The sequence below is a fragment of the Nakamurella flavida genome (genome assembly GCF_030811475.1).
In the GTDB taxonomy this organism is placed as follows: domain Bacteria; phylum Actinomycetota; class Actinomycetes; order Mycobacteriales; family Nakamurellaceae; genus Nakamurella; species Nakamurella flavida.
Genome location: NZ_JAUSQV010000001.1, coordinates 4,217,847 through 4,275,517, shown reverse-complemented (window position 1 = coordinate 4,275,517; position 57,671 = coordinate 4,217,847). Strand labels below are relative to the sequence as shown.

Genomic DNA, 57,671 nt, shown 5'->3' with positions numbered 1-57,671 from the left:
AGGCCGGCCGGGATGGTCAGCGTGGGCTTGACGCCGAGGTCACCGGTCACCTCGGGAGCGTTCGCCGGGGCCGGCTGCGGGGTGGCGTCGGTCTGGCCGCCCTGATTCGGGCCGATGGCCTGCACGACGTCGATGACGAAGACGAGCGTGTCGGTCCCGGTGATGCCCGCGCTGGCCTGACCGGTCGAGCCGTACCCGTCGGCGGGCGGCAGGCTCAGCAGGACGCGGCTGCCGACCTTGACCCCGGTCAGCCCGACGTCCCATCCCGGGACGACCTTGCCGACGCCGATCTGGAAGGCGCTGGTGGCGTTGCGGTCGTAGGAGTTGTCGAAGACGGTGCCGTTCCACACCTGACCCAGGTAGTTCGTCACCAGCCAGTCGCCGGCGGCGACCTCCGGGCCGGTGCCCTCGGTGAGGATCTGCCGCTGCAGGCTCGGCGGCGGGTCCGCGGGGAAGGTCAGCGTGGGCTTCTCGCCGAACGCCCCGGTCGCGGTGGGCAACTGGTCGGCGGGGACGGCCGCGGCGACGACGGTGGCCGCCGGGACCTCGGGACCCAGGGTGGCGGCCTCGCTGCTCGGCACGGTCGAGCCGTTCGCGTCGGTCACCGGCCCCGAGGAGGAGGCGGCGGTGGACGTGGTCGCGGACGTCTCCACCGAGGAGGTGCCGGAGGCGCAGGCGCCGAGCACCACCAGCGGCAGGACCGCGACGACGGCGCGGACCCGCACCGTCCGGACGATTCCGGTGAACCCAGTCAAAGCCTGACAACCCTTCGTACGGAGCATGGAGGTGGCCGCGCCGGAGGCCGGGCGGACAGAGCGCCCGGTGGCGCAGCGGCGTGCCGGCGTCACCATACGCATCGCATCTGGTGGCCGGCTGTGAGGCGGTCACCGTCCGTTCGCCCGGGAGCCCTACTGTGTCTGCCGTGGCTGCCAACAGAGTCTTCGTCGCCCAGCTGAGCGGGCTGCCGGTGTACGGGCCGGACGGCGAGTCCATCGGCAAGGTCCGGGACCTGGTCGCGGCGCTGCGGCTCGACCGCAAGCCGCCCCGGGTGCTCGGCATCGTCGTGGAGCTGCCCACCCGCCGCCCGATCTTCGTCCCGATGGGCCGGGTGAACTCCCTGGAGTCGCACGCGGTCGCGCTGTCCACCGGGTCGGTCAGCCTGCGCCGCTTCGAGCAGCGCAGCACCGAGATCCGGCTGCTCGGTCAGCTGCTCGGCACGAAGGTGCGGTTCGCCGCGACGGCCGCGGCCGCCTCCGTGGTCGACGCGTCGATGGAGCACACCCGCACGAAGGACTGGGTGGTCACGCGCCTGGCCGTCCGGGAGCGCACCGGGCTGATGAGCCGCCGGTCCCCCGTGCAGGTCGTCAACTGGACCGACATCCGCGGCACGGACCTGGCCGATCTGACCGGGGCCGCCCTGCGCCCGACGCAGGAGCTGCTGGCCAGCTTCGAGGGGATGCGCGCCGCCGACGCGGCCACCGTGCTGCGCGACCTGAGCCCGCAGCAGCGGTTCGAGCTGGTCGACGTGCTGTCCGACGACCGGCTCGCCGATGTCATCGAGGAGCTCCCGGAGGACGACCAGAAGGAGTTGCTCGCCCATCTGGACGAGGCCCGGGCGGCCGACATCCTGGAGGCGATGGACCCGGACGACGCGGCCGATCTGCTCGCCGAGCTACCCGAGGGCGTGAAGAACCGCCTGCTGGACCTGATGGAGCCGGAGGAGTCCGAGCCGGTCAAGCGGCTGCTGCAGTACTCCTTCGACACCGCCGGCGGTCTGATGACCCCGGAACCGGTCGTCCTGACCCCGGACGCCACCATCGCCGAGGCGCTCGCCCGGGTCCGCTCCCCCGATCTGACCCCGGCCCTGGCGTCGATGGTGTTCGTCTGCCGCCCCCCGCAGGCCACCCCCACCGGTCGGTACCTGGGCGCCGTGCACACCCAGCGGCTGCTGCGCGAACCCCCGTTCGACCTGGTCGCGGGGGCCCTGGACACCGAGATGGCCCGGCTCCCCCCCAACGCCCGGCTCACCGACGTCACCCGTTTCTTCGCCGCCTACAACCTGGTGTGCGCCCCCGTCGTCGACGACGAGGACCACCTGCTCGGCGCGGTGACCGTCGACGACGTCCTGGACCATCTGCTGCCCGACGACTGGCGCGAGCGGGGCCTGGAGAACACGCTGACCGTCGGCGCCCACCAGGCCGCGGCCACCGTGCGCCGGCGGGCCGAGGCCGAGCTGAGGACCGCGGACACCGCGGACCGGGAGCCGGGGGGCGGCCGTGGCTGAGCGGCGGCCGGGGCGCCGCCTGGATCAGCCCCGCAGCGGCCGGCGTTTCGCCGTCGAGATCGACCCGGAGACGTTCGGCCGGCTGTCGGAGAACCTGGCCCGGTTCCTGGGCACCGGGACGTTCCTGTTCTGGCAGACGCTGCTGGTCATCACCTGGATCGTGCTCAACCTGGTCGCGGTCAACCTGCGGTGGGACCCGTACCCCTTCATCCTGCTCAACCTGGCGTTCTCCACCCAGGCCGCCTATGCGGCACCGTTGATCCTGCTCGCGCAGAACCGTCAGGACGACCGCGACCGCATCACCCTGGACGAGGACCGGCACCGGGCCAGCCAGACCAAGGCCGACACCGAGTTCATCGCCCGGGAGCTGGCCGCGCTGCGGGTGGCCATCGGCGAGACGGCGACACGCGACTACCTGCGCGGCGAGCTGGACCGGCTGCGGGCCGATCTGAGTGAACCGGGCAGCGAACCGGTCAAGCGCGGGCGGGACAAGAAACGTGAGGACAAGAAGCAGACGGCCAAGGCGGACTGATCCCCGCTCCCACGGCCGATCCCGGACACCCCGCCGACCCGTGAGAGCATCCCGGGCGTGAGAGACGTGCTGCTGCTGACCGCCCCCACCCTCCCCCGTGACGACGTCGACATGCCGCTGATCGTGGACGCGCTGGCCGCACGGGGGGTCCGCGGCCTCGTCCGCGGCTGGACCGAGACCGGCCCTGTGCCGGCGGGCGTGGAGCTGGCGGTGATCCGCAGTACCTGGGACTACGCGGCGCGGCGTACGGAGTTCCTCGACGCGATGGGCGCATTGGCCGAGGACATCCCCCTGCACAACCCGGTTCCGGTGCTGGCCTGGAACTCGCACAAGGGGTACCTGGTCGAGCTGGCCGCCGCCGGGGTTCCTGTGGTGCCGTCCGTCCTGGTCGTCCGGGGCGGGCGGACGCTGCCCGATCTCGGCGCCGAGCGGATCGTGGTCAAACCCGCGGTGTCGGCGGGTGCGGTGGGTGTCGGGCTGTTCCCGGCCGGGTCGGCCGAGGCGGCCACCCACCTGGCCGCGTTGACCGCCACCGGTGACGCCCTGGTCCAGCCATTCCAGGAATCGGTGCGCGAGGGCGAGCGCTCGCTGCTGTTCTTCGACGGGGAGCTGTCGCACGCGGTCCGCAAGATCCCGGCGCCGACGGACTTCCGGGTGCAGGAACAGCACGGCGGCCGCAACGAGGCCGTCCAGGCGTCCCCGGCCGACCTCGACGTCGCCCGGCGGGCCCTCGCCGTGGCGCCCGCCGACCTGCTCTACGCCCGGGTCGATCTGGTCGGCCCGACCGATGCGCCCCTGGTCATGGAACTCGAACTGATCGAACCCGGGTTGTTCCTGCCCGAGGGCCCCGGTTCCGCGGAGCGGTTCGCCGACGCGATCGTGGGCCGCCTGCCTGCCGCAGGCTGACGACCGGGTGCCGACCGCAGGACGGAGCGGGAACCGATCGCAGGACGACCGGGTGCCGGGGACCGGGGTGATCAGGACCGGGTGAGGGCGGCGATGTCGTCGGCCGCAGCCGGCCAGCGCGCGGTCAGCTCCGACTGCCCGGCGAAGCGGACCCCGTCGGGATCGTAGGGCGGGGCCATGGTGGTGCCGACCAGCGTCCACTCCCCCGCCGACGCCGAGCCCTGCCACACCCCGCCGGGCACCCGGATCTGCGGACGCTGGCCGGCGGCGAGGTCGGTCCCGAGCACGGGGCGGGTGACGGTGCCGTCCGGGTGCAGCAGCACCAGGCGGAGCGGCGCACCGGCGTAGTGGTGATAGGTCTCGGCCGCGGTCAACAGGTGGAGCGCGGAGAAGTCGGGGGCGCGGACCAGGAAGTGGATGGCGCTGCCGTGCTCGTCCGCGTGGGTGACGGCGAACAGGCCGCCCTCGACGGGCAACGGTTCCAGGGCCAACGCGGCGATGATCTGCTCGACGGTCACCCGCGCATTCTCGACCACCGGCCCCACCCGGCCCCATCCGGCCGACCAGGGCCCGGACAGCCGGAAGGCCCCACCCGATGTCTCGGGCGGGGCCTTCCGGTCGTGCTGTGGAGGTGGCGGGAATTGAACCCGCGTCCAACGTTGCCTCACGAGGCCTTCTCCGGGCGCAGTCCGCCTTGTCCCTACTTGACCTCACCAGTCATGCGAACGTGCTGGTGCGACAGGCCCAGTCGCTGTGAGATGTCCCGTCGGATCCCGCGACCGGATCCTTCGGTAATCCTCCTAGCTGGCGCCAGTACCCGGGGCGGAGGAGAACCCGGACTGACGAGTGTCACACTCGCTCAGGCGGCGAGGGCGACACTGCGCTGAGTTTTGTTCTCGGCGCTTGATTTTTTGCGACGGGTGGTTAACGAGATCATCGTCGCCTTCCTCGGCCCGCTTCTCCTTGCTCAACAGACGCTGTCGAAACCGATCACCCCCCGAGGTACCGAGGGGAACTGCCCGGTGACGTGCCTGATGTGGTGCACCGTCCGGACACATCTGTCCGGACGGGGTGGTGCATCTCCAGCCTACCGTCCAACCCCGGAGGGGTCGACCGCATTCCCGGGTGGGATCAGCCGGTCATGCCCTTGAACCTGCGCCCGGCGTAGCGCTCGAGCTCGCGGTCGGCGTCCCGCTTGGCCAGGGTCTGCCGCTTGTCGTACTGCCGCTTGCCGGTGGCCAGGCCGAGCTCGACCTTGACCCGGCCGCCGAGGAAGTACATCGACAACGGCACCAGCGCGGTGCCGTTCTCGCGCATCTTGGCGGTGAGCTTCTCGATCTCCGCGCGGTGCAGCAGGAGCTTGCGCGAGCGCCGCGGGGCGTGGTTGGTCCACGTGCCCTCGGCGTACTCGGCGATGTGCACCCCGCGCAACCAGACCTCGTCCTCGGTGATCGTGGCGTAGCCGTCGATCAGCGATGCACGACCGGCGCGCAGTGACTTGACCTCGGTGCCGGTCAGCGAGATGCCGGCCTCGTAGGTGTCGATGATCGAGTAGTCGTGCCGCGCCTTGCGGTTGGACGCGATGATGCTGCGGCCGGTGGGCCGGTTGCTGCTGCGGGCCCGGCCGGTGGGGGCCGTGCGGGTCGGCGCGGGGCGGACGGTGGTGTGGGTAGCCATGACCGGTCCAGAGTACCGGCGGTGGTCCACCGGTTTCCGATCCCGCCCGCCGGTCCGGGCATCCGGGCGGTCAGCGGAAGGCGAGCGGCTCGGCCCCCCAGGTCTCGCGCAGGTTCCGGTCGAGGTCCTCGACGACCGTCTCGGTCCGGTCGAAGACCATGGTGGCCCGCACCGGCGACGTGTAGGCGGGCCAGCTCACCGCGTCCGGGTGGTCCGGGCTGCCGGTCCGGGCGAAGGCGATCCACCGCTGCTGCATGGCCGCCGACAGCACCCGGGCGGCGGCCAGGCCGCCCAGCTTGAAGGTCACGTCCCGCGGGCCGTGGACCAGGTTGCCCCAGACGTACGGCAGCTCGGTGGCATGGGTGGCGCCGATGCGCAGCAGCTTGAGCACCGGGGTGGCGTGGTCGAAGCGGTACAGGTGGACCGCGGCCACGGCGGCGTGCCCCTCGGCCACCCAGACGGTGGGCATGCGGAACCCGATGTCGCGGGCGATCCCCAGCCCCACGGCCCGCACCCGCATGCCGGAGTAGGCACTCACCACCTGGGCGCGTTCGGGCAGCACGAGCTCGGGGTGCTCGACGGCGATCTGCGCGAACATCTCCTCGATGGTGTCGGTCTGCACCGGCATCAGCGGCGACTTCATCCGGGCGAAGAGCGACGCCTCGTCCTTGTTGGTGCCGATGAGCAGCGGGACCGGGGCCGCCTCGCCCCGGGCGAACACCGCCACCGGATAGTCCGGCACCAGATCGCCGTCCACGGTCGGCGCGAAGGCCAGCGTGCCGGGGGCGGTGCTGGGGACCTCGGAGAACAGGACCTGACCGGCCTCGACGAGGGCCTCCACCGGCAGCGCCCGCAACCGGGTCGCCCGGTCGGCACCGCCGTCCGGGTCCACCAGCTCCACGAACCGCCGGACCACGGTGGCGGCCCGGGCGCGGTCGTAGACCGACGTGGCCGGGGAGCTCTGGGCGATGGCCCGGTGGAACAGGCCGCGGGCCGACGGGGTGGCCATCAGGGTGGTGACCATGCCGCCGCCGGCGGACTCGCCGAACACGGTGACGCAGTCGGGGTCGCCGCCGAAACCGGCGATGCCGTCCCGGACCCACTGCAGGGCCAGGATCACGTCGCGCAGGGCCAGGTTGCCGTCGAAGGAGCCGTCACCCTCGTCGCCGCCGGTCGCGGTGAGGTCCAAGAAGCCGAGCACGCCGAGGCGGTAGTTGATCGTCACGACGACGACGTCGCCGGCCTCGACGAGCGACCGTCCGTCGTACAGGGCCTGGCTGGCCGAACCGAGCACGTAGGCCCCGCCGTGCACCCAGACCATCACCGGTCGCGGAGCGGCCGGTTCGGCGGGGGCCCAGACGTTCAGGAACAGGCAGTCCTCGTCCTGCCGCACGCCGACACCGAGGTCGATCATCGGACCGACGCCCTGCGGGGCGGCCGGCCCGAACCGCAGGGCGTCGCGGATCCCGGTCCAGGGCTCCGGAGGCACCGGCGCCCGCCAGCGGAGGTCACCGGTCGGTGGGGCGGCGTACCGGATGCCCCGCCACACCGACACGGACCCGACCTGTTCACCCCGGACAGCGCCGGCCGGGGTCGACACCACCGGTCCGTCGGAATCGGTGCCGACAGGTCCGTGGGGGTACGCGTCCGATGGCTGCACGCCGGGCAGTATCCCCCCCCGGCACGGAGGTCCCGGTGAAGGCCGCCCGCCCGTCCGTGCCCCTAGAGGCGGACGTACAGGCGGAGGGTGACGTACGCCGAGACGGCGGCCAGTCCGGCGCCGATGGCGACCAGGATCGGGGACACCCAGATCAGGGTGGCGGTGTCGACCGGCGGGAGGATGCCGGCGCTGAACACCGACCCCAGTGCCTTGTCGATGAAGAAGAACTTGGCCGCGACGAGACCACCGATGGCCAGCGCCGCGCCGATGACCCCGGCCAGGATCGCCTCGATCATGAACGGCAGCTGGGTCCGCCACCGGGAGGCGCCGACGAGTCGCATGATCGAGGTCTCGGTGCGCCGGGTGAACGCCGCGATCTGCACCATGTTCGAGATGAGCAGCAGCGCGGCCAGGGCCTGGATCAGCGCGATGACGATGGTCGCGTTCCGCACGCTGTTGAGCAGCGAGAACAGCCGGTCCAGGAACGCGCTCTGGTCGGACACCGACTGCACGCCCGGCGAGCCGGAGTACTGCTCGGCGATGATGCGGAAGCGTTGCGGGTCGGCCAGCCGGACGTGGAAGGACGCGGACAGTGCCTCCTGGGTGCCGATCTCGAGCAGCTCGGGCTGTCCGGCGAACTGCTGCTGGTAGCGCTGGAACGCCGCCGCCTGGCTCTCGTACTCGATCGAGGCGACCTCGGCGTTCGCCTGGAGCGAGGAGTTGATCGCCTGGCACACGTCGTCGCGGCAGTCCGGGTCCTGGGCGGACACGTCGGGCGTGAGGTAGATGGTCACCTCGACCCGATCACCGTAGATCTCCTGCAGCTGGTCGGTCATCCGGGCGACGATGAGCCCGCCGCCGAGCAGGCCCAGGGAGATCGCGGTGGTCAGGATCATCGCGATCGTCATCGTGATGTTCCGGCGGAATCCGTTCAGGACCTCGCCGAGGATGAATCCGGCTCGCATGTGTTCCTCTCGTGCGCTGCCGGTTCCTCCCGCAGCTCAGGGATGGTGCTCGAGTCGTTCAGATGGGTGGGTCAGCGACCGACGCCGTAGACGCCGCGGGCCTCGTCGCGGACGACCTTGCCCAGTTGCAGCTCGATGACCCGCCGACGCATGGAGTCGACGATGGTGTTGTCGTGGGTGGCCATCAGCACGGTGGTGCCGGTGCGGTTGATCCGCTCCAGCAGCAGCATGATGTCGGCGCTGGTGTCCGGGTCGAGGTTGCCGGTGGGCTCGTCGGCCAGCAGCAGCAGCGGCCGGTTGGCGAACGCCCGGGCGATCGCCACGCGCTGCTGCTCACCGCCGGAGAGCTCCTGCGGCAGTCGCTTGGCCTTGCCCTCCAGGCCGACCATCTCGAGCACCTCGGGGACGACCTGCTTGATCGACGCCCGGGACCGGCCGATCACCTCGAGGGCGAACCCGACGTTCTGCTCCACGGTCTTGTTGGTCAGCAGCCGGAAGTCCTGGAACACGCAGCCGAGCTGCCGGCGGTGGGCCGGGACGCGCGAGCGGCGCAGGTTGACCAGGTCCTTGCCGCCCACCGAAAGGTCACCGGAGGTGGGCAAATCCTCGCGCAGCAGCAGCCGCAGCAGGGTGGACTTGCCCGAGCCCGACGGGCCGATGACGAACGCGAATTCGCCCTTCTCGACGTCCAGCGAGACGCCGTCCAGCGCGGGCCGCGTGGACGTCTTGTAGATCTTGGTGACATTCCCGAGGTGAATCACAAACGCGCAGCTTACCGACTCTTTCGTTACTCGTCCGTCATCTCGGCGGGATCGCGATCACGCTGTGCTGCTGCTGTGCGGTTCAGCCGGCCCGGTCGGCGAGGCCGAGGGCGGCCACGGTGGCTGGGTGCAGCCGTCCGTTGGTGGCCAGTGCACTGGCCGTGGCCGGCCCGGCCGGGCGGCCGGCGGTGTCGGTGAACGACCCGCCGGCCTCGGTGACGATGGGCACCAGGGCGGCGAGGTCCCACAGGCTCAGCTCGGGTTCGACGGCGATGTCCACCGCGCCCTCGGCGACCAGCAGGTACGACCAGAAGTCACCGTAGGCCCGGGTGCGCCAGCAGGCCCGGGTGAGGTCCAGGAAGGCCGGGAGGGCGTCGATCGCCGACCACTCGGCGAGATCGGAGTAGGAGAGCGAGGCGTCCCCGAGCTCGGCCACCCCCGAGACCCGGCACGGCCGCGGGGCGCCGCCGGCGAAGGAGGTGAAGGCTCCCCCGCCGGTGCGGGCCCACCAGCGGCGGGCCAGGGCGGGCGCGGACACCACGCCGACCACGATGGCGTCCCCGTCGAACAGCGCGATGAGGGTGGCCCACACCGGGACGCCGCGCACGAAGTTCTTCGTCCCGTCGATCGGGTCGATCACCCAGCGCCTGGCCTGCCCCGTCGCCGCTGCCTCGGATTCCCCGGCACCGAACTCCTCGCCCAGCACCGCGTCGTCGGGCCGCAGCCGGCCGAGCACCTCGCGCAGGGCGCGCTCGACGGCCAGATCGGCATCGGTCACCGGGGTCAGGTCGGGCTTGGCCGTGACGGCCAGATCGGCCGATCCGAACCGCGGCAGGCTGATCGCGTCGGCCGCGTCGGCCAGCGCCAGGGCGACGGCCAGATCGTCGGTCGGATCGCTCGCTTCGGCCGGGGTGCGGGAGGTCACCGCCGCACCCTATCCAGCCCCTTCTTGTGCTCTTGACAGGACAAAGAACGGACCGGACAGTGGCCACCGACCGTCCCGCCAGGATCACCGTTCCGCCACCGTCGCTGGGAGCCCCGATGTCCCTGCCCACCCCCGGGTCCACCTCCATCCCCACCCGGCGTCCGCTGCCGGTGGCCGTGGCCGGCTTCGGCTGGATGGGCCGCGCGCACACCCAGGCCTACGCGCGGGTGCTCCACCACTTCCCGGATCTCCCTGTCGCCCCGGTGCTGGCCGCGGTGGCCGACGAGGTGCCCGGCCGGGCGGCGGCGGCCGCGGACCAGTTCGGCTTCGCCCGGGCCGAGCTCGGCTGGCCGGCCCTGGTCGCCGATCCGGACATCGCCGCGATCAGCGTCACCGCGCCGAACTTCCTGCACCGGGAGATCGGCGTGGCCGTGGTCTCCGCCGGGAAGCACCTGTGGATCGAGAAGCCCGTCGGGCTGAGCGCCGACGACGCCCGTGCCGTCGCGGACGCGGCACGGCGGGCCGGGGTGCGGACGGCAGTGGGCTTCAACTACCGCAACGCCCCGGCCGTGCAGGCCACCCGGGACCTGATCGCCGCGGGCGGGATCGGCCGGGTCACCCACGCGTCGTTCCGCCTGCTGTCGGACTACGCCGCCCATCCGCAGGGGGCGTTGACCTGGCGGTACGAACGCGAGCGGGGCGGCAACGGCGTGCTGGGCGACCTGATGAGCCACGGGGTCGACCTGGTCCGCCATCTGCTCGGCGATCTGCAGGCGGTGGTCGCCGACACCGCCGTGTTCGTGCCGCAGCGGTCCCGGCCGACCGGGGCGACCAGCGGACACGGCCGGGCCGAGGGCGGCGAGCTCGGCGATGTGCAGAACGACGACTGGGCCGGCGGGCTCATGCGCATGGCTTCGGGCGCGCGGGTGGGGGTGGAGGCCAGCCGGGTCGCGGTCGGCCAGCAGAACACCTACGGCTTCGAGATCCACGGGACGGCCGGGATGGTCGCCTGGGACTTCCGCCGGATGGGCGAACTCCGCCTGAGCACCGGTGACCGCTACCAGGACGAACCCGCCGCCACCGTGTTCGTCGGCCCGGACGCCGGCGCGTACGGGGCCTTCCAGCCCGGCGCGGGCATCGCCATGGGGTACGACGACCTCAAGGTCATCGAGGCCGCGGCGTTCCTGCGCTCCATCGCCGACGGCGAACCCCACGGCGCCACGATCGACGACGCGGTGGCCGCGGCCCAGGCACTGGACGCGATGACCGAGTCGGTGGCCTCGGGTCGCTGGGTGACCCTTTCCTGACCCACCCGTCAGGATGGGTCCATGACGGACCGGGTGACCGACGCGGTGGCCGAGCTGTACGCCGGGCCACTGGCGGACTTCACCCCCCGCCGCACCGCGCTGGCCAAGGATGCCCGCTCCGCGAAGGACCGGGACGCCGCGACCCTCATCGGCGCGCTCCGCAAACCGACCCGGGCCGCGTTCACCGTCAACCAGCTGGCGCGCGCCCACCCGGAGCGCATCGCCGAACTGCTCGAACTCGGCACCGATCTGCGGGAGGCCGAGCACTCGCTGGACGGCCCGGCCATGCGCGAGCTGTCCGGCCGCCGCCGCACGCTGGTCGAGGACCTGGCCGCGGTGGCGTTCGACCTCGTCGACGAGAGCGAGCCGGCCACCGCGTTGCAGGAGGACGTGGTCGCCACCCTCAACGCGGCCGTCGCGGACGAGGAGATCGGCGGCGCCGTGTCCGCCGGAGCGCTGGTCAAACCGGTGCACTGGGAGGGCTTCGGCTCGGTCGCGCTGGCCGATCTCGTGGCCGTCCCCGACGCGGTGGGCGCGCCACCGGTCCGTGGCCCCGACCGGGCGGCCGCGCCCCCGGTCGGGTCCCCGGTCGGGTCGGACGACGAACCGGACACCCGCACCAGCACGGGCAGGCGGACCGGTCGCGGGCAGGACGCGCAGGGCGGGGACGACGGCGCGGACCGGCGCGCGGCCACCCGGCAGGCCGAGCGCGATCGTGCCGCCCGGGCCGCCGAGCGCGAGGCCGCCGTCGCGGAGCGCCGTCACCGCCAGCAGGCCGAGCTGCAGGAGGCGCGGGATGCCGAGCAGCAGGCGCAGGACGCGGTGACCGCCGCCCACCAGGCCGTTCAGGACCGCACCGACGAGGTCCGCGCCGTGCAGGAGCAGCTCGCCGCGGCCCGGAACCGGTTGGACGACGCCCGCTTCGCCGTGCGTCGGGCGGAGATCGACCAGCAGAAGTCGGCCCAGCTGCTCGACCGGCTGACCCGGCGCGCCCGCTGAGCGCGTGGGGTGACACGCGGGCCGGTGCGGCTCGCACCGAAGATCCCCACCGCCCCGGACGGGTGTGGATTTCCCCCGCCTGGGACACCGTGTTCCCCGTAGGTTCGAGCCCGTCCGTCCCGCCCCCCGGACACCTGTCCACCGTGCGCCCGCCGGCGCACCCGCACGACGATCCGGGGATCGAGCCATGCCGACGCTGACCGCCACCGAGCACATCCAGGACGAGGTCCGCGAACTCGTCCGCCGCCGCGGCATCGACCCCGTCACCGACCACCGCGGCACCCGCTCCCTCATCGACGAGGTCATCACCCACTACGAGGAACGCGTCCCCACCTCTTCGCTCCCTCCACTGCTCGACCGCACCGGCGCGGTCCGCACCGTCTTCGACAGCCTTGCCGGATTCGGCCCCCTGCAACGCTTCCTGGACGACGACGAGGTCGAGGAGATCTGGATCAACGCCCCCGGCCGGGTCTTCGTCGCCCGCCGCGGCGTCTCCGAGCTCACCACCGTCGTCCTCACCCCCGGCGAGGTCCGCGACCTCACCGAACGCATGCTCAAGCCGTCCGGCCGCCGCCTGGACCTCTCCTCCCCGTTCGTCGACGCCCTGCTCCCCGACGGCAGTCGCCTGCACGCGGTCATCCCGGACATCACCCGCGAGCACCTGAGCCTGAACATCCGGAAGTTCGTCGTGGCGGCGAACGGCCTGGAGGACCTCGTCGCGCTGGGCAGCATGACGGCGCACGCGGCCCGCTTCCTGGAGGCCGCGGTGGTCTGCGGGCTCAACATCATCGTCGCCGGCGGGACCCAGGCCGGGAAGACCACCCTGCTCAACACACTGCTGAACTCCGTCCCGGCCCGGGAGCGGGTGATCACCTGCGAGGAGGTCTTCGAGCTCCGCCCGAACCTTCCCGACGTGGTCGCCATGCAGACCCGGCAGCCGAACCTGGAGGGCAACGGGGAGATCCGGTTGCGGCGGCTGGTCAAGGAGGCGCTGCGGATGCGGCCCAGCCGGATCATCGTCGGCGAGGTCCGCCAGGAGGAGTCCCTGGATCTGCTCATCGCGCTGAACAGCGGTCTGCCCGGCATGTGCTCGGTGCACGCCAACTCCGCACGGGAGGCCGTGGTCAAGCTGTGCACCCTGCCGCTGCTGGCCGGGGAGAACGTCACCGCCGGGTTCGTGGTGCCCACCGTCGCCGCGTCCGTCGACCTCGTCGTGCACGTCGGCGTGGAACCGAACGGCGGCCGCCGGGTCCGCGAGATCATCGCCCTGCCGGGGCGGGTCGAAGCCGGTGTCATCGAGACCGCGGACATCTTCACCAGCCGCGGGGGTGAGCTCGTCCGCGCGCAGGGCTTCCCGCCGCACCCGGACCGCTTCGAGCGCTTCGGATACGACCTGCCCGATCTCCTGGGCGGGCACCGGCGGGACCGCAGCGACGACTGACCCGGCCGCCGATCGGCTGCGGCCCAATGGGTCTCACCCGATGTCGATCGACTCCGCCGACGGGAACTCCGCGACGCCCTCGTCGTCGAACGGGGCGAGCTCCAGGTAGCTGAGCCGGTCGTCGTCGACGAACAGCAGCAGGCCGTCCTTCGTCCCCGCCTCCAGGACGATGCGGACAGCATGCTCGGGCTGCCTCAGCCCCCGCGCGTCGGTCAGCTCGATCGAGGGACACGTCCGGCATCCGCACCGTGAGCCTGCCCGGACACCCGGCACGCTGACCAGCCACCGTTCCCGGTCCGCCGCGGTGGGTCGGCCCTCGTGGTCCATGCCCCGCTCGATCATCGCGATCAGCACTTCGCGTTCCCGCGCGGTCAGCTCACGGACGCGTGACGGGTCGTCGACAGGTCCCGGTCCGCGTCGCATCGGGCGACCCTCCCACGCGCACGGCGACCCCCGACGGGTGACCTGGGGGTATCGTCGTCGGCGACACGGGGTGCCCACTGGGCTGAGAGAACACCCGTCGAACCTGATCTAGTTCGTACTAGCGAAGGGATGTCGCGCTGTGCCGTGCTGCTCCAGGCGCCTGCTCGTCTCACCCACCCGTCCCATCCACCGCTGCACCGTGCCCGCCGGACGGGGGCCGGCATGACGGCCACCGCCCGCCCGGGCACCGCTCACCCACTGGCCGGTTCGCCTGCCGCAGGGTCTCCCGCCGCTGGGTCCCGCTTCACCGACGAGCTGTGGGCCTCCACGGCCGACGTCCGGGAGAGGATCGACGGCATGGCGTTCCTCGCCGGGCTCGGCGCGGGCACCCTGCCGGTCGAGGTGTTCCGGTTCTACCTGGAGCAGGACTCGCTGTACCTGGCGGGGTACGCCAAGGCCCTGGCGCTGCTGGCCGCGAAGGCCCCGACCCCGGTTCAGGCCGCGTTCTGGGCCTCGTCCGCGCACACCGCCGCGGTGGTGGAGACCGGGCTGCACGGCGACCTGCTCGGCGGCGGCGCCCTGGGCGAGCCGGCCGGGGAGCTCGAGCACTCCCCCACCTGCCTGGGCTACGTCTCCTTCCTGATCGCGACGGCCGCCACCGCCGACTACCCGGTCGCCGCCGCCGCGGTGCTGCCCTGCTTCTGGATCTACGCGGAGGTCGCCGCCCGGTTGGCCGTCGACGCGGCCCGGGTGCTGGACGTCGCCCCCGACCACCCCTACGCCCGGTGGGTCGCCACCTACGACGGGCCGGAGTTCCAACACTCGGTGGTGCAGGCCCGGCGCCTGGTCGACGACGCCGCGGCGACCGCCACCGACGCGCAGCGCACGCAGATGACGGCCGCGTTCCGCACCGCGAGCGTCTACGAGTTCCTGTTCTGGGACACCGCGCTGCACCCGCAGCCCTGGCCCGTCTGACCGTCGCGCTCTGCCCGACCTGCCCCCGATCATGGCTGTCCCGAAAGGCTTCTCGTGTCCACCCTGCCCTCCCGCCGCGCGTTCCTGACCGGCACGCTCGGCTCCGCGCTGCTCGCCGTCGCCGCCTGTTCCGGTGATCCGGCCGTCCCGGCCGCCACCGCCGACGCCACGGACGGCTCGGCCGCCCCCGGCACCGCCGTCGGCCCCACGACCATCCGCTTCGCCCTGGACTGGACCCCCAACACCAACCACACCGGCCTGTACGTCGCCCTCCAGCAGGGCTGGTTCGCCGAGATCGGGCTGGACGTCCAGGTTCTCCCGTACAGCAGCGCCCTGCCCGACACCCTGATCGACGCCGGCGCCGCCGAGTTCGGCATCAGCTTCCAGGACTCCTCGGCCCGTGCGCAGGCCGCCGGCGCCGGCGTGGTCAGCGTGTTCGCCGTCCTGCAGCACTGGGCCACCGCCATCGGGGTGCGGGCCGACCGGGACGACCTGACCTCGCCGAAGAACCTCGACGGGCTCACCTACGCCGGGTTCGGCGACCCGGTCGAACAACCGCTGCTGCAGGCGGTGATCCGGGACGCGGGCGGGACCGGAGACTTCACCACCGTCACCCTCGGCACCTCGGCCTACGAGGCCCTGTACTCCGGCGACGTGGACTTCACCATCCCGTTCACCGCCTGGGAGGGCATCGAGGCGGAACGCAACGGCACCCCGATGAAGTACTTCCACTACACCGACTACGGCTTCCCCGACGCCTACGCGGTCGTGGTGGACGGCAGCCGCAGCTGGATCCGGGACCACCCCGAGCAGGCGCGCGCGTTCCTGGGTGTGCTGCAACGCGGCTACCAGCTCGCCGCCGACTACCCGGACACCGCGGCCGAGCTCCTCATCAAGGCCAACCCGGGCGCGTTCACCGACGAGGACCTGGTCAAGGAGAGCCAGCGGACCCTCGCCGCGGATCTGTTGAAGTCGGCCGACGGAACGGTCGGCCCCCAGGACGCCGCCCAGTGGTCCGCGTTCGGCCGGTTCCTCTTCGACGCCGGTGTGCTGGTCGACGCCGACGGGGCCCCGCTCACCACCGAGCCGGACTTCGGCTCGTACTTCACCACCGACCTGCTGACCGCGCCGTGACCCGCTCATGACGCTTCGCGCGACTCCCCGTCCGGCGGAACAGCTCTCCCCCGGCGTCGCCCCGTCGGCGCGGCGGCGTGCGACCGGCGCCCTGGCCCTGGTCTGGCCCGCGCTGCTCGTCGTGGCCGTGCTGCTCGTCGGTTGGCAGATCTCCGTGACGCTCGGGGACGTGCGGCCGCAGATCCTGCCGAGCCCCCTGCGGGTGGTCGAACAGGGGTGGGCCCAGCGAGCGGTGATCGGGCGGAACGCGCTGGCCACGCTGCAGGTGACCCTGGTGGGGTTCGCCCTGTCCCTGACCGTCAGCGCCCTGGTCGCGGTGGGGGTGGACTTCTCGCCCTGGTTGCGTCGCGCGCTGGTGCCGCTGCTCGTCGGCTCGCAGACCCTGCCGATCGTCGCGATCGCCCCGCTCATGATCATCTGGTTCGGTTTCGGTGTCCTGCCCAAGGTTCTCGTCGTCACGCTCACGACGTTCTTCCCGATCGCCCTCGGCCTCATCGAGGGGTTCGCCTCCGCCGACCGGGACGGCGCCCGCCTGCTCGCCTCGATGGGGGCCGGCCGGTGGCGCATGTTCCGGTACCTGCGGCTCCCTGCGGCCCTGCCCCGCTTCTTCACCGCGCTGCGGATCGGGGTCACCTACGCCGTCGTCGGCGCGATCTTCGCCGAGTACGTCGGTGCCACCGAGGGTCTCGGCATCTACATGGCCCTGCAGAAGAACTCGTTCCGCACCGATCTGGTGCTGGCCGCGGTGGCCGTCACGGCGGCGTTGAGCATCGCCCTGTTCCTGCTGACCTACCTGCTCGAACGTCTGGTCTGCCCGTGGCTGGGAGCGACCCGGCCGGACGCCCGATGACGGCGGGCCGACTGACCGTCGACGGGATGTCGGTGGCCCTGGGCGCGGGGGCCTCCCGGCGTCCGGTCATCGACGGGGTGGACCTGGACGTGGCCCCCGGTGAGTTCGTGGCCGTGATCGGGCCGAGCGGCTGCGGCAAATCCACCCTGTTCGGGGTGCTCGCCGGGTTGATCCGGCCCGACCACGGCACGGTGGCCCTGGACGGCGAGTCGATCACCGGGCCCGGGCACACCGCCTTCATGCCGCAACGCGATCTGCTGTTCCCGTGGCGCACCGTCCTGCAGAACGCGGCCCTGGGGCTGGAGGTGCGGGGGGTGCCCCGCCGGGAGGCCCGGCGGCGCGCCGGTGAGCTCTTCCCCCGGTTCGGGCTGGCCGGATTCGAGGACGACTACCCGGCCGCGCTGTCCGGGGGGATGCGCCAGCGGGCCGCGCTGCTGCGGACGGTCGTCCAGGATCGCGAGCTGCTGCTCCTCGACGAGCCCTTCGGCGCGCTGGACGCCCTCACCCGGACGGATCTGCAGCACTGGCTGCAGGACATCTGGACGGAGTACCGGTGGACCACCCTGCTGATCACCCACGACATCCGCGAGGCGGTGCAGCTGGCCGACCGGGTCGTGGTGCTCTCCCCGCGCCCGGCGTCGATCCGCGGCATCGTGACGGTGGATCTGCCGCGACCACGAGGGGTGGGGCTGCTCGCCCACCCGGAGTTCGTGCGGGCCGAGCAGGAACTGCTCGCCCTGTTGGCTCCGGCGGCCTGAACCCGCCGGAGCCCGCCACGGAGCCGGCCGGCAGGACCGACCCGGCTGGTCGGTCCCGGTCGGATCAGAGGGTCGAGATCTCAATGTCGGAGAACAGGATCCGGACCCCGCCGGTGGCCAGGCCGAACACACTCGGGAACAGCGCGGCCGCCTCCGGTGTGGTGACGGCGGCGCTGGCGGCGTCGTAGTCGGCGAAGTACAGGTCGACGCAGCGGTAGGCCGGCGTCGAGGTGCCGTCCTCCTTCGGCCAGACCCGGGAGGTCTCCAGGCCCTGCAGGCCGGGGATCCTCCGCGCCAGCTCGACCTGCTCGGGGTAGGCGGCCTCGAAGGCCTCCGGGTCGGTCGGATTGTCGTAGATGACGGTGATCTTGGTGGGCACGGGCACTCCCTGGAATCGGCGCAGCGGAACTGTTCCCCAGGATCATGCCGGGCCGGGGATCGGGATCGGATGTCCGCCCCGTGGGAACCGGACGGGTCAGGGCCTGGCGGGGACCGGTGCCGGCCGGACGACGGCGACCGGGCACGGGGACCCGGCCAGCACCTCCTGGCCGATGGCGCCCAGAAGCTTCCCGTTGAACCCACCCCGGCCGCGGCTGCCGACCACGAGCAGCCCGGGGCGGACGCCGTCCGCGGGCTCCCGGCAGTACGCCAGGAGGCTCTGCGCGGGGCGGCCGCGGACCACGGACGAGGTCACGGTGACATCGGGGAACTTCTCGGCCCAGACCGCGAGCTGATCGGCCAGCGACTGGGTCTCGGTGCGTTCGGTCTCCGAACGGTCCTGCAGGACGGACGGGTGGTCGCTGTCCAGGCCGACGAGCGCCGGGACGTCCCAGGTGTGGATGACCACCACCCCGACGCCGCGCAGCCGGGCCTCGGCCAGCGCGAAGCCCAGCGCGACCTCGGAGTCCTCGGAACGGTCGACACCGACGACGATCGGACCGGTGTCCAACCCGGCCGCGGCCTGCTCGATGGCCTCAGCAGGGGTCTGCCCGGCGCGGAACTCGGTCCGGATGAGGACGACGGGGCCGTGCGCGTGCCCCACGACCCGGGCGGCGATCGAGCCGGGCATGGCGCTGATGGCCTGGGGCGCACCGGCCGTGCCGACCACCGTCATCTGCGCGTTCTCCGACGCCGTCCGCAGGGCCCCCGCGGGGCTGTCGTGGACCAGGCAGATGTCGATGTCGACGTCCGGGTGGGCACCGAGCACGGCGTCCCGGGTGCGGTTGAGGATCGATGTGGCGCCGGCCCGGACGGACTCCCCCACCTCGCTCATCACCGTCTTGGTCCCGCCGAATCGCGCGCCGGGGACGGTGTAACCGTGGACCAGGCTGACCGAGGTCTGCCGACGACGAGCCTCCCCGGCCGCCCAGCGGGCCGCGGCGGTGGCGGCGTGCGAACCGTCGATGCCGACGACGATGGGCGCGGGTGCGGTCATGCGGGCCTCCTGGAGGAACTGCTCGGAACGGGTCGGTCGAGCCGACGGCGGGACGGGATCGGCAGACCTGCTGTCGTCGGCCGGATGGGCCCTGGGGCGGGGGCCGCACGAGGGGCAGCTGGGTGCTCGGTGGGCGCGGGAGGAGGTGGAGTCGTCACACCCGCTGCGCTTCCGCTGAGCACCGGTGCTCCTGCCCCCCGGCCGTGCCTGGAGATCGTCCGTCATCGAGGACGAAGCCGACTGGACTGCCGACGTGAGGATGGCTCTCGACCCGGCTGACGCTACACCGTTCGGCGGTACCGGGCCGACCAGCCGATCGTCGCCGGAACCCGCTGACCTGGGTGTACCTCGTTGTGCAGCAACGCTTTCGGACCGTCACCGGCCGTCCCGGCGGCCGCGCGCTCGTCCCCTGCGGTGCTCGCGCGGGGGTCAACCCCGCTGGGTGCGGACCAGGTCCTTGATCATCGGGATGCGGGCGGGCGCGACGGACAGCTCGTGCACACCGCGGTCGAGCAGCTCGGCCGCGTACTCGGCCATGCCGGCCATCTCCCCGCAGACCGCGACCGGCGTACCGGCCCGCCGGGCGTGTTCGCACAGCTGGTCCAGGATGCGGGTCATCGCCGTCGAGCCCGGTTCCAGCAGGTCGGCGACCCCCGGCTCGGTGCGGTCGGCAGCCGCGACGTAGCTGGTCAGGTCGTTGGAGCCGATGGAGAGGAAGTCGACCACCGCGCACAGCTCGTCGGCGGCCAGCGCCGCGGCCGGTACCTCGACCATCACCCCGATCGCGTCCGGCACGCGGTGCTCCACCCCGTCCCGCCGGAGCGAGGCCACCGCCTCGCGGACCGCCTCGCCGAAGGCCACCGCCTCGCGCGCCACCGTGACCATCGGGGCCATCACCGACACCCGGTGACCCACCGACGCCCGACAGATCGCCCGCAGCTGGGTGCGCAGCAGGTCGGGGTGGGCCAGGAGGTAGCGCAGGCCCCGGATGCCGAGGAACCCGTTGCGCACGGCATCGACGTCCAGGGCGCGCACCGGCTTGTCCCCGCCGGCGTCGAGCACCCGGATGACGGTCGGCCGTTGTCCGAGGACCCGGAGGATCTCGGCGAGGTCGGCCGTCTGCCGGTCCTCGTCGGGGAAGACGTCCTGGTCGAGGATGAGCAGCTCGGTACGGAGCAGGCCCACCCCGTCGGCACCGGCGTCGACCGCGGCCCGGGCGTCGGCCAGGGACCCGACGTTGGCGCTGACGCTGACCGTGCGGCCGTCGGCCAGCACCACCGGCTCGTGGGCACGCACCATCCGCTGGCGGTGCTCGGCGGCGCGGCGGTCGATGTCGGTGGTCAGGTTGCGGATCTGCTCGGCAGGCGGGTCGACGTGCACCCATCCGGTCTCGCCGTCGACCGAGACCACGGTGCCGTCGGCCACCTCGGCGAGCGCGATCCCGGCCCGCAGCACCAACGGGAGGCCGAGCCCCCGGGCCACGATGACCGCGTGCGCGGTGATCGACCCCCGCGACAGGGCCACCGCGGAGGCGCCCCGCTCGACGAGCAGTGGCACCTCGGACGGGCCGATGTCCTCGGCGACGACCACCGCGCCGTCCAGGTCGGTGGGGATGCGATCGAGGACGACGCCCAGGCGGGCCAGCACCGCGGCGCCGGACTCGCGGACGTCGACCGCGCGGGCGGCCACGAACTCGTCGGGGACGGCGGCCATCTGCCCGGCCCGCCGCACGACCGCCGTCCACCAGGCCGCCTCGGCTCCCGCCGCCATCTCGGCCTGCGCCGCCCGGCGCAGGTCGAGATCGTTGAGCAGCACCGCGTGGGCCGCGTCGAACTCGTTGCCAACACTGAGTTCTCGGGCCGCCGTGGCGATCGCGGCGTCCAACCGACGCCCCTCCGTGGTGATGTCCACCCCGCCCGGGTCCCGGGCCGGCAGCACGTGGGTCAGGTCGTCGGGGATGCGGTCCAGATGGCGCAGCGGGCCCAGCACCAGGCCCGGCGAGCCCGGCACCGCCCGCAGGGCGCCGTCGGCGACGAGCGGCATCGGCGCGCCGGGGGTGCGCAGGAAGGCGCCGGACCGCAGCGGCGCGGCCGTGGTCGGTGCGCCGTGGTGGCTCTCGCCGAACCCGCCGGCGATGGTGGCGGCGACGGCCTCGGCGGCCGCCCACGCGTCCGGGCCCCGCGCGTCGATGTCCACGTCCTCCCCGCCGCGCAGGGCAAGAGCCACCACCGCGAGGACCGACCGCACGTCGACCCCGGGCGTCCCGGGTCGGCCGACGGAGACCCGGGCGTCGCGGGTGGCGACGGCGCGGACCAGTGCCGCGGCGGGCCGGGCGTGCAGGCCCAACGGATTGACCAGCCGTGCGGTGAGGTGGGCCGGGGCGGCGGCCCCGGTCACGTCGATCCGGGCCGCGCGGGTGGCCGCACCCGCGGGTGGTCCTGCGGCGGTGTCCGTCGCGGCGGTTCCGGCCCTGCCCTGGGTGGGCCCGGCGCCGTCTCCGGCGGACCCGTCGTTCCCACCGTCGACGTCCGGGGTCGGCCCGGCGGGGTCGTCGTCCTGTGGCGCGATGGCCACCCCGGACTTCCCCGGGGTGGGGTCGTCGGCCGGGAAGATGCTGCGCGCGGACCGGGCCGCGGCCGCGACGGCCTCCAGATCGCCACCGGACTCCGCGGTGACCGCGGCGGCGACGGCGCCCTCCACCAGGGGCGTGTCGACCACCCGGATGCGGTCGGCCTGCTCGGGATCCAGGAACTCCAGGGCGGTCTCGGCGGTCATCACCGCGCTGCCCAGGTCGTACAGCAGCACCGCGCCGGTACCGTCGTCGGCCTGCTCCACGGCCTGGTTGATGCGGTCGAAGGACGTCCCGATGCCGCCGTCGTCGGTACCGCCGGCGGCGACGATCCGCACGTTGGGCGCCATCTGGCCGGCCAGCGTCGCCAGACCGGCGGCGAGCTCGGCGCTGTGCGAGACGAGGATCAGGCCGATCGACATCCGTCGCTCCCTGGGTCCGACACGGTAGTGGGCGGGGGGACGGTCAGCCGGCCAGGGCGCGCAGGATGTACGCGGTGCTGGTCGCGCCCGGATCCGGGTGGCCGATGGACCGCTCGCCCAGGTAGCTGGCCCGCCCCTTGCGGGCCTGCATCGGGATCGTGGCCGCGGCGGCCTCGGTGGCCGCGTCGGCCGCGGCGGCGAGCACCTCGCCGGGACGGCCGCCGGCGGCGGCCCGCTCCTGCGCGGCCCGCACCGCGGCACCCAGTGCGTCCACCATCGTCTTGTCGCCGGGTTCGGCCTTGCCCCGCGCGACGACCCCGTCGCGTGCGGCGGCCAGGGCGGTGGCCACGGCCGGCCCGTCGAGCTCGGCGGCATCGCCCACGGCGGTGGCCGCCCGGAGGAAGGCCGTGCCGAACAGCGGCCCGGACGCCCCACCGACGGTGGAGATCAGCGTGGTGGCCACCAGCTTGAGCACTCCACCGGGAGTGCCGGGGAGATCCCCGTCGAGCTTGCCGAGCACTGCCGAGAACCCACGGGCCAGGTTCTCCCCGTGGTCCCCGTCGCCGATCTCCCGGTCCAGCGCGGTGAGCTCGCTCCGGTACTCACCGACGGCGGCAGCCGCGGCACGGATGGCACTCACCGTCGAGGCGGCATCACAGGTCATCGGTCAAACTCCCCATCGCAGTGCGGCGGTGTGCACGGGTGCATCCCACAGCGACATCATCTCGTCGTCCAATTGGAGCATGGTGATCGACATCCCCTGCATCTCCAGTGCCGTCACGTAATTGCCGACCAGCGAGCGGGCGACGGTGATCCCGCGGGACTCCAGCTGCCCGCGCACCGATCCGTAGGCCAGGTACAGCTCCATCAGAGGGGTACCCCCCAACCCGTTGAGCAGGACGATCACCCGGTCCCCCGCGGCGAACGGCAGATCGGTGACGACGGCCTCGAGCAGCAGCGCGACGATGCCGTCCGCGGGCAGCATCGCCCGGCGTTCCCGGCCGGGCTCGCCGTGGATGCCGACACCGAACTCCATCTCGTCCTCGCCGAGGGTGAAGGACGGTTCCCCGGAGTGCGGCACCGTGCTCGGCCGCAGTGCGACACCCATGCTGCGCACCACGCCGACGACCCGCTCGGCGAGCGCGTGCACGGTGTCCAGGTCGTCGCCGCGGGCCACGGCCGCTCCGACGATCTTCTCCAGCAGGACGGTCCCCCCGACCCCGCGGCGACCGGCGGTGAAGGTGGAGTCCCGGACGGCCACGTCGTCGTCCACGATCACGGTGCGCACCTCGATCCCGTCCGCCTGGAGCAGTTCGGCGGCGGTCTCGAAGTTCAGGACGTCGCCGGTGTAGTTCTTGACGACGAGCAGGATCCCGGCACCGGCGTGCACCGCGTGGGCCGCAGCGACGACCTGATCGGGTGTGGGCGAGCTGAAGACGGTGCCGGGGACGGCCGCGTCGAGCATCCCGTCGCCGACGAAACCGGCGTGCAGGGGTTCGTGACCGCTGCCCCCACCGGAGACGACGGCGACCGTGCCGCGCACCGTCGGGGTGGCCCGGGCGACGAACAGGGGATCCAGTGACAGTGTCACCAGATCGGGATGGGCCAGGGCGAAACCCTGCAGCGACTCCCGCACCACGTCGGCGGGGTCGTTGATGATCTTCTTCACGGTGAGCCCTCCCGCGCCGGATCACGGAGCGCGCGGCGCCCATGCTCCCACGGCCCGGTGGACGCTGCTCGGCGCCCGCCGCGGTGGCCCCGATCGCCCGGTCCGGCCAGGTCGACCGGCCGGCCACGCCCGTCCGCCGCCGGGGTGGTCATCGCGGCGTCCGGAGCCGGACCGACAGGCAGGTGACGCACCCCTCCAACTTCTCGAACTCACCGATCTCCACCGGCACCGGGGTGAAACCGAGGTCGGCGAGCAGGTCGGCCGAGCGCGGCGCCGACGCCGCGATGAGCAGGCGACCCTCCCCCAGGTCGACCACGTGCGCGCCGCCCTCCTCCGGCATCGGACGAAAGAGGGGGAAGAAGCCCGGGTCGTCGACGATCGGGGGGTACCCGATGATCGTGCCGTCCGGCAGCGCGGTGACCGCGGACTTGAGGTGCAGCACCCGGGTGAGCGGGACCGCGACGACCGTCCGACCCAGGAGCGCCGCCGCGGACCGCAGCGCCGCGACGCCGGCCGCATCGGTGCGCCCGCCGCGTCCCACGTAGACCCGGTCGCCGACCTGCATCACGTCACCACCGTCCAGGGTGCCGGCCCCGAGCTCACGGACGTCGAAGCCCAGTTCCCGCAACGCATCTCCGGTGCCGGCGACCTCGGCGCGGCGACTCGGGGCGCCGGGGCGGGTGAGCACCGCCGTCCGCCCCATCACCACCACCGTGTCCTCCACGAAGACGCCGTCGGGGCACTCGTCCGCCGCGTCGACCTCGACCGTCCGCCAACCGGTCCCGCGCATCGCCGCGACGTACCCGGCCCACTGCTCCGCGGCCAGCTCCGCATCCACCGCCTGACGTTCGATGTGGGTGGTGAGGCCGTCGGCCACCCGGGGGGACGGGCGACGGACCAGCGCGATCGGTCCGACCACCGCGGTGTCCGGTGCCGATGACGGTGCGGTCATGGGGATCTCGCTCTCTGCGCGGGTGGACGATGCGTGGATGCCGCATCCGGTGGCTGGGGCGCCGGTGTGCGGCACACGGTAGCGGCGACCGCCGACACGGGGCCGCACACGTCCTGGAACGGCCCCGTGGTGGCGCGCCGACGACGGACGTCGACGGCCCGGTGACGGCCCCGCCGCCGTTGTTCGCGCAGCGCGGACCGTTCGGGCCCGCCGGGCCGATTCGGGTGATTCCCGTTCTCGTCACCGGGTTCTCCCGCTCGCCGACCGGGGCCCGGGGAGTGTCCGGACGCCGCAGTCACCCGGGGTGAGCGCACCTGGGGTGACGTCACCCGGCTGATCCCCGCGGGACCGACTTCGATCCGGGTTCTCCCTGCGGCCCCGCGGCGGGCAGGGGATCCGCCGGGCCCGACGGAGCCGATCACCCACCGTCATGACACCACCGCTGACGCCATGTCCCCGACCCTTCCGCCACCCACCGCCGGATCCCTTCTCAGGGCCCATCGGGCCAGGTCAGCGGCTTGTCCACATTCGAGTGACCCGGGCTCCGTGGACCCTCCCGGCTGGGTAACGTCCCGTCCCGGTCGAGTCGCGACGAGGGGGTGCGGGTATGGGTTCTTTGATCGGTCTGGTCGCCGGGATCGGCGTCCTGCTCGTGTGGGCGGGGCTCTCGACGGCACCCCGGCACCCGCGCTCCCGGGTCCGGCACGACCGCATGCAGGAGCAGCTCATCCAGGCCGGGCTGAGCGGGGTCACCCCGTCCCAGCTCGTCGCCCTGCAGGCGCTCGCGGGGGTGGTGGTCACCGTCGTCGCGCTCGTCGTCACCGGATCCGTGGTGGTGTCCCCACTCCTGGGCGCCTTCGGGGCCATGGTGCCGCGCCTGCTCGTCAGCCGACTGCGGCACCGACGGCAGGCCGACCTGCGCGACCTGTGGCCCGAGGTGGTCGACAACCTCACCTCCGGGGTCCGGGCCGGGCTGTCCCTCCCCGAGGCGCTGGCCTCCATCGGCGTCCGCGGACCGGAGCAGCTCCGGGAACCGTTCGTACGCTTCGGTTCCGACTACCGCACCACCGGGCACTTCAACCGGAGCCTGGACGCTCTCAAGGCCGCCCTCGCCGATCCCGTGGGCGACCGGGTCTGCGAGTCGCTCCGGGTCGCCCGGGAGGTCGGCGGGACCGATCTCGGTCGCCTGCTGACGACGCTGTCCACCTTCCTGCGCGACGATGCCCGCACCCGTGCCGAACTCGGCGCCCGACAGTCCTGGTCGGTGAACGCCGCGCGCATGGCGGTGGCCGCCCCCTGGCTCGTGCTGGTGCTCCTGGCGACCCAGCGGGCCACCATCCAGGCCTACGACACCCCGACCGGTGCGCTGATTCTCGGCGCCGGCGCCGTGGCGTCGGTGGGCGCGTACCGCCTGATGATCCGGATCGGTCGCCTGCCCGAGGACAAGCGGGTGCTGCGGTGACGCCCACCCTCCTCGGCGGCCTGATCGGTGGACTCCTGGCCGCCGGGTTGCTGCTCGCCGTGCTGTCCACCCCGGCCCTGCGCCGGGTCACCCTGGCCGACCGCATCGCCCCGTACCTGGCCGACACCGCCTCGGTGTCGCGTCTGCTCTCCGCACCGGCGGGGGGCACGGCCACCGCCCTCGGTCGGATCACCGCGCCCCTGCTGCGGGATGCCGCCCGGATCGTCGACCGCGTCCTCGGTGGTCGCGCCTCCGTCCGGCGCCGCCTCGACGCCCTCGGCGAGGGCGGAACCGTCGAGGAGTTCCGGGCCGAACAGGTGCTGTGGGGCGCCATCGGTGCCGGCGCCGGTGTGGTCGTCGGGCTGCTGGCCGCGGTGGTCGGGCAGGCCGGCCCCCTGGTCATCGCCCTGCTCGTCCTCGGCTGCGCCCTGGGCGGCGTCTTCGCCCGCGACTGGTGGCTCGGGCAGGCCCTCGCCCGACGGGACGCCGACATCATCGCCGAGTTCCCGGTGGTGGCCGAGATGCTGGCCCTCGCGGTCACCGCGGGTGAGGGGCCGATGGGGGCGATCGACCGGGTGACCCGGCTCGCCCACGGCCACCTCGTCGACCAGCTCACCGGAATCCTCGCCGACACCCGTTCAGGCACACCGTTCCTGGTGGCCGTCACCACCATGCGCGACCGGACGCGACTCGAGCCGCTGTCCCGCTTCCTGGACGGCATGGCCGTGGCGATCGACCGCGGCACACCGCTCGCCGACGTGCTGCGCGCCCAGGCCGCGGACGTCCGGGCGCTCAGCAAACGACAGCTCCTCGAGTCCGGTGGCCGCAAGGAGATCGCGATGATGGTGCCCGTCGTCTTCCTGGTGCTCCCCATCACCATTCTCTTCGCCCTCTACCCCGGCCTGGTGGCCATCACCACCGTGGCGCAATGACGGCCCCGCCACCCGACGGCGTCGGTGTGCGTCGTCGTCCCGGTCGTTCCCGTCCCACCCGTACCGACCTCACCCCTCCCGACCCCACCAGGGCTGACCCCATCCGGATGGACCCCACCCGTGTGGACCCGATCCGTGTGGGCCCCCCGCGTCCCGACCCCACCCGCTCCGGCGCCGCCCGGCGCCGGGTATCCGAAGGAGATCCTGATGACCCGCCTCGCACAGACCATGACCCTCTGGACGACGGTGGCGATGCTGCGTGCCCTGTCCCTCGCCGATCGGGCTCGCGGCCGCGCGGCCGCGTCCCGCGACGAGGACGACCGGGGCGACGTCCCGGGCTGGGTGATGATCACCGTGATGACGGCCATCGTCACCATCGCCCTGCTCGCGGTGTTCCAGGAGCAGGTCGAGACCGCGGTCAGGAACGCCTTCGAGTCGGTGACCGGCGCGGGGAAGTAACCGACCCCGCCGACCGCGGATCGGCGGTGGCCGAGTTCGCGATGGTCCTGGTGATGCTGCTGCTGATCTTCCTGGCCCTGCTGTCGTTCGGACTCTGGGCGTACGCCCGCACCGTCCTCACCTCCGCGGCGGCGGACGCCGCGCGGTACGCCGCCAATGCCGACGTCCCCGACCGGGCGGCGACGGCGCGTGCCCACGACATCCTCGGGGACGGACCGGTGGGTGGCACCCGGGAGGAGCTGGTCTGCTCGACGTCGGCGGACGGTCTGCTCGTGGCGGTCACCTGCACCATGCCGGCGCCCGGCATCGTGGGATTGCTCGACGGGGTCTTCCCCGACATCTCGGCCACCGGGCACTCCGCCGATGAGGGTGCCCTGGATCCGGGTCCGGCGGGGCGACGGTGACGCTCCCCCCGGTCTTCCCCCGGGCGTTCCCCCGGGTGTTCCTCCGCCACCAGTCGACACCGTCGGCACGGCCCGCACGGTCGGGCCCCGAGGGATCGACGCCCGAACCGGCCGACGAGGGCCGGGCCATGATCGAGGTCGTCTTCCTGGCCGTGCTGCTGCTCATCCCGACCATCTACATCCTGATCAGCGTGCTGATGATCCAGTCCGCCACCTTCGCGGTCAGCCAGGCCGCCCGCGACGCCGGCCGCCTGATGGACTCGGCCCCGTCGATCCGGGTCGGCCTCGACCGGGTCCGGGAGATGGCGGCCGTGGCGGCCACCGACCAGCGGGTCGACGCCGATTCCGTCCGGCTCCGCTTCGTCGCCGCCGGTCAGGAGTGCACGACCGCCCCGGAGGTCACGCCGACGCTGCGCCCCGGCGCGGTGTACGACATCTGCGTCATCGCGGTCATCCGGCTCCCCGGCGTTCCCTCGGTGCTGGACGGCTCGCGCAACACGGTGACCGGGGTCTTCACCCTGCACGTGGGTGAGTTCCGGCAGACCGTGTCCTGAGCACCTGCGGGGATGACTCCGGAGCGACCCGATCCGTCCGGGCCGGACCCGTCCAGGCCCGATCCGGGCTCACCACGCCCCGCCGTGCTCAGCGCAGCGCGAGCCGGGCGGAGCGGAACCCCGGTGGCGACGGGTCACTGCGATCCTCGTCCGGGGACTCGTCGAGGAGGAAACCGAGGGAGCGCAGCACCGAGCGCTGGGCGAGGTCGGTGTGGCGGTAGAGCACCTCCACCGAGGTGATCCCGCGGTGGCGGGCCTGGGCGAGCATGAACCGGGCCGCTGAGGTGGCCAGCCCGTGACCCCGGACGCGCGGGTGCAGCGCGAAGGCGCGGATCAGGCACTCACCCGGTCCCGGGTGGTGCATCAACCCCTCCATGAGACCGACCAGCCGACCAGCGCGTTCCACCCCCCACGCCCGTTTCGACTCGGGATCGGCGTCCAGCGGGACCGCCAGCCGCACCAGGAGCGCGTCCCGGGGCTGCTCGCCAGAGGCCAGCACATCGAGAACGGATGCGCCGCAGGCATCCACCAGTGCCTGGACCGCGGCGTCGTCGGACCGGCGGAGTCGTCGCACGGTCACCTCGGGACCGGGCACCTCGGGGCCGGGCCCCGCTGCGTGGAACATCGGGCCATGATCACACCCGCGGTCACCCGGCGCAGCCCGCCGACCGATGGATCCCGTTCGGCAGAAATGGACCCTGGTCCACGCGCGTAAACTCACCTCTCGTGAATCTCGACGATGCTGCAGCGGTCAAATCCCTCGGAACCACCCTGAGCAGCATCGAAGCCGTGATGGACGTCGAGAAGCTCAACGCGCGCATCGCCGAGCTGTCCGAGCAGGCCAGTGCGCCCGACCTGTGGAACGACCAGGAGAAGGCGCAGCGGGTCACCAGCCAGCTCTCCCACACCCAGGCCGAGCTCAAGCGGGTCCAGGACCTGCGCTCCCGCCTGGACGATCTCGACGTGCTGTTCGAGCTGGCGGACGAGGACGAGGAGAACCTCCCCGAGGCGCACTCCGAGATGGCCGCGCTGCGGACCGACATCGACGCCATGGAGGTGCAGACGCTGCTGTCCGGGGAGTACGACGCCCGGGAAGCCCTGGTCACCATCCGGTCCGAGGCCGGCGGGGTCGACGCCGCCGACTTCGCGGAGATGCTCCAGCGCATGTACCTGCGCTGGTCCGAGCGGCACGGCTACCCCGTCGAGGTCTACGACACCTCCTACGCGGAGGAGGCCGGCATCAAGTCGACCACCTTCAGCGTCAAGTCGCCCTACGCCTACGGCACCCTCTCCGTGGAGCAGGGCACCCACCGACTCGTCCGCATCTCCCCCTTCGACAACCAGGGACGACGGCAGACCTCCTTCGCCGGGGTCGAGGTGGCCCCGGTCGTGGAGACCTCCGACCACGTGGAGATCGACGAGAAGGAACTGCGGGTCGACGTGTACCGCTCGTCGGGTCCCGGCGGTCAGGGCGTGAACACCACCGACTCCGCGGTCCGCATCACTCACATCCCCACCGGCATCGTGGTGTCCTGCCAGAACGAGCGCTCGCAGATCCAGAACCGCGCCTCCGCGATGACCGTGCTGCAGGCCAAACTGCTGGCCCGCCGCCGCGAGGAGGAGAAGGCGACGATGGACGCGCTCAAGGATGCCGGCAACTCCTGGGGCAACCAGATGCGCTCCTACGTCCTGCACCCGTACCAGATGGTCAAGGACCTGCGGACGGAGTTCGAGGTCGGCAACCCGTCCGCCGTGTTCGACGGGGAGATCGACGGCTTCATCGAGGCGGGCATCCGCTGGCGGCGGAACGCGGAGACCTCCTGATCCACGGTCACCCCGCCGCGGCGGGACCGCTCGACGCGCCCCCACGGCCCGACCGGGGGGTTCGGCCGGTCACCGGCCGTCCGTACCATCGGTCGTCAGCACCGGACCGGCCATCCGGACCGGCACGAGACGGACGGAACCCCTCATGCGCCTGCCCATCCCCGGCCCGAACGACCTGCTCAAGGCGGCCGGCAAGAGCTACGACGCCGTCGAGCAGGCCATCGCCCTCGTGCCCCGCGCGGTCGCGCTGCTGACCCAGGCCGAGCAGTTGATCGCCCGGGTGGACAGCATGGTCGGCGAGATCGAGAAGACGCAGTTGCGCGCCCGCGACGTGGTCATCCGGACCGAGGCCGTGGTCGAGGAGGCCGAGAGGACGGCGCTGCACACCGATCTCGTGGTGCGACGCGCCGAGGCCACGGTCACCGGCGCCGAGACCGTGGTCGTCCGGGCGCAGCTCATCACCGACGAGATCGGGCCGATGCTCGATCGTTTCACCCCCGCGCTGACCAAGCTCGAGCCCATCGTCACCCGGATCGCCGACACCACCAACGAGCGGGAGGTGGACGCCGTCATCACCCTGGTCGACCACCTGCCGGGGATCGTCGACAAGGTCGAACGGGACATCCTGCCGATCCTGGACACCCTGGGCACGGTCGCGCCCGACGTCCGCGAGCTGCTCGACGTCACCCGGGAGTTCAACGAGATCCTCAGCTCCCTGCCCGGCATGGGACGGATCCGCAAGCGCATCGAGGAACGCCAGGAGGAGGAGGACACCCACCTCGCCGGCGAGCAGGTCAGCACCGCGCCGGAACGCATCCGCGACTGACCGGGGCGCCGGTCACGCCCACCACGGTGCGATGTCCCGCGACCCGGCTCCGACGGCCGGAACGGGAACGGGTCACGCCCGGGCGCGCAGCCGCTGTCGCAGCCCGCTGGCCCGGGTGGCGGGACGGCCCACCGCGATCCGCACCGCGTCGGCCGTGCCCACGACGCGGACGTGTTCCTCGGTGCGGGTCAGGGCGGTGTAGAGCAGTTCCCGGGTCAGCAGCGGTGATTCCGGCGGCGGCAGGACCAGGGTGACGCGGGCGAACTGGCTGCCCTGACTCCGGTGGACGGTCAGGGCGTGCATCGTCTGCACCTCGGACAGCCGGGACGGGGCGATCTGCACCGTCCCGTCCCCGCGCGGGAAGGCGGCGCGCAGTTCGCCGTCGGCCGCCCGGACGGTGACCCCGCTGTCCCCGTTGAACAGGCCCAACGCGTAGTCGTTCGCGGTGACCAGGAGTGGCCGGCCCGCGTACCACTCCGCCGACGGGCCCGACCCGGTCGCCTCCTCGATCCACCGCTCGATGCGACGGCTCCACCACTGCACGCCGTAGGGGCCGGCCCGGTGCGCGCAGAGCACCCGGTGACGGCCGAGCAGCCGGACAGCCCCGGCCCCGTCCCCGTCCAGGGCCGCCGCCACGATGGCGCGATCGGCGGCCACCACGTCCCGCTGGATGCCCGGCAGGGCGGCGAGCTCGTCCGAGAAGCTCACCCCGCCCTCGCCGGCCTCGAGGAGGGCCACCGCGGTGTCCGCGTCGCCGCGTCGGACCGCGGCCGCCAGCTCGGCCACCGCGCCGCCGAACCGCCAGATGTGATCGAGGATGACCACGCGCCCGGCTGCGGATCGGACGGGCCGGCCGGCGCCGGGGGCCGTCCCGGTCGTCTCGGACCGGTCCCGGTCCATCGTTCCCACCCGGTCACCACCCAGCCCGTCACCACCAGCCCGGTCACCACCCACCCCGTCCCCCGCACCCGGGACGGCGTCGGTCCGCGTACCGGCGGCCGGCTCGTCGGTGAGCCCGCCCACCAGGTCGGCGAGGACGGCGCCGGCCTCCACGGAGGCCAGCTGGTCCGGATCGCCGACGAGCAGCAGGCGCGCGTCCGGCCGCACCGCCTCGAGCAGGCGGGCCATCAGCGTCAGGGACACCATGGACGTCTCGTCCACGACGACGATGTCGTGCGGCAACCGGTTGTCCCGGTCGTGGCGGAAGCGGGTGCGGCTGCCCGGGCGGTACCCCAGCAGGCGATGGACGGTCGACGCGGTCAGGCCCGCGAGCCGGTCCCGGTCGGCCGGGTCGAAGGACCGGGTGGCGTCCTGCACCGCTTCCTGCAGCCGGGCCGCGGCCTTGCCGGTCGGCGCGGCGAGCGCGACCCGCAGCGGCGGCCCGGGCTGGTCCAGCACCAGGGCCAGGATGCGCGCGACGGTGGTCGTCTTGCCGGTGCCGGGACCCCCGCCGAGCACGGTCGTCCATCCCGTCACCGCCGCCTCGGCGGCCTCGCGCTGCCGGCCGGCCGGGTCGGTGAAGAGGCGGTCGAGCCCGCTGCGCAGCAGCACCGGGTCGAACCGCGGCGGTGGGCCCGCCGACCGGGCGACGAGGTCGGCACACACCTGCTCCTCCTGCTCGGCGTACCGATCCAGGTAGAGCAGGTCGTCCTCGAACCGCAGCGGGCCGCCCTCCTGCACCAGCGGGCTCCCCCGCACCGCAGAAGCCCAGGCCGCGGGATCGGGCCACGGCAGATCCGTTGCCACGGCGGGGATCTCGCTCAGGGCCAGGCACACCGACCCGCCCCGCAGCGCCCGGACGGTCAGGGCCACCGCCAGCCGGACGGTCTGGTCACCCTCCCCGCCCAGCTCCCCCAGGCGATCCGCGACGTGCACGTCGGCCGCCTCCAGCACCCCGGCCCGGTTGAAGACGGCGAGCAGACCGGTGGCCCGACGGGCCAGCCGGACGTCGTTCGGGTCCTCGACGGGGACGATCTCGCCGGGCTCGACGTCGCCGGATCCGGCGAACGGACGGCCGGTGGTCGGGTGGTCGATCGCCACCCGGCCGGCGACCGGGAGGCCGGTCGCCCGAGCACCGGCCGCGAGCACACCCGGCGCGTCAGGGAACAGGATCTGTTGCGCGGCAGTAGATCCGGGTTCACGGGGGGCGGTCATCGTCGACCCGCCCGGGCCACGTCCGGCACCCGACCGGCCCCGCCGAGCAGGCCGTCGCCGTCGAGCAGATCGGAGAGTTCGACGATGAGGGCGGGCGGCGGCAGCCAGGAGAAGACGCCGCACGGCACGTCGTCCACCACGGGGGTGTCCGGCCCGCACATCCCGCGGACGAAGAGGTACAGCACCCCGCCCAGGTGGACGGCCGGGTCGTAGCCGGGCTGGCGCCACCGCAGGAACCGGTGCAGCACCACCGAGTACAGCAGGGCCTGCAGGGGGTAGTGCGAGTGCAGCATCGCCTCGGCGACGGCGTCGGGCCGGTAGTCGTGCGCGGACAACGGTGGGCCGTCCATCTCCCCGAGCCAGTTCGTCTTGTAGTCGGCCACCAGGTACCGGGGCCCGGGCAGGCGGAGCACGGCGTCCAGACTCCCGGTCAGGTAGCCGCTCAGCAGCTGGTCCCCCAGCTCGGGCGCGGTGAGTCGGTCGGCGTACGGGGCCAGTGGATCCCCGGCCGGGAGATGGCGGCGCAGGACCGGGGCCAGGTCGGCGAGCCGGACCGCGCCGCGCGGGTCGTCCCCGCCGCCCAACGGGAGCTCGAAGTCCACCTCGGCGAGGCGGTCGGCCAGGCCGATGTCGGCCAGGGCGACCTGCCCGGCCAGCGGCCCCAGCGGGGTGGTGAGCACGGGCAGCAGGGCGGCCGCGAGCTCCGGTGCCGCCACCCCGACCGGTCGGTTGCCGACCTCGGTCACGCACCGCGCCAGGACCTCGGCGGCGAGGTCGTCCGCCCGGGGGTCGACCGTCTCCAGCACGGCGTGGACGAGCGTGCCGAAGGCCGCACCTATGGGCAGATCCCGCATGGGAGAGGAGATGTCGTCGGCCTCCGCCGGACGCAGCGGCACCGGGGGCCTCCCGGCCTCGTCGTCCGGGACGGTGTCCACCCCGGCCTCGTCCGACCGGTCGGCGATGTCCGGTGTCTCGTGCTCGCTGCCCACCCCGGGCCCCGCCGCCGCAGCCGGGGCGGTCAGTGCGCTGTAGGACGTGCGCCGCCAGTGCACGTCGATGTCCCGGGTGAACCGGGCCAGGGTCAGCGGTGTCGATCGCGGGGCCACGACCTGCACCGCGGGCGCGTCCTGGGCCGTCGCGGGCTCGACGACCAGGGCACCCTGGGCCGCCAGGGCCGCGAACCGGTCGGCGGCGGCGTCGTCGGTCGGCAGTGCGGTCGTGTCCGGGACCACCCCGCCGTCCACGGATCGGCCGAGGAGCAGGCGGTGCAGGCCGGATTCGGACGTGTTCGTCGTGGGCGCCCACCAGGTCACCACCTGCGACTGGGCCCGGGTCAGTCCCACGTAGAGCAGGCGCAGGGCCTCACCGGAGGCTTCGCCGGACGCCCGCCGGATCCGGTCGGCCCGACCGGACGCGCCGGGGCCACCCACGTCGAGCTGGCGGATCCCGGTGTCGTCGTGCAGCAGCAGCAGGTCCGGGGTCGGCACCCACCGGTCGAACGCGAAGGGCACATACACCACGGGGAACTGCAACCCCTTGCTGGCGTGCAGGGTGAGGATCTGCACGGCGGCGGCGTCGCTGTCCAGCCGACGGGTCCGGTCGGCACTGGTGTCGCCGCCGGCCTCGCGTCGGCGGCGCCGCAGCCATTCGACGATGCCCGGCAAACCCATCCGGTCCCGACCGGCCACCTCGTGGAGCTCCTGGCCGATGTGCCGCAGATCGGTGAGCAGGCGTTCGCCGCCGGCCGTGGCCAGCAACCGGGGGGTCAGCGCGGTCTGCGCGCCGGCCAGTTCCAGCAGGACGGCGACCCCCCGCGCCTCGACGAGGGCGGCCCAACCCCGCAGCCGGGTACCCAGTTCGTCGCTGAGCGCTTCCCCACCCTCGTCGAGGTCGGTGGCGGTCCGGCCGAGGAAGGCGGTCAGTGCTGCGGCCCGCACCCGACCGGAGCGGTGCGGCTGTTCCAGGGCCTCGAGCAGCACGAGCCAGTCCCCGGCGGCCGGCGTGGCGTACACGCTGCCCGCCCCGGCCACCACGGCCGGGATCCCGGCGTCGCGCAGGGCGTCGCGGGCCAGGGCCGCCTGCTTGTGGGTGGCCACCAGGACCGCGACCTGTCCCGCGGTGAGCGGGTCGTCGGCGAACCGGGCCCGGGAGGTCAGCAACCGGGCGATGTCGCCGGCCAGATCCACGGCCACGAACCGGCGGGCCGCGTCCACCGGGATGGGCCCCGGCCCGGAACGCCGGCCCACCTGATCGCGTCGGACCACCCGGAGCCGGACCGGCGCCGCCACCGGGGCCCCGGTCAGCCGCGCCGGCCGGGCGGCGGTCACCGGTCGCACCACGATGCGGTGGTCCCCCAGCGCAGCCCCACCCATGAGCACCTGCAGCGCCCGGACCAGCGGGGCGTCACTGCGGTGGTTCTCCGACAGGGTCGCCGTGCTGGACGCCGTGGCCGCGGCGGCCAGATAGGCATCGACATCGCCCCCGCGGAAGGCGTAGATCGCCTGCTTGGGGTCACCGATGAGCACCAGGGTGGCGTGCCCGTCGAAGGCGAGCCGGAGAACCTCCCACTGCACCGGGTCGGTGTCCTGGAACTCGTCCACCAGGACGACGGTCCACCGCGAGCGCATCCGTTGCCGAGCCGCGGCATCGGCCGGGCCCAGTGCCTCGGCCACCCGGGCCAGCAGATCGTCGTACCCCAGGATCCCCAGCGCCCGCTTGCGGCGGTCGACCTCCTGACGGACGGCGGCGGTGAACCGCACCTGGCGGGCCGCCGGGGTGCCCGGGTCGGCGTCGTCCGGCACGAGGACCGCCTGCGGGTCGTCGACCACCTTCCGGCCCAGCTCGACGGCGCGGGCCCGATCGAAGATGGGCGGCTCGGCCCCGGGGCGCCCGAAGGCACGGACGTACAGATCGTCGACGACCTGGACCACGAGATCGTCGAGATCGTCGACCAGCTCCGTGCCCGGCTCGCTGTCCCCGGCGACGCCGAGGCCGGTGAGCACCTGCTGGCAGAACTGGTGGGTGGTGGCGATGGTCGCGGCGTCGAAGTCGGCCAGGGCGGTGGCGAGCCGCCGTTGTCGGCGGCGCACCTCGGCGGGGTCCGCTCCGTCACCCCCGGCCAGCAGCGCGAGAACCGGGTCCGCACCCGCCCGGGCCGTGGCCGGGTCGGTGAGCGCGCGCGCCGCGGCCACCAGGTGCTCGCGCACCCGTTCCCGGAGCTCCCGACTGGCCGCGCGCCCGAAGGTGATCACCAGCACCTGGTCCAGGGTGGCGACGCCCTCGGCCACGTAACGGCAGACCAGCGCGCCGACGGTGTGGGTCTTGCCGGTCCCGGCGCTCGCCTCCAGCAGGGTGGTTCCGGTGGGCAACGCACCGGTGGGCGCGAACGGCTTCACAGGATGCCCAGCTGTTCGGCCCCGAACAGGCCGTCGAACCACCGACCGGCCAGCTCGGCGAATCGGTGCGGCTCGCCGGTCGACGCCCCCAGCGGGGAGGGCGGGGCCAGGGTGAGCAGCTCGAACGGCGCGGACGGCCCCCAGATGCGGACGTGCGCGGGGTCGGCGTCCTCCCCCGGGAACTTGTCGCCGGCCCAGGCGTTGGCGGCCCGCCGGCGGGCCTCGGCCTCGGCGATCCCCCGCGCCCGGGCCGCGTGATAGGCCGCCGAGGTCTTCAGCGCCATCGGCAACGGCTCGGTGAGCATGAGGTCGTGGAGCTCGACCAGCTCGGTCAGTCTGCGTTCCGCGGTGGCCCGGTCCAGGGTCGGCAGGGACGAACGGGCGGGGATGCCCCCCGACCCACGCCCCACGCTGACCGCCGTCCATGCCGTCCCGGATCGGCCCGCACACAGCGCGCACAGCGAGATCCACGCACGCAGGCGCTGTTTCACCGAGAGAGCGGAGAACCCGACGGAGACGACCGTGTCGCCGTAGACGTCAGGAACGCTGCCACGCAGCTCGCGCCCGCCGTCCAGGGTGACCGACACGTCGACCGTCCGGCGGGGCTCGGCACGCAACAGGGCTGTGCCGTCCACCAGCGGCTCGACCTGGTTCAGGATGCCGGCCAGCACACCGGCCCCCAGCGGGCCGGGTGGCAGCGTGCCCCGACGCCACTCGGTCTGCCGACACGTCGCCTCGTCGACCCCGGCCAACCGGTCGCGCAGGATGCGGTCACCGACCGCCCACCGCTCCAGCGCGTCCAGTTCGACGGTCCAGTCGTCCGACGGCTCGCCGCGATCGGCCGTGGCCAGCACGTCCAGCCGGCGGCGGAGGAACCCGCGGGCGGGGTGGGTGAGCACGTCGATCACATCGGCGAGTTCGACGTCGCCGGCGACCCGGGCGGGGAGCGGACGGGGCAGGAAGTCCGCCACTGCCCGCCGCTCCCCGGCCGCGGCCTCCGCGCCCGCCCACGCCGTGGCGTCGAAGCTGAACGGACCCGGTCGTCCCAGCGCCCCGGGCAGGAAGTTGCGGCGGTCGAAGGGTTGCAACGGGTGCCGGACCAGCACCTGCTCGCGGACCGGACGGCCGTCCGCGGTCGAGCCGAGATCGTCGAGGGCGTCCAGGATCTCGCCGACCGGGACGGCCGGGGGGAGCACCGCTCCGGTGCGCTCGTCGGCCCCGGTGTAGGTGATCACCACGTGATCGGTGGCCGCCTGCAGGGCGTCCAGCAGCAGCTGACGGTCCTCCCCGCGGGGGTCCCGCTCCCCCGTCACCGGGTCGCGGGCGAGCACGTCGTCGCCGTCCACGCCCGCGCCCCGCGGGAAGATCCCGTCGTCGAGTCCGACCAGGCAGATCACCCGGTGGGGCACGGACCGCATCGGCACCATGGTGCAGACCGTCAGGGTGCCGGTCCGGAAGTTCGCCCGGGTCGGCCGACCGCCGAGTCGGCGATCGAGCAGGGCCCGGACGTCGGCCGGACGCAGCACCACCCGGCCGGCCCGGTCACCGGCCTCCTGCGTGACGGCGGCGAGTTCCCGCCGTAGCTCGGCCACCTGCCACAGGTCGGCATCGGCCACGCTGCCCAGGCTCTCGACCGCCTCGCCCAGCACCGTCAACCAGTGGGCCAGGGGGTGGGCGCCGGTCAGCTCGGTCCGCGCGCTCGCGGCCCGGTCGACCATCTCGGCCAGTCGGCCCGCCAGGTCGACGTCGTTGCTGCCGACGTCGTCCAGGGGCAGGGCCAGACCGAGCCAGCGGTGGTCCTGGTCGGCCATGCCGACCCCCAGCAGCACCCGGTCCAACCCGGTGCGCCAGGTGTTCTGGCCGAACGCCGCGAGGCCGTAGCGGGCGCGGTCGGCGGCGTCCACGCCCCAGCGGACGTTCGCCTGCGCCACCCATTCCGCGATCTGGTCGAGCTCGTCCTCGTCGAACCGGAAGCGGCGGCGGACCGGGGCGGCGGCGGCCAGATCGAGCAGGTCCGACGCGGTCATCCGCCCCTCGGCGAGGGTCAGCAGGCGCCCGGCCAGACCGAGCAGGGGGTTGGTCTGCCGCAGCGCCCGGTCGGCGAGCCGGACCCGGAGCCGGTGGGCGGGGTGCCCGCCGTCCACCACGTCCGCCATCCCGAAGGCGGCTCCGATGAGCGGTGCGTAGACCTCGATGTCCGGGCACATGACGACGATGTCCCGCGGCTGTAGCGAGGCGTCGTCGTCCAGGAGCCCCACCAGCACCTCGCGCAGCACCTCCACCTGGCGGGCGGGGCCGTGGCAGGCGTGCACCTGGACGGTCCGGTCGCCCCGGTCCAGGGGTTCCGTGCCGGCCCCACCACCCGGTGGGCGGTCACCGGCCAGCGAGTGCTGCAGGCGCGCGAGCAGAGTGCCGGTCGGCGGGACGTCCGGGACCGCCGCCGGTGGGACGTCCACCGTGTCCACGCCGGCCAGGGCGACCTGCAGCTCGCGGGCGTCCCGACCCAGCGAGGACAACAGGGGGTTGCGGACCAGGCCGACACTCGCGTCGTCCCGACGCCGGACCGGGCCGCCGGGCGCGCAGCCCGCGAGGGCATCCCACAGGGTCGGCGAGGGATGGGTGAGCCACAGGTGCACATCCCGATGGACGGCCACGGCGGACAGGACGGCGATGTGGGCGGCGGGTAGGCGGGTCACCCCGAAGACACTGAGCCGGCCCGGGAGGTCCACCGACACCGGGTCGGCGCGCAGCCGGGCCAGAGCGTCCGCCGCTCGTCGCACCGGGTCCGGCCCCGGCACCCGCGCTCGGACCCGGCGCCACAGCTCGCTCTGCCAGCGCAGGTCGACCGGGAGCGCCGCTCCGCGACCGTCGGAGTCCGGTTGCGTCCCCGGTGGGCCGGCGGCCCACGCGGCGAGCATCTCCGGGCGGTGCAGGGCGTACCGGTCGAAGAGGCCGGCCAATCGGCGGGCGACGGAGTACCGGCGACCCAGCCGCTCGTCGCCGGCCCACTCCCCCTGACCGTCGTCCGGACCGGCGCCGAGGTGACGGGCGAGGGTGGGACACCACGAGGGATCGGCACCCGGGCCGAGCACGTCCTCGTCCAGGACGTCGAGCACCGTCCAGACCAGGCGGTCCGGGGACCAGGGGTCGAGCTGGATCCCGTGCGGGTCGGTCAGTCCCGACGCGGAAGCCACGATCGCGGCGGGCGTGGGAAAGCTGACCGCCGCGCAGACGCCATCGGCCCGGCCGTCACTGCGCCCGAGGGAGAGGGACAGCTGCTGGGTGACCCACCGTTCCACCCCGCGGGCGGGAACGGCGACGACCTCCTGGGCGAAGGGGTCGGGCAGGGGGACGGCGAGGAGGTCGGCCAGCCCCGAGACCAGGGCGTCGGCCCGGACGGCCCGGTGCACGAAGAGGCTCACCGCCGCATCCCACCCCTCACCGTTCGTGCCGTCACTCGACCGGCCACCTGGGCGCCGCGTCGGGCTCGACCGTAGAGGACGCCACCGACATCGGGCCCGGGCATCCACACCCGCCCCCGACCACCCGAACCGGGGTAGGAAAAAGGCCCCTGATCCGAACTTCCGGATCAGGGGCCTCACTTGTAGCGGGGGCAGGATTCGAACCTGCGACCTCTGGGTTATGAGCCCAGCGAGCTACCGAGCTGCTCCACCCCGCGCTGCGGTAACACCACTGTAGCAAGGTCCCGAACAGGAACCAAATCGCCCGCGTCCCGACCGGAAAGGTTGGGGCGCGGGCGATCTCGTCCGGCTCTGCGACTACTGCGGATCAGCCGCCGGCACTCGTCGTCGGGGTCTGCGGCGCCGCGGAGAGCGAGGTGCCGGCCAACGCCAGGTAGTCGTTCACCGCCTGCTCCAGACGGGCACTGGCCGCACCGATCTGGGCCAGGTCACCCGAGGTCTTCGCCGTCTCCAACTCCGCGGACGCCGCGTCCAGGGCGGCCAGCGCCGCACCCGCGTCGGCCGGCGGGGTCAACGTCGCCGTGGACGACGACGACGTGGTCCCGGTGTCCGTGGGCAGGGTCTGCGGCGGTGTGGTGGCCCCATCGGCGGTGTCCGGGGTCTGCACCGGCGCCTTGGACGCGGCGTTGGTCAACGCCGCGGCCAACGTCTCCCCCACCCCGACCCGGCCGGCGTACCAGACCAGGACGCGGCTGAGCTGCGGGTAGGAGGTGGTCGCCTGCTGACCCTGGATGTACAGCGGCTGCACGTACAGCAGGCCGTTGTTCACCGGCAGGGTCAGCAGGTTGCCGAAGATGACCCGTGAGTTGTTCTGCTGGGTGGCCAGCACGACCAGCGAGCTGATCTCCTGGGTGGTCTTGAACAACTGCTGCACCTGCGACGGACCCGGCGTCTGCGTGTCGGTCGGCAGCCGGAGCACGGTCAGCTTGCCGTAGTCGTCCGGATCGGAGTTCGCACTGACGTAGGCGCTCATGAACTCCCGCTGGAATCCGGTGAGCACGCTGGTCAGCTCGAACCGCGAGCCCTCCTCGCCCGGTACCTGCACCTGCAGGTAGTACGGCGGCTGCGGAGCCACCACGGTGTCGCTGACCGTCGGGTCGTTGGGGACCCGCCAGAACCCGGCGTTGTTGAAGAACTCGACCGGGTTGCCCACGTGGTACTTCACCAACAGCGAGCGCTGCACCTCGAACAGGTCCTGGGGGTAGCGGAAGTGCGACCGCAGTTCCTCCGAGACGTCCGAGGACGGCTTGATCAGATCCGGGAACACTCCCTCCCAGGCGTTGAGCACCGGATCGGCGTCGTCGGTGGAGTAGAGGGTGACCGTGCCGTCGTAGGCGTCGACGGTGGCCTTCACCGAGTTACGGATGTACGAGACCTGCTCGGGCAGCTGGCCCTGCGCGGCGCCCCGCTCGGTCAGCGAGTTGTTCGTCGCCTCCGACAGCGTGACGTTCTGCGAGTACGGGTAGTTCTGCGCGGTGGTGTACGCGTCCACGATCCAGACGATGCGGCCGCTGACCACCGCCGGGTACGGCTTGGTGTCCACGGTCAGGAACGGGGCGGCCTTGCGGACCCGCTCCTGGGGATCCCGGTTGTACAGGATCTTGGAGTTGCCGTTGATCTCCGAGGAGAACAGGAAGTTGGCGTCGCCGTACTCGGTGGCGAAGACCAGGCGCTGGAAGATGTTGCCCAGGCCCACACCACCGGCGCCGGTGTAGGTGTAATTCGTCGTCCGGGTGTCGAACTCGCGCGGAGTGCCGCCCGGCTCGGCGCCGACGATGGCGTAGTCGGTGGTGAGCTGGCCGTAGTAGATCCGCGGCTCGGTGACCGGGATGTCGCCCTGCCGGGAGAGGTCGGACACCGTGTAGTCGGGGTACCCGTTGGCCACGGTGTTGGCCGGGGCGGCCACGAACCCGTTGCCGTGGGTGAAGACGAGGTGCTCGTTGATCCAGTTGCGCTGGTTCTCGGCGAGGCCGGCGGCGTTGAGCTCACGGGCGGCGACCACGTAGTCCTTGGTCACGCCGTTCACGGTGTAGCGATCCACGGAGAGCTGGTCGGGGAACCCGTAGAAGTTCTCCAGCTGCTGCTGCTGGATGAAGGTGGGCGAGAGGATGTTGGGGTCCAGGATCCGGGCGTTGGGCACCGTCTCGTTGTCGGAGACGACCGCACGCGGGTCACCGGTCAGCTGCGCGTCGTAGGACACGTAGTTGATCTGGTCGTCCTGGATGTCGTAGGCCGCCCGGGTCGCGTCGATGTTGTGCTGGATGTACTCCGGCTCCCGGGTGATGGCGTTCGGGTTGACGACGACCTGCTGCAGGATCAACGGCCAGACGCCACCGATGAGCACGCTGGACAGCACCAGCAGCGCCAGCGCGATCGCCGGCAGCTTGATGGACCGCAGGAACGCCCCCACGAAGAAACCCACCGCGCAGATGGCGGCGATGACCATCAGGATGATCTTGGCCGGCAGCACCGCGTTCACGTCGGTGTAGGACGCACCGGTGAAGGTGCCGCCCCGGTTGGAGAACAGCAGCGCGTACCGGTCGAACCAGTACTGCACCGCCTTGACCAGGACGAACGCACCCACCAGGAGCGAGAGCTGGAGTGCGGCCTGCGAGGTGATGCGGCGGCCCGGCCCGGACAGGCGGAGCCCGCCGAAGAGGTACTGCAGGAGCGCCACAGCGACGAACGCAAGGACGATGCCGGCGAAGGCCCAGCCCAGGATGAGCTGGATGAACGGGAGCTTGAAGACGTAGAAGCCGACGTCGTGGCCGAACTCCGCGTCCACGGTGCCGAAGTTCCCGCCGTGCAGGAACAGCTGGACGGTCTGCCAGTTGGCCTGGGCGGACAGCCCGCAGATCAGGCCGACGGCCACGGAGAGGCCGATGGAGAACAGCTTGGGACGGGAGGTGACCAGGATCCGATAGGGCGCGAGCGGATCCACCTCACCGGTCGGGACGAAGACCGGTCGGGACCGGTACGCCATCAGTACGGAGAGGAAAACCACTCCGCCGGCCAGGACGGCGGCGATCGCGAACAGCACCACACGGGTGAGGACCTGCGTGGTGAAGACCTCGTTGAACCCGGCCTCGCGGAACCACAGCCAGTCGACGAAGACGCCGACGAACTGCAGCCAGAGCACGGCCAGAACGGCCAGGGAGACCAGCGCGATCAGTACCCGCTTGGCTCGGCGGGACATCGCGGGTACGCCGATGTTGGGCCTCATGGCCACGGTGGAACTCCTCGGGTCGACAACAACCGGCGCCGGAAGATCTCCGACACCTCTTCGTCCGCGACGTCCGGTCGAGCCGGGACGCCGCGTCGGTCACCCGATCCAGCTGGTTCTCACAGCTCCGATCCAGCTCCCGTGCCTCCAACTGTAGGGGCGTTCCGAAGGTTCCCCGCTGTGCTCGGGGCTCGATCCGGTCTCGATCCGGCTACCGAGAGCGACGTCCGTCACTCGGACGCCCGATGGGGCCGTACCTGGCCGTGACAGGATCGGCCGCGTGAGCACCGAGCACCCCGGCCGTCCCGAGCCCGTCCGCCCCGAACCCGCCCGTCCCGGTGCTGCCGGCCCGGGGGACGAGGCCCCGGTCGCCCCGCCCGAGTGGTGGGAGGACACCGATCTCGCCGTCGCCGTGGCCGAGGTGGAGGAGTTCGCCGCGGCCGGCGGCTGGGACGCCGCGCCCCAGATGTTCGCCCTGGTGTCCACCGCGGACCTGATCGCCGCCCAACCCCAGCTGGCCGGCCTGGACGCAGCGTCCGTCTTCACTCCCATCGCGCAGGAGTCGCTGCCCGAGGGGGAACTCGCCGACGCGCTCGCCCAGATCCTGTGGCCGCCGGAGGTGGTCGGCTGCGTCCTGGTGCAGGAGATCCTGGTGCTGCCGCCGTCGGCAGCGGAATCGTTGTCCGAGGACCCCGAGCGGGCGGCGGGGGAAGCTGCGAAGCACCCGGAAAAGGCCGAGGCCCGGCTCACCGCAGGAGTGCTGCGGGGCATGGCCGGCGGCGCCTGCCTGCTCCGGCTGCGCGGCGACCACGAGCAGGACCCGCTGCGCGGGGCGGATCTCGCCCCGCACCTGCTCACCGCACTGCGGGCGACGTTCGAGGACTGAACCGGCCCGTCACCGGACGGATCCCCCCGGTCAGCACCCGGCGGGGACGCCGCCCTGCGACAAGGTGGTGAGGGCCTGCATGGCCTCGTCCAACGAGCCGACCTTGACCAACTGCAACCCGTCGGGCACCTGGGTCAGCGCCTCGGTGCAGTTCGCCGCGGGGACCAGGAAGACGCCGGCACCGGCCTCCCGGGCGGCGATCATCTTGAGCAGGATCCCGCCGATCGGGCCGACGGTGGCCTTGTCGTCGGTCACCTCCATCGTCCCGGTGCCGGCGATGAACCGACCGTCGGTCAGGTCGCCCGGGGTGAGCTTGTCGATGATCCCGAGGGTGAACATCAGACCGGCGGACGGGCCACCGATGTTCGCCAGCGAGATGTCGATGGTGAAGGGCGCCTGCGGGCGCTCCTGCGGAAGGATCCCGAGGAAGCCCTGCGTCCCGACCTCGGCGTTGGCCGCGAGGGTGACCGGGACCGTCAACTCGGTCTCGGCGGTCCCGTCCGGTGCGGTGGTCGGCGTGCCGGCGGTATCCCCCGCAGCGGAGGACTCCGGGGTCGTCGGATCTGCGGTCGACGAGTCGGTGGTCGACGGGTCCGCGGTCGAGGACTCCGGGGTCGACGCAGTCGAGGATCCGCCGGTCGCCGAGGCACCGGATCCACCGGTCGGCGCGTCCGCTTCGCGCAGCACACCGATCTGCACCGTCTGACCCGGTGTGGTCCCGGCCAGCGCGGCCCGCAGCGACGCCGCGTCGGTGACGGCGGCCCCGTCGACGGCCACGATCCGGTCCTGCGGCTGGAGCACGCCTGCGCTGGGCGAGTCGTCCGGGATCGTGCCGGCGTAGACCACCTCGGGGTAGTCCAGGTAGGTCAGCGCGGCGATCTCGGCGGCGGACTGGGAGTCGCTGAACAGCTGGGCGTTGGCCTCGTTGACCTGCTCCACCGTCTGATCAGGCGGGAAGATGTCCTCCCGCGGGACGACGGCGTAGTCGCCGGAGGCCCACATGCCCAGGGCCTGGAACAGCGACACCCCGCTCAACACCGACACCGTGGTCATGTTGAGGTGGGCCTCGGCGGGCGCGGCCTCGTCGGCGGAGGCCGGCACTCCCGGACCGGACAGGCTGATCACCGGTACCCCGTCCACCGCGGTCAGCGTGTTGAAGGTCTCGCCCGGGCCCAGGGCCACGTACGGGACGGGGATCGCCGCAGCGGCGGCGACGAGGACGGCGGCAGCCGCGGAGCCGACGACCAACGTGCGGCCGCGCAGGCTCATCCGGGAGAGGGCGCTCATGATGCGCCCAGGGTAGGCGAGCGCGCCGACGATCCCGTGGGAGCACCCGGCGGCACCGGCGACGGGGCGCCGGATTCCGCCGTCCGCGATCACCGGCCGGATCACCCGGCGGTGCCGCCCCGCGGTCTTCCCCCGTTCAGTACCGTTGTCGGCATGACGAATCTCCCGTTCGGTTTCAACTCCGGCGACGAGGATCCCGACGGGAACCCGCGACCCGGCCCCGGCCAGGGACCGGGCGGGTTCGACATGGGACAGCTCGGCTCGATGCTCTCGCAGCTCGGCCAGATGATGTCCCAGGCGGGGGCGAGCAACCAGACCGGTCCGGTGAACTTCGACCTGGCCCGGCGCATGGCGACGGCCCAGATGCCGGCCTCGCACCCGGCGTCCGCGGTCGACGTCCGGCAGGTCACCGAGGCGGTCCAGCTCGCCGAGGTGTGGCTGGACGGCGCCACCGCCCTGCCGGCCGGCGCCCGCACCATCACCGCCTGGACGCCGCGCCAGTGGGTCGAGGCCACGATGCCGTCCTGGGAGAAGCTCTGCTCCCCCATCGCCGAGCGGGTCTCCAAGGCCTGGCTCGAGGGTCTGCCCGAGGAGGCCCGGGCCCAGGCCGGCCCGCTGCTCGCGATGATGGGCTCGATGGGCGGCATGGCCTTCGGCTCGCAGCTCGGTCAGGGTCTGGCGCAGCTGTCCGGTGAGGTCCTGACCTCCACCGACATCGGGCTGCCGCTCGGCCCCGACGGCACGGCCGCGCTGCTCCCCCGGTCGGTGGCCGAGTTCGCGTCCGCCCTCGACCTCCCCGAGGACCAGGCCCGGCTGTACCTGGCCACCCGGGAAGCCGCCCACCACCGCCTGTACGCGGGGGTGCCGTGGCTGCGCGGGCGGGTGCTCGATCTCATCGGCGCCTACGCCGGGGCGATCTCGGTGGACTTCTCGGCCGTGGAGGACATGGCGTCGTCGATCGACCCGTCCGACCCCGCCAGCATCGAGGCGCTGCTCGGCCAGGGCATGTTCGAGCCCAAGATCACCCCGGGCCAGCAGGTCACCATGGAGCGTCTGGAGACCCTGCTCGCGCTGGTCGAGGGCTGGGTGGACACCGTGGTGGCCGAGGCCGTCGGTGACCGCCTGCCGGGAGCCGGCGCCCTGCGCGAGACGCTCCGCCGCCGCCGGGCCACCGGCGGTCCCGCGGAGCAGACGTTCGCCACCCTGATCGGCCTGGAGATGCGCCCCCGGCGACTGCGCGCGGCGGCCGACCTGTGGCGCGAGCTCGGCGTCTCGCGGGGCGTCGAGGGGCGTGACGCGCTGTGGTCGCACCCCGATCTGCTGCCGTCCTCCGCCGACCTGGACGACCCGCGCGGATTCATCGACCGCGACAAGCAGTTCAGCGAGTTGCTCGCCGGCCTGGAGGACCTGCCGGACGCCGACGCACTGGCCGCGAACGACCCGACGGGGGGGACTCCGCCCACGGATGCCTCGACCACCTCGACGGACACCACCGAGGCACCGGACGAGGACGGTCCGGCCGCCGCCGGCGGATCCGCCCGCCCGGTCTGAGCGGACGCGGGTCCGCCCGGAAGAAGGTCCGACGACGAACGGCCCGCCCTCCCCTCAGCGGGGTGGCGGGCCGTTCGTCGTTCCCGATGGTGAGGTCCGTCCGGACCCGGAGGGTCAGACCGAGCTGGACGGCTTCCAGAGATCGATGCCGGCCTCGACGGCGTGACCGTCGATCTCCGCCAGCTCTTCGGCGCTGAACTCGGTCATCCCGGGGGTCTGGACGGCGGCCAGGTTGTCGTCGAGCTGCTTCACCGACGAGGCGCCGATGAGGACGGAGGTGACCCGGGAGTCCCGGAGGGCCCAGGACAGCGCGAGCTGGGCCAGGGTCTGCCCGCGGCGTCCGGCGATCTCGTTCAGCCGACGGATGTGCTCCAGGGCGGTGTCGGTGAGCAGGTCCGGCGACAGGCTGGATCCCTTGGCCGCCCGGCTCCCGTCAGGGATGCCGTCCAGGTAGCGGTCGGTCAACATGCCCTGGGCCAACGGCGAGAACGCGATCATGCCGACGCCCAGATCGCCCAGGGTGTCCAGCAGTTCCTCCTCCACCCACCGGTTGACCATCGAGTACGACGGCTGGTGGATGAGCAGCGGTGTGCCGAGGTCGGCCAGGATGGCCGCGGCCCGACGCGTCCGCTCCGGGGAGTAGGACGAGATGCCGGCGTACAGCGCCCGACCGGAGGTCACCGCGGTGTGCAGCGCACCCATGGTCTCCTCGAGCGGGGTGTCCGGGTCGGCGCGGTGGGAGTAGAAGATGTCGACGTAGTCCAGGCCCATCCGGGTCAGGGACTGGTCCAGCGAGGACAACAGGTACTTGCGGGACCCGCCGTTGCCGTAGGGCCCCGGCCACATGTCGTAGCCCGCCTTGGACGAGATGATCAGCTCGTCGCGGTAGGGCCGGAAGTCCTGGGCCATGTGCCGGCCGAAGTTCTCCTCGGCACTGCCGTAGGGCGGCCCGTAGTTGTTGGCGAGATCGAAGTGGGTGACGCCCTTGTCGAAGGCCCGGCGCAGGATGTCGCGCTGGGTCTGGAAGCGGTCGACGTCCCCGAAGTTGTGCCACAGGCCGAGCGACAGCGCCGGGAGCACGAGTCCGCTGCCCCCGGTCCGGCGGTAGGGCATGGCGGAGGGGTCGTCGTAACGGTCGGCTGCCGCGAGGTAGGTCATGCGCCCAGTCTCCCCCGGTCGGCCGCTCCGCCGGACCGGCGTGCGGTCGGTGATCATCCTCGGACGGGCCCGCTCGCACCGTCGATGGCCCTCATCAGCGGTGTCGCGCCGCGCCGTGTCCGCGGGAACCGGGTCCCGGTGTACCGGCACGGGTACGGTGAGCGACGATCCCGGGGGCGCAGTGCCCCCGGCCGACCGCCTCGGAAGCGCATTCCCAGGGGCCCACGAGAGAGGAAGGCCGATGGCCGAGTCCTACAACGGTTACTGCGTCAAGTGCAAGGAGAAGCGCGACTTCGACGGTGAGGTCCACGAGACCAACGGTCGCCGGATGGCCAAGGGCACCTGCCCCGTCTGCGGCACCAAGATGAACCGCATCCTCGGCAAGGCCTGACCCGCCCGGGTGGGGCCGCCCCGGAGTACCGGGCGGCCCGACCCGCGCACCCCCCGCACCATCGCCCGCCGTCGACCCGTTCGTGCGTCGGCCGGCCGGCCTGCGAGGTGTGGACAACTCCCGCCGCGTGCCGCGGCGGCCCGTCATCCTGGCGGGGTGATGAAGATCGACACCCCACGCGGGGACACCCGGCAGGTGCTGGACACCGACCAGGTGCTCCGACCGGCCAGTGGCATCCGGATCCGGCCGCGGCCCGGTGGCGATCTCCACATCGGATCGGACACCGTGCACGGTCTGCTGCTCCGGGACGCTCCGGTCGAGGCCGCCGGCGTCGTGGCCGCGGCCACCGACGGCCTCCCCCTCTCCGCCTGGTGGCGCCGCGAGCGCCTCGACCCGGACTTCTGGACGCCCGTCTTCCAGCAGCTGCTCGCCGCCGGTCTGCTCGTCCCCGCCACGGCCGGGGCGATTCGCCCACCCGGGGCCGACCTGCGGGGCGAGCACGGCTTCCTGACCCATCGGCACGGGCCGGCAGCCGCCGAGCGCGCCCTGCAGGCACGTGCCGACGCCCTGGTGGTCGTCCAGGGGTCGGGTCCCGCCGCCGTGGCCGTGGCCGCGCAGCTCGCCGTGGCCGGCGTGGGCCACGTCCATCCTCGGCCGGATCGGTCCGACCGTCACCGGCAGGGTCCGGGCGGGGACGATGAGGGTCGACGACTCGTGGCGCTGGTCCGCGGCGCCTCGCCGACCGTCCGGGCCCACGCCCCGGCCGCCCACGTCCCGCCCGTGCTCACCGTCCTGGTCGACGGTGGCCCGGTGGATCCGGGGTTGGCCGCCGAACTCACCCAGGCGGGACTGCCCCATCTGGTGCTGCAGGTCCGCACCACCCGGGCGGTCGTCGGTCCGCTGGTCCTCCCCGGGCGCACCAGCTGTCTGTTGTGCGCGGACCGGCACCGGGCCGATGCCGATCCGCACTGGATGATCGAGCGGCCCGAGCCGTGGGCCCCGCCGGTGCCGACGGTCCTGGTGCATGCCGCCGCGGCACGGGCTGCGCACGAGACCCTCGAATTCCTCGACGGGCTCGTCGCCCCGGCGACCCTCGACGGAACCCTGGAATGGACGACCGCGGGAGCCGGACCGCGCCGGCGGACCTGGCGGCGGCACCCCGACTGTGGTTGCGGGGCAACGGGTCCGGGCCCGTCTACGGCCCCGGGGCCACGCTGAGGCCGTCGGGCGACGACCCACCCGGCGAGGTGGCCGACGGGCCCGGCCGGCCGCTGGGTCACAATGGTGGGGTGTCCGACATTCCGCGGGGTGCCCTGAGCAGGACGGCCAAGCTGGCCAGCCTGCCGTTGTCGGCTGCCGGGCGGGCCACCGTCGGGTGGGGGCAACGACTCGCCGGGCGCGACAAGGCCGAGGTGACCTCCGCCCTGCAGCGTCGGACCGCCGAACAGGTCTTCGAGGTGCTCGGCCAGCTCAAGGGCGGGGCCATGAAGTTCGGCCAGGCCCTCAGCGTCTACGAGGCGGCCGTGCCCGAGGAGTACGCGGCGCCCTACCGCGAAGCACTGACCAAGCTGCAGAACGCCGCCCCGCCCATGCCGACCGCCACCGTGCACCGGGTGATGGCCGAGCAGTTCGGGGCCACGTGGCGATCGCGGTTCGCGGAGTTCCAGGACCGGTCCGCCGCCGCCGCGAGCATCGGCCAGGTGCACCGGGGGGTGTGGAAGGACGGCCGCCCGGTCGCGGTGAAGATCCAGTACCCGAACGCGGCCGCCGCCCTCAAGGCCGACCTGGACCAGGTGTCCCGGATGGCTCCCATCCTGGGCCTGATGATGCCCGGCATCCAGATCAAGCCGTTGCTGGTGGAGATGCGCGAACGCGTCCTGGAGGAGCTGGACTACGCGGCCGAGGCCGACAACCAGCGCGCCTTCGCGGCTGCCTACGCCGGTGATCCGGACATCATGGTTCCGCGCGTGGTCGCCAGTGCTCCCAAGGTGATCGTCTCCGAATGGGTCGACGGCATCTCCCTGAACAAGATCATCGTGGACGGAACCCGGGAACAGCGGGACCGTGCCGGGTACGTCATGTGCGAACTCCACTTCTCGGCGCCGGCGCGGGTGGGCATGCTGCACTCCGACCCGCACCCGGGCAACTACCTGCTCACCCCCGACGGGCGGCTGGGCGTCATCGATTTCGGGTCCGTGGCCCGGTTGCCGAACGGCACCCCACCGATCCTGGGCGAGGTCAGCCAGCTCGCGCTGAGCGGGGACACGGCGCGGGTCGTCGCCGCCCTGCGGGACGAGGGCTTCGTCCCCCGGGACTACGACCCGGACCCCGACCAGTTGGTGAACTACCTGGTGCCCTTCGTGGAACCGTTGCGCCACGAGAGCTTCCACTTCACCCGGCAGTGGATGCAGGAGCAGGCGGCCCGGATGGGCGACCTGTCGAGCGAGGAGTCGAAGATGGCCCGGCGACTCAACCTGCCCGCCTCGTACCTGATGATCCACCGGGTGACGCTCGGGTCCATCGGCGTGCTGTGCCAGCTCGACAGCCGGGCGCCGTTCCGGGCCATCGTGGCCCGGTGGCTGCCGGGGTTCGACCCCGACCCCGTCTGACCCTCCCCGGCCGGGGGCCCGCTGATCACCACCAGGCGCGGTCCAGTTTCGCCTCGACGGCACGCACGTTGCCGCGCAGGCACTCGCCGCACACCCAGCTCGTCCCCCGGACGCGATCGTGCTCGACCATCCCGGTGAGGGCAGGGTCGGGCGTCGTCGTCCCGCAGGACGAGCACGTCACCGGAGTGGGGGGCGAAGCCGACATCGGCCCAGGCTAGGCCCGACGGGACGGTGATGCACGGGCACGCCGGCGCGGGAGCCGGGTGGGCGGACACGGACGAAGCCGAGCCGGGCCCCGGCCGAGCCGGGCTGCACTCGACCGGCCCTGCTGATCCGTCCCGTCCGAGGCCCGAGACCCGCCGGCCCCCGAGGCCCGGCCGGGCCGCAGAGCGGGCCCGGCCGGGAGCGATCAGCGCGGGAACAGCCGGCGGCGCTGCGGCCGCCGGTACTCCGGATCGCGGCGGGAAGCACCCGCGGCGAGCCGGTCACGCAGGATCTGCCGGGCGCGGTCGCGCGCGAGATCCTCGTTCATCTGGGACATGTCGATGTCTTCCGTCGATTCCGGCCGGAGCCGGAGGGCACGCACGGGACGGCGTCCCGTGCGGATGACACGGCCGGTGGCGATCAGGCCGCGGCCTTGCGCGGCCGGCCACGTGGTCGCTTGCGAGCGATGACCACACCGCCGTCGAAGATCTCGCCACCCCAGACACCCCAGGGCTCCGCCCGCTCGAGGGCACCGGCCAGGCAGGCCGCGCGCATCGGGCACGCCGCGCACAGGGACTTGGCCAGTTCGAGATCGGCCGGCCGTTCGGCGAAGAACAGATCCGGACCGGTGTGGCAGGGCAGATCGAGCGGGTCCGGCGTGACGATCGGGCCGGCGGACGCCGGCCCGACCGGAACGGCGGGGTTCGTGACGGGACGAGAGTCGGACCGAGCGTCCGTCTCGCGCGTGAGCTCCTGTTCCAGCAGGTGCATCACGGCACTTCACCTCCGAGGGCTGTGGTGTCGGCCGGGACCAGGCCGGCACGGGGAACGAGTGCCATCTGGTCCGGCAAATACCGCGGCCGCGGACTGCTCCCGACGAGAGGTCAGGAGGAGGCCGCGGCCGGAGGTGAGCCGATGCTGGAGATCAGATCAGCGGCTCGCCCCGGACCACGAGTGGCGGATGGGCATGGCGGTGCCTCGCGGCAGCCGCAGGCGTGGCTGGATGTACACGGCCATGCCTCAGGAGGCCTTACCGGCCGCGGGGTGCACCCGCTCGATGAGCTGGAACATGCGGGTCACCTCCTGCTGGCACCGGCCGCCCGGAACGGGCGTGATCTGGATCGGACGTTGCATGGACCGGGTCCGCGCGACGGTTGAAGGGTAGGACGGGGCCCGGGAGGGCCGCAACCGAATTACCGGAACCTTTTTACGGCGGTCCGGACGGGCGGGTCAGCCGTGACTGGCGGCGGGTTCGCGGGAGTCGGCGACGAGGGCGAGGACGGCATCCCCGTAGTGGTCGACCTTGGCCCGGCCGATCCCCGGGATGGCCAGCAGGGCGGACTCGTCACCGGGCCGCCGGTCCGCGATGGCCAGGAGCGTCGCGTCCGAGAACACGACGAACGCGGGGACCGAGTCCTCCGCGGACCGCGCCTTGCGCCACGTCCGCAGCGCCTCGACGAGCTCCGGATCGGTGGTGGACGGGCACCGGCCGCACCGACCCATCTTGATCTCCAGGGGTCCGTCCAGCCGGGAGCCGCAGGTCCGGCACCGACCCCCACCGGCGCGCCGACCGGCCGGCGCGGCAGCGGCGGGCGCGTCCGGGGCCAGCCCGGTGAGGAACCGGCTCCGCCGCCGGGAGCGGCGTCCACCCTCGGTGCGCGACAACGCCCACGACATGGCCAGCCGGGTCCGGGCCCGGGTGACGCCGACGTAGAACAGCCGACGTTCCTCCTCGATCTCCTCCGGCGTCTCCGCGTGCTGGATGGGCAGCGTGCCGTCGACGAGCCCGATGAGGCACACCGCGTCCCACTCCAGCCCCTTGGCCGCGTGCAGCGAGGCCAGGGTGACACCGTCCACCGTGGGGGCGTTCTGCTCGTCGGCCCGGCGGTCCAGCTCGGCGACCAGCTCGGCGAGACCCGCGGCCGGGTCGGCGGTGGCCAGTTCCTCGGCCACGCCGACCAGCAGCAGCAGGGCGTCCCACCGGTCACGCAGGGCACCGGCGGGGGGCGGCTCCGCACTCAGCCCGACGGTGCCCAGCACCGCCCGGGTCAGGGCGACCAGGGTCGGCCCCTCCCCCGGTCCGTCCTGCGGCCCGTCCTCGCCGCCGTCGGACCCGGCCCGCGCGCCTGAACCCTGGCCCGCGGCGGACCGCAGGGCGGTCAACGCCTGGCGGACATCGGCACGGGCGAAGAACCGTTGCGACCCGCGGACCACGTAGGGCACCCCGGCATGGGTCAGCGCCTGTTCGAAGGCCTCCGCCTGGGCGTTGATCCGGTAGAGCACGGCGATGCCCGACGGGCTCTGGCCCGCGGCGATCCAGCCGGCGATCTGCTCGGCCACCACCCGCGCCTCGGTCGGTTCGTCGGCGTGCTCGGTGTAGGTGGCCGCCGGGCCGTCGGGGAGGACCGCGGTCAACGTCAGCCTGAGCTTGGCCGCCGGACCGGTGGCACCGGCGATGATGCGATTGGCCAGGCTGACGACCTGCGGGGTGGACCGGTAGTCCCGTTGCAGACGGACCACCGTCGCCTCCGGGTACTTCTGGTCGAAGTCCAGCAGGTAGCGGGGCGAGGCGCCGGCGAAGGAGTAGATGGTCTGATTGGCGTCACCGACCACGGTGAGCTGATCGCGCCCGCCGAGCCAGGCGTCCAGCAGGCGCTGCTGGAGCGGGGTGACGTCCTGGTACTCGTCGACCACGAAGGACCGGTACCGGGCCCGGAACTCACCGGCCACCGCAGCGTCGTCCTCCAGGATGGCGCAGGTGTGCAGCAGCAGGTCGTCGAAGTCGAGCTGCTCGGCCTCGTTCTTGATCTGCTCGTAGCCGGCGAAGACCTTGGCCACCTTCTCGGCCGCCACCGGGGTGTCCCGCCGGTGGGTGGCTACCGCGGCCAGGTATCCCTGCGGGGCGACGAGAGATGCCTTGGCCCACTCGATCTCGCTGGCCAGGTCGCGCAGGGTGGACGAATCGGTGTCCGTGCCGGCCCGGCGGGCGGCGATCGCCACCAGCCGCAGCTTGTGCTCCATGACCGGCCACAACGTGCCGCCGACCGACCGGGGCCAGAAGTACCGCAGCTGCTTGAGGGCCGCGGAGTGGAAGGTCCGCGCCTGCACGTTCGGCACACCCAGGGCCCGGAGCCGCAGCCGCATCTCCCCGGCCGCACGGGTGGTGAAGGTGACGGCGAGCATCTCCGAGGAGGGGTGCCGGCCGCTGTCCACCAGGTGGGCGATGCGATGGGTGATGGTGCGGGTCTTGCCGGTGCCGGCGCCGGCCAGCACGCACACGGGACCCGTCGGGGCCAGCACGGCGGCGCGCTGGCCGTCGTCCAGGCCACTGAGGAGATCGACGGTCACGCCGGCCATCGTCGCACAGACGTACGAGCGGGCCCGGCAACCATGCACACCCCGGCGGGGTGGGTCCCACCACCCCGCCGCTCCCCCGGACGGGACGGTTCAGTCGTCGACCGCGGCCCAGCCCTCGACCATGTGCCGGGCGATGGAGACCCCGCCGGGCAGGGTGATCCCGTCCGCCGAACCACCGGCGGCCAGGATGCGCCGCACCTGCTCGCGCGTCACCCAGGTGGCCTCCTCGATCTCCCCCGGGCGGGGCGAGAGCACGGCGCCCCGTTCGGCCCGCGCGACGAAGCCGACCATCAGGGAACGCGGGAACGGCCAGGGCTGCGAGCCGAGGTAGGCGATGTCGGTGACGGCGATGCCGATCTCCTCGCCGATCTCCCGGGCGACCGTGGCCTCCAGGGCCTCCCCCGCCTCGACGAAGCCGGCCAGCACCGACACCCGGCCGGGCGGCCAGCTGGGCTGCCGGGCCAGCACCATCGAACCGGCCCCGTCGTGCACCAGCATGATCACCGCCGGGTCCGTCCGCGGGAACTCCTCGTGCCCCTCCGGGCAGCGTCGGGCCCAGCCCGCGGTGGTCGGGGTGCTGGGACGACCGCAGGCCGGGCAGAACGGCGCCCGCCGGTGCCAGGTGAGCAGGGCCGTCGCCGCGGTGAGCAACCCGGCGTCCCGGTCCCCCAGGACGGCGCCCACGTCGCGGAGCCCGAGTCGGGTCGGACCGGAGTCCTCCCCGGGGATAGCCTCGGTGGACCACCCGTCGGTGGATTCCGGGCCGTCGACGGTGGCGACGGGCACGGCCCAGTGGTCCACACCGTCCACGGCACCGAGCAGGACCGCCTCGGTGGGCACGGCGGCGGCCACGTCCGGTGCCGGCACGGTCACCAGCGACGGCACGCCGTCCGACCCGGTACGGATCTCGGCCCGGCCCGCCGGATCCAGCGTCAGCACCCGGGCGGTCGGCCAGGCCGCGGCGATCCGATCGGGGTCGCGCAGATCCTCCGACCGGTCCACCGTCCCCCGCGAGAGCGCGGGGGTGACCATCGGGAAGCCTGCTGCGGCAACGGGCGTGCTCACGGCAGGACCACCCCGCCGAGGCTGGACAGACCGGGTGCGAGCACGGCCAGGTCGCCGACGACGACCCCGGTGTACGCGGTCGGGGCGAACAGCTCGGCCGCGGCCGCGACCACCTCGTCCCGGGTGACCGCCTGCAGCCGGGCCGGGTGTGCCCGCAACCACCGGGCGTCGAGTCCGACCCCGGCCAGGGACGACAACGTCCCCGCATAACCCGCCTGGGTGGCCAACGAGGTGGCCAGCGTGCCCAGCGCGTACGCCCGGGCCGACTCCACCTCGGCCTCGGTCGGCCCGGTCAGCGCCATCCGGCCGAGCTCGTACCGGGTCTCGAGCAGGGCCGCGGCCGAGACGTCCGACGCGGTGTCGAAGGCGATGGTCATCGCCGCCCGGCCGGGCCAGAACTCCATGCCCGAGTGCGCGCTGTAGGTGAAACCCTTGTCCTCGCGGATGTTCTCGACCAGACGGGAGGAGAAGTAGCCGCCGTACACCAGGTTCGCGATCTGCGCCGCGGCGTACCCGGGGTCCTCGCGGGTGGGGGCGGCCGCGGTCAGCCGGACCTGCGACTGCACCGCTCCGGCCCGGTGGTGGGCCACGAGATCCCCGCCGACGACGGCCGGCGGGGTGGCCACCATGGCCGTGGTGCGACCGTCCGGGGACCGCCAGCCCTGCAGGGCCTGCTCGACCGCGTCCAGGGCGCGGGCCGGCGAGAGATCGCCCACCAGCACCAGCGTCGATCCGGCCGGCAGCACCGCCCGGGTGTGCAGTCCGCGCACCGCGGCCGGGCCGACACCGGCCAGCACCTGCGCGTCCGGCATCTCCAGGGTCACCGGGTGATCGCCGAACCGTTGCTTCTGCAGGTACCGACGAGCCACCGTGGACGGCTGCGACGCGGAGATGGAGATGTACTCGGCCAGCCGGTCCCGCTCCCCCAGCACGTCGTGCCGACGGAACGCGGGATCGAGCAGGCTGTCGGCCAGCACCTCGAGCAGCACCGGGAGGCCGGTGGACAGCGCGGACCCGGAGACCAGCAGACGCGCGGGATCCACCGACGCGTCCAGATGCCCGCCGACCACGGCGAGATCGGAGTCGACCTGCTCGCGGGAGCGGGAACCGGTCCCCAGCATCACCGTGGCGGCGAGCAGCTCGGCCCGGGCGGCGTGCGCGTCGCCGCGCCCACCGAACGGGATGCGCAGGCGCAGCTCGACCAGCGGGGTGCCGGGCTTGCGGACGGCGACCACAGTCAGCCCGGAATCGGTGACCCGTTCCACCAGGGTGGGTTCCCGGGTCCGGCCGGCCGGGCTCAGGTCCGGGACCGGACGGGGCCCCCGATCGGTGCGTCCGATCTGCTCGGCGCTCCGGTTCGGCGGGGCGACCACCGCGGCGGCCGGGTGATCGACGCCGGCCCGCCGGGTGCGGGCCGGCCGGGAGGCGGCCTTCCCGGCCGGTCGGGCGGCCGGGGCGTCAGCGGTGCGGGCGGACGTGGTGCGAGTGGATGTGGTGCGGGCCATCAGGCTTCTCCTCCGGGCAGCACCCGAAGGACGGCGCAGCGTTCGGGATCCAGGGCGCGGGCGGCGGCGGCGACGTCGTCCGCGGTCACCTGCGCCAGCAGGTCGGGCAGTTCGCCGAGCAGTTCGGCTCGGCCGTGCAGCAGTTCCATCGTCCCCAGGGAACGGGTGCGCACCGAGATGGTGTCGTTCTCCCGGTAGAGACCGGACACGAACCGGGCGACCGCCCGGGGCAGTTCGCCCTCCTGCGGGCCGTCGGCCGCCAACGCGGCCACCTCGACCATGGCCGCGTCGATGACGGT

The 57,671-nt window shown here is 73.2% G+C and carries 50 protein-coding genes, 1 tRNA gene, 1 other RNA gene and 1 riboswitch (2 of these 53 cut by a window edge); of the genes, 22 read left to right on the top strand and 30 right to left on the bottom strand.

Annotation, left to right across the window (positions count from 1 at the left end):
* Positions 1-725: the 5' portion of an FKBP-type peptidyl-prolyl cis-trans isomerase gene (locus J2S58_RS18910; protein WP_306829295.1), read on the bottom strand. The gene continues 340 nt to the left of window position 1, outside the view; only the first 725 of its 1,065 coding nucleotides appear in the window; it begins with the start codon at positions 723-725; the stop codon falls past the left edge of the window.
* A 197-nt stretch (positions 726-922) separates the two neighbouring features.
* Between J2S58_RS18910 and J2S58_RS18905 the strand changes: the two genes are divergently transcribed.
* The 3 genes from J2S58_RS18905 to J2S58_RS18895 are packed head-to-tail and all read left to right on the top strand — an operon-like array spanning position 923 to position 3,722.
* Positions 923-2,284 carry a magnesium transporter MgtE N-terminal domain-containing protein gene (locus tag J2S58_RS18905; protein WP_205257279.1) on the top strand — a complete coding sequence of 454 codons (1,362 nt, stop codon included), beginning with the start codon at positions 923-925 and terminating at the stop codon, positions 2,282-2,284.
* Entirely contained in the window at positions 2,277-2,816 is a 540-nt protein-coding gene (locus J2S58_RS18900; protein ID WP_205257278.1) for a DUF1003 domain-containing protein, read from the top strand. The genes J2S58_RS18905 and J2S58_RS18900 overlap by 8 nt, the downstream gene beginning before the upstream one ends.
* A 57-nt stretch (positions 2,817-2,873) precedes the next feature.
* On the top strand, positions 2,874-3,722 hold the full coding sequence (locus tag J2S58_RS18895) for an ATP-grasp domain-containing protein (protein ID WP_205257277.1): 849 nt from the start codon (positions 2,874-2,876) through the stop codon (positions 3,720-3,722).
* 71 nt (positions 3,723-3,793) lie between these two features.
* On the opposite strand, the gene J2S58_RS18890 is transcribed toward J2S58_RS18895, so the two are convergent.
* The 7 genes from J2S58_RS18890 to hisN form a co-directional block, all read right to left on the bottom strand.
* Positions 3,794-4,240 carry a cupin domain-containing protein gene (locus tag J2S58_RS18890; RefSeq protein WP_205257276.1) on the bottom strand — a complete coding sequence of 149 codons (447 nt, stop codon included), beginning with the start codon at positions 4,238-4,240 and terminating at the stop codon, positions 3,794-3,796.
* Positions 4,241-4,345: 105 nt separating this feature from the next.
* Positions 4,346-4,720, bottom strand: a transfer-messenger RNA (tmRNA) gene (gene ssrA / locus J2S58_RS18885).
* 133 nt (positions 4,721-4,853) lie between these two features.
* A complete protein-coding gene (gene smpB, locus J2S58_RS18880) occupies positions 4,854-5,399 on the bottom strand; it encodes an SsrA-binding protein SmpB (RefSeq protein WP_205257275.1) in 546 nt (181 codons plus the stop codon).
* Positions 5,400-5,469: 70 nt separating this feature from the next.
* Positions 5,470-7,059: a carboxylesterase/lipase family protein gene (locus J2S58_RS18875; protein WP_205257274.1), complete on the bottom strand. Its 1,590-nt coding sequence runs from the start codon at positions 7,057-7,059 to the stop codon at positions 5,470-5,472.
* A 62-nt stretch (positions 7,060-7,121) separates the two neighbouring features.
* On the bottom strand, positions 7,122-8,024 hold the full coding sequence (gene ftsX / locus J2S58_RS18870) for a permease-like cell division protein FtsX (protein ID WP_205257273.1): 903 nt from the start codon (positions 8,022-8,024) through the stop codon (positions 7,122-7,124).
* 71 nt (positions 8,025-8,095) lie between these two features.
* Positions 8,096-8,785: a cell division ATP-binding protein FtsE gene (ftsE, locus tag J2S58_RS18865; RefSeq protein ID WP_205257272.1), complete on the bottom strand. Its 690-nt coding sequence runs from the start codon at positions 8,783-8,785 to the stop codon at positions 8,096-8,098.
* An 82-nt stretch (positions 8,786-8,867) separates the two neighbouring features.
* Complete coding sequence (hisN, locus tag J2S58_RS18860) at positions 8,868-9,710, bottom strand: histidinol-phosphatase (RefSeq protein ID WP_205257271.1); 843 nt, start codon at positions 9,708-9,710, stop codon at positions 8,868-8,870.
* A 116-nt stretch (positions 9,711-9,826) separates the two neighbouring features.
* Here hisN and J2S58_RS18855 point away from each other — a divergent pair, with 116 nt between their 5' ends.
* The 3 genes from J2S58_RS18855 (at position 9,827) to J2S58_RS18845 (ending at position 13,457) form a co-directional block, all read left to right on the top strand.
* Complete coding sequence (locus tag J2S58_RS18855) at positions 9,827-11,017, top strand: Gfo/Idh/MocA family protein (RefSeq protein ID WP_205257270.1); 1,191 nt, start codon at positions 9,827-9,829, stop codon at positions 11,015-11,017.
* A 21-nt stretch (positions 11,018-11,038) separates the two neighbouring features.
* Positions 11,039-12,016, top strand: coding sequence for a hypothetical protein (locus tag J2S58_RS18850; protein WP_205257269.1), 978 nt, complete (start codon positions 11,039-11,041; stop codon positions 12,014-12,016).
* 187 nt (positions 12,017-12,203) lie between these two features.
* Complete coding sequence (locus tag J2S58_RS18845; RefSeq protein ID WP_205257268.1) at positions 12,204-13,457, top strand: CpaF family protein; 1,254 nt, start codon at positions 12,204-12,206, stop codon at positions 13,455-13,457.
* A 33-nt stretch (positions 13,458-13,490) separates the two neighbouring features.
* Here the strand turns inward: J2S58_RS18845 and J2S58_RS18840 are convergent, their stop codons facing one another.
* Positions 13,491-13,880 carry a hypothetical protein gene (locus J2S58_RS18840; protein ID WP_205257267.1) on the bottom strand — a complete coding sequence of 130 codons (390 nt, stop codon included), beginning with the start codon at positions 13,878-13,880 and terminating at the stop codon, positions 13,491-13,493.
* Between the two features lie 56 nt (positions 13,881-13,936).
* A riboswitch (TPP riboswitch) is annotated at positions 13,937-14,027 on the top strand.
* A 75-nt stretch (positions 14,028-14,102) separates the two neighbouring features.
* Here J2S58_RS18840 and J2S58_RS18835 point away from each other — a divergent pair.
* The 4 genes from J2S58_RS18835 to J2S58_RS18820 are packed head-to-tail and all read left to right on the top strand — an operon-like array spanning position 14,103 to position 17,597.
* Entirely contained in the window at positions 14,103-14,855 is a 753-nt protein-coding gene (locus J2S58_RS18835) for a TenA family protein (protein WP_205257266.1), read from the top strand.
* Between the two features lie 54 nt (positions 14,856-14,909).
* Positions 14,910-15,989 (top strand): ABC transporter substrate-binding protein, encoded by a 1,080-nt coding sequence (locus J2S58_RS18830; protein WP_205257265.1) that lies wholly within the window; start codon positions 14,910-14,912, stop codon positions 15,987-15,989.
* A 7-nt stretch (positions 15,990-15,996) separates the two neighbouring features.
* Complete coding sequence (locus J2S58_RS18825; RefSeq protein ID WP_205257264.1) at positions 15,997-16,839, top strand: ABC transporter permease; 843 nt, start codon at positions 15,997-15,999, stop codon at positions 16,837-16,839.
* On the top strand, positions 16,836-17,597 hold the full coding sequence (locus J2S58_RS18820) for an ABC transporter ATP-binding protein (protein ID WP_205257263.1): 762 nt from the start codon (positions 16,836-16,838) through the stop codon (positions 17,595-17,597). The genes J2S58_RS18825 and J2S58_RS18820 overlap by 4 nt, the downstream gene beginning before the upstream one ends.
* A gap of 64 nt (positions 17,598-17,661) precedes the next feature.
* Here J2S58_RS18820 and J2S58_RS18815 read toward each other — a convergent pair whose 3' ends face one another.
* The 6 genes from J2S58_RS18815 to ddaH form a co-directional block, all read right to left on the bottom strand.
* Positions 17,662-17,976: an EthD family reductase gene (locus J2S58_RS18815; RefSeq protein WP_205257262.1), complete on the bottom strand. Its 315-nt coding sequence runs from the start codon at positions 17,974-17,976 to the stop codon at positions 17,662-17,664.
* A 96-nt stretch (positions 17,977-18,072) separates the two neighbouring features.
* Positions 18,073-19,032 (bottom strand): universal stress protein, encoded by a 960-nt coding sequence (locus tag J2S58_RS18810; RefSeq protein WP_205257261.1) that lies wholly within the window; start codon positions 19,030-19,032, stop codon positions 18,073-18,075.
* Between the two features lie 429 nt (positions 19,033-19,461).
* Positions 19,462-22,023 (bottom strand): dihydroxyacetone kinase phosphoryl donor subunit DhaM, encoded by a 2,562-nt coding sequence (gene dhaM / locus J2S58_RS18805; protein WP_205257260.1) that lies wholly within the window; start codon positions 22,021-22,023, stop codon positions 19,462-19,464.
* Positions 22,024-22,066: 43 nt separating this feature from the next.
* On the bottom strand, positions 22,067-22,687 hold the full coding sequence (dhaL, locus tag J2S58_RS18800) for a dihydroxyacetone kinase subunit DhaL (protein WP_205257259.1): 621 nt from the start codon (positions 22,685-22,687) through the stop codon (positions 22,067-22,069).
* 3 nt (positions 22,688-22,690) lie between these two features.
* Positions 22,691-23,692: a dihydroxyacetone kinase subunit DhaK gene (gene dhaK / locus J2S58_RS18795; protein ID WP_205257258.1), complete on the bottom strand. Its 1,002-nt coding sequence runs from the start codon at positions 23,690-23,692 to the stop codon at positions 22,691-22,693.
* 148 nt (positions 23,693-23,840) lie between these two features.
* On the bottom strand, positions 23,841-24,644 hold the full coding sequence (gene ddaH / locus J2S58_RS18790) for a dimethylargininase (protein ID WP_205257257.1): 804 nt from the start codon (positions 24,642-24,644) through the stop codon (positions 23,841-23,843).
* A gap of 607 nt (positions 24,645-25,251) precedes the next feature.
* Here ddaH and J2S58_RS18785 point away from each other — a divergent pair.
* From J2S58_RS18785 to J2S58_RS18765, 5 genes are all read left to right on the top strand, one after another.
* Positions 25,252-26,106, top strand: coding sequence for a type II secretion system F family protein (locus tag J2S58_RS18785; protein WP_205257256.1), 855 nt, complete (start codon positions 25,252-25,254; stop codon positions 26,104-26,106).
* Positions 26,103-27,038, top strand: coding sequence for a type II secretion system F family protein (locus J2S58_RS18780; protein WP_205257255.1), 936 nt, complete (start codon positions 26,103-26,105; stop codon positions 27,036-27,038). The genes J2S58_RS18785 and J2S58_RS18780 overlap by 4 nt, the downstream gene beginning before the upstream one ends.
* 207 nt (positions 27,039-27,245) lie before the next feature.
* A complete protein-coding gene (locus tag J2S58_RS18775) occupies positions 27,246-27,497 on the top strand; it encodes a hypothetical protein (RefSeq protein WP_240188990.1) in 252 nt (83 codons plus the stop codon).
* Between the two features lie 26 nt (positions 27,498-27,523).
* Positions 27,524-27,901 (top strand): TadE/TadG family type IV pilus assembly protein, encoded by a 378-nt coding sequence (locus J2S58_RS18770; protein WP_205257254.1) that lies wholly within the window; start codon positions 27,524-27,526, stop codon positions 27,899-27,901.
* 128 nt (positions 27,902-28,029) lie between these two features.
* Positions 28,030-28,455, top strand: coding sequence for a hypothetical protein (locus J2S58_RS18765; RefSeq protein ID WP_205257253.1), 426 nt, complete (start codon positions 28,030-28,032; stop codon positions 28,453-28,455).
* 88 nt (positions 28,456-28,543) lie between these two features.
* Here J2S58_RS18765 and J2S58_RS18760 read toward each other — a convergent pair whose 3' ends face one another.
* The gene (locus J2S58_RS18760) at positions 28,544-29,080 is read right to left on the bottom strand and encodes a GNAT family N-acetyltransferase (RefSeq protein ID WP_205257252.1); all 537 of its coding nucleotides are present in this window, start codon (positions 29,078-29,080) and stop codon (positions 28,544-28,546) included.
* Between the two features lie 101 nt (positions 29,081-29,181).
* Between J2S58_RS18760 and prfB the strand changes: the two genes are divergently transcribed.
* Positions 29,182-30,279: a peptide chain release factor 2 gene (gene prfB / locus J2S58_RS18755; protein ID WP_205257251.1), complete on the top strand. Its 1,098-nt coding sequence runs from the start codon at positions 29,182-29,184 to the stop codon at positions 30,277-30,279.
* 145 nt (positions 30,280-30,424) lie between these two features.
* Positions 30,425-31,105: a hypothetical protein gene (locus J2S58_RS18750; RefSeq protein ID WP_205257250.1), complete on the top strand. Its 681-nt coding sequence runs from the start codon at positions 30,425-30,427 to the stop codon at positions 31,103-31,105.
* 72 nt (positions 31,106-31,177) lie between these two features.
* Here the strand turns inward: J2S58_RS18750 and recD are convergent, their stop codons facing one another.
* The 5 genes from recD to J2S58_RS18725 all read right to left on the bottom strand — a co-directional run bounded on the left by recD (position 31,178) and on the right by J2S58_RS18725 (position 43,365).
* A complete protein-coding gene (recD, locus tag J2S58_RS18745; protein ID WP_205257249.1) occupies positions 31,178-33,259 on the bottom strand; it encodes an exodeoxyribonuclease V subunit alpha in 2,082 nt (693 codons plus the stop codon).
* Positions 33,256-36,654, bottom strand: a complete 3,399-nt coding sequence (locus J2S58_RS18740) for a UvrD-helicase domain-containing protein (protein ID WP_205257248.1) — start codon at positions 36,652-36,654, stop codon at positions 33,256-33,258. The genes recD and J2S58_RS18740 overlap by 4 nt, the downstream gene beginning before the upstream one ends.
* Positions 36,651-40,076 carry an exodeoxyribonuclease V subunit gamma gene (gene recC / locus J2S58_RS18735; RefSeq protein ID WP_205257247.1) on the bottom strand — a complete coding sequence of 1,142 codons (3,426 nt, stop codon included), beginning with the start codon at positions 40,074-40,076 and terminating at the stop codon, positions 36,651-36,653. The genes J2S58_RS18740 and recC overlap by 4 nt, the downstream gene beginning before the upstream one ends.
* A 183-nt stretch (positions 40,077-40,259) precedes the next feature.
* Positions 40,260-40,333: transfer RNA gene (locus tag J2S58_RS18730), tRNA-Met, on the bottom strand.
* A gap of 110 nt (positions 40,334-40,443) precedes the next feature.
* Complete coding sequence (locus J2S58_RS18725; RefSeq protein WP_205257246.1) at positions 40,444-43,365, bottom strand: UPF0182 family protein; 2,922 nt, start codon at positions 43,363-43,365, stop codon at positions 40,444-40,446.
* Positions 43,366-43,771: 406 nt separating this feature from the next.
* Between J2S58_RS18725 and J2S58_RS18720 the strand changes: the two genes are divergently transcribed.
* Complete coding sequence (locus J2S58_RS18720; protein WP_205257363.1) at positions 43,772-44,245, top strand: PPA1309 family protein; 474 nt, start codon at positions 43,772-43,774, stop codon at positions 44,243-44,245.
* Positions 44,246-44,275: 30 nt separating this feature from the next.
* Here J2S58_RS18720 and J2S58_RS18715 read toward each other — a convergent pair whose 3' ends face one another.
* Positions 44,276-45,532, bottom strand: coding sequence for a YlbL family protein (locus tag J2S58_RS18715; protein ID WP_205257245.1), 1,257 nt, complete (start codon positions 45,530-45,532; stop codon positions 44,276-44,278).
* Positions 45,533-45,685: 153 nt separating this feature from the next.
* On the opposite strand from J2S58_RS18715, the gene J2S58_RS18710 reads away from it, so the two are divergent.
* Complete coding sequence (locus tag J2S58_RS18710; protein WP_205257244.1) at positions 45,686-47,083, top strand: zinc-dependent metalloprotease; 1,398 nt, start codon at positions 45,686-45,688, stop codon at positions 47,081-47,083.
* 114 nt (positions 47,084-47,197) lie between these two features.
* On the opposite strand, the gene mgrA is transcribed toward J2S58_RS18710, so the two are convergent.
* Entirely contained in the window at positions 47,198-48,241 is a 1,044-nt protein-coding gene (gene mgrA, locus J2S58_RS18705) for an L-glyceraldehyde 3-phosphate reductase (RefSeq protein ID WP_205257243.1), read from the bottom strand.
* 241 nt (positions 48,242-48,482) lie between these two features.
* Between mgrA and J2S58_RS18700 the strand changes: the two genes are divergently transcribed.
* The 3 genes from J2S58_RS18700 to J2S58_RS18690 all read left to right on the top strand — a co-directional run bounded on the left by J2S58_RS18700 (position 48,483) and on the right by J2S58_RS18690 (position 51,241).
* Positions 48,483-48,632, top strand: a complete 150-nt coding sequence (locus tag J2S58_RS18700; RefSeq protein WP_205257242.1) for a DUF5679 domain-containing protein — start codon at positions 48,483-48,485, stop codon at positions 48,630-48,632.
* 156 nt (positions 48,633-48,788) lie between these two features.
* The gene (locus J2S58_RS18695; protein WP_306829268.1) at positions 48,789-49,850 is read left to right on the top strand and encodes a hypothetical protein; all 1,062 of its coding nucleotides are present in this window, start codon (positions 48,789-48,791) and stop codon (positions 49,848-49,850) included.
* 71 nt (positions 49,851-49,921) lie between these two features.
* Positions 49,922-51,241, top strand: coding sequence for an ABC1 kinase family protein (locus tag J2S58_RS18690; RefSeq protein WP_306829266.1), 1,320 nt, complete (start codon positions 49,922-49,924; stop codon positions 51,239-51,241).
* A 25-nt stretch (positions 51,242-51,266) separates the two neighbouring features.
* Here the strand turns inward: J2S58_RS18690 and J2S58_RS18685 are convergent, their stop codons facing one another.
* From J2S58_RS18685 to J2S58_RS18655, 7 genes are all read right to left on the bottom strand, one after another.
* Positions 51,267-51,446 carry a hypothetical protein gene (locus J2S58_RS18685; protein WP_205257239.1) on the bottom strand — a complete coding sequence of 60 codons (180 nt, stop codon included), beginning with the start codon at positions 51,444-51,446 and terminating at the stop codon, positions 51,267-51,269.
* Positions 51,447-51,650: 204 nt separating this feature from the next.
* A complete protein-coding gene (locus J2S58_RS18680; RefSeq protein ID WP_275889416.1) occupies positions 51,651-51,782 on the bottom strand; it encodes a hypothetical protein in 132 nt (43 codons plus the stop codon).
* Between the two features lie 83 nt (positions 51,783-51,865).
* On the bottom strand, positions 51,866-52,111 hold the full coding sequence (locus J2S58_RS18675; RefSeq protein WP_344469955.1) for a WhiB family transcriptional regulator: 246 nt from the start codon (positions 52,109-52,111) through the stop codon (positions 51,866-51,868).
* 564 nt (positions 52,112-52,675) lie between these two features.
* On the bottom strand, positions 52,676-54,802 hold the full coding sequence (locus J2S58_RS18670; RefSeq protein WP_205257238.1) for a UvrD-helicase domain-containing protein: 2,127 nt from the start codon (positions 54,800-54,802) through the stop codon (positions 52,676-52,678).
* 90 nt (positions 54,803-54,892) lie between these two features.
* Complete coding sequence (gene nudC / locus J2S58_RS18665; RefSeq protein ID WP_306829261.1) at positions 54,893-55,867, bottom strand: NAD(+) diphosphatase; 975 nt, start codon at positions 55,865-55,867, stop codon at positions 54,893-54,895.
* Positions 55,864-57,372 (bottom strand): M16 family metallopeptidase, encoded by a 1,509-nt coding sequence (locus tag J2S58_RS18660; protein ID WP_205257237.1) that lies wholly within the window; start codon positions 57,370-57,372, stop codon positions 55,864-55,866. The genes nudC and J2S58_RS18660 overlap by 4 nt, the downstream gene beginning before the upstream one ends.
* Positions 57,372-57,671 carry the end of a M16 family metallopeptidase gene (locus tag J2S58_RS18655; RefSeq protein WP_205257360.1) on the bottom strand. Its footprint extends 1,005 nt past the window's final position, so 300 of the gene's 1,305 nt are visible here — the last part of the coding sequence; the start codon falls outside the window, past its right edge; its stop codon occupies positions 57,372-57,374. Before J2S58_RS18655 ends, J2S58_RS18660 begins: the two co-directional genes overlap by 1 nt.

Bases quoted from the DNA above. Each gene is read 5' to 3' on its own strand.
- smpB (WP_205257275.1), bottom strand. From the start codon at position 5,399: ATGGCTACCCACACCACCGTCCGCCCCGCGCCGACCCGCACGGCCCCC.
- ftsX (WP_205257273.1), bottom strand. From the start codon at position 8,024: ATGCGAGCCGGATTCATCCTCGGCGAGGTCCTGAACGGATTCCGCCGG.
- J2S58_RS18855 (WP_205257270.1), top strand. From the start codon at position 9,827: ATGTCCCTGCCCACCCCCGGGTCCACCTCCATCCCCACCCGGCGTCCG.
- J2S58_RS18850 (WP_205257269.1), top strand. From the start codon at position 11,039: ATGACGGACCGGGTGACCGACGCGGTGGCCGAGCTGTACGCCGGGCCA.
- J2S58_RS18845 (WP_205257268.1), top strand. From the start codon at position 12,204: ATGCCGACGCTGACCGCCACCGAGCACATCCAGGACGAGGTCCGCGAA.
- J2S58_RS18840 (WP_205257267.1), bottom strand. From the start codon at position 13,880: ATGCGACGCGGACCGGGACCTGTCGACGACCCGTCACGCGTCCGTGAG.
- J2S58_RS18835 (WP_205257266.1), top strand. From the start codon at position 14,103: ATGACGGCCACCGCCCGCCCGGGCACCGCTCACCCACTGGCCGGTTCG.
- J2S58_RS18825 (WP_205257264.1), top strand. From the start codon at position 15,997: ATGACGCTTCGCGCGACTCCCCGTCCGGCGGAACAGCTCTCCCCCGGC.
- J2S58_RS18820 (WP_205257263.1), top strand. From the start codon at position 16,836: ATGACGGCGGGCCGACTGACCGTCGACGGGATGTCGGTGGCCCTGGGC.
- J2S58_RS18810 (WP_205257261.1), bottom strand. From the start codon at position 19,032: ATGACCGCACCCGCGCCCATCGTCGTCGGCATCGACGGTTCGCACGCC.
- dhaM (WP_205257260.1), bottom strand. From the start codon at position 22,023: ATGTCGATCGGCCTGATCCTCGTCTCGCACAGCGCCGAGCTCGCCGCC.
- dhaL (WP_205257259.1), bottom strand. From the start codon at position 22,687: ATGACCTGTGATGCCGCCTCGACGGTGAGTGCCATCCGTGCCGCGGCT.
- ddaH (WP_205257257.1), bottom strand. From the start codon at position 24,644: ATGACCGCACCGTCATCGGCACCGGACACCGCGGTGGTCGGACCGATC.
- J2S58_RS18785 (WP_205257256.1), top strand. From the start codon at position 25,252: ATGGGTTCTTTGATCGGTCTGGTCGCCGGGATCGGCGTCCTGCTCGTG.
- J2S58_RS18775 (WP_240188990.1), top strand. From the start codon at position 27,246: ATGACCCGCCTCGCACAGACCATGACCCTCTGGACGACGGTGGCGATG.
- J2S58_RS18765 (WP_205257253.1), top strand. From the start codon at position 28,030: ATGATCGAGGTCGTCTTCCTGGCCGTGCTGCTGCTCATCCCGACCATC.
- J2S58_RS18760 (WP_205257252.1), bottom strand. From the start codon at position 29,080: ATGTTCCACGCAGCGGGGCCCGGCCCCGAGGTGCCCGGTCCCGAGGTG.
- J2S58_RS18750 (WP_205257250.1), top strand. From the start codon at position 30,425: ATGCGCCTGCCCATCCCCGGCCCGAACGACCTGCTCAAGGCGGCCGGC.
- recD (WP_205257249.1), bottom strand. From the start codon at position 33,259: ATGACCGCCCCCCGTGAACCCGGATCTACTGCCGCGCAACAGATCCTG.
- J2S58_RS18715 (WP_205257245.1), bottom strand. From the start codon at position 45,532: ATGAGCGCCCTCTCCCGGATGAGCCTGCGCGGCCGCACGTTGGTCGTC.
- J2S58_RS18710 (WP_205257244.1), top strand. From the start codon at position 45,686: ATGACGAATCTCCCGTTCGGTTTCAACTCCGGCGACGAGGATCCCGAC.
- mgrA (WP_205257243.1), bottom strand. From the start codon at position 48,241: ATGACCTACCTCGCGGCAGCCGACCGTTACGACGACCCCTCCGCCATG.
- J2S58_RS18700 (WP_205257242.1), top strand. From the start codon at position 48,483: ATGGCCGAGTCCTACAACGGTTACTGCGTCAAGTGCAAGGAGAAGCGC.
- J2S58_RS18685 (WP_205257239.1), bottom strand. From the start codon at position 51,446: ATGTCGGCTTCGCCCCCCACTCCGGTGACGTGCTCGTCCTGCGGGACG.
- J2S58_RS18680 (WP_275889416.1), bottom strand. From the start codon at position 51,782: ATGTCCCAGATGAACGAGGATCTCGCGCGCGACCGCGCCCGGCAGATC.
- J2S58_RS18670 (WP_205257238.1), bottom strand. From the start codon at position 54,802: ATGGCCGGCGTGACCGTCGATCTCCTCAGTGGCCTGGACGACGGCCAG.
- J2S58_RS18660 (WP_205257237.1), bottom strand. From the start codon at position 57,372: ATGGCCCGCACCACATCCACTCGCACCACGTCCGCCCGCACCGCTGAC.